This window comes from Micromonospora coxensis, from assembly GCF_900090295.1.
Lineage (GTDB): Bacteria > Actinomycetota > Actinomycetes > Mycobacteriales > Micromonosporaceae > Micromonospora > Micromonospora coxensis.
In genome coordinates, this window is sequence record NZ_LT607753.1 from 3,354,473 (window position 1) to 3,411,317 (window position 56,845).

50 protein-coding genes and 1 tRNA gene (2 of these 51 cut by a window edge) are annotated in these 56,845 nt (G+C 73.2%); 22 read left to right on the forward strand and 29 right to left on the reverse strand.

Annotated elements, in window-relative coordinates; all coding sequences use genetic code 11:
• Positions 1–1,375, reverse strand: partial view of a peptide deformylase gene (locus GA0070614_RS15140; protein WP_088976562.1) — the 5' portion only. 131 nt of this gene lie to the left of the window's left edge; 1,375 of the gene's 1,506 nt are visible here — the first part of the coding sequence; the start codon lies at positions 1,373–1,375; the stop codon falls past the left edge of the window.
• A gap of 283 nt (positions 1,376–1,658) precedes the next feature.
• Between GA0070614_RS15140 and GA0070614_RS15145 the strand changes: the two genes are divergently transcribed.
• The gene (locus tag GA0070614_RS15145) at positions 1,659–2,438 is read left to right on the forward strand and encodes a ferric iron reductase (protein ID WP_088979447.1); all 780 of its coding nucleotides are present in this window, start codon (positions 1,659–1,661) and stop codon (positions 2,436–2,438) included.
• Between the two features lie 51 nt (positions 2,439–2,489).
• Here the strand turns inward: GA0070614_RS15145 and GA0070614_RS15150 are convergent, their stop codons facing one another.
• Positions 2,490–4,316, reverse strand: coding sequence for a hypothetical protein (locus GA0070614_RS15150; protein WP_088976563.1), 1,827 nt, complete (start codon positions 4,314–4,316; stop codon positions 2,490–2,492).
• Positions 4,317–4,527: 211 nt separating this feature from the next.
• Here GA0070614_RS15150 and GA0070614_RS15155 point away from each other — a divergent pair, with 211 nt between their 5' ends.
• A complete protein-coding gene (locus tag GA0070614_RS15155; RefSeq protein WP_088976564.1) occupies positions 4,528–5,238 on the forward strand; it encodes a class I SAM-dependent methyltransferase in 711 nt (236 codons plus the stop codon).
• Positions 5,239–5,306: 68 nt separating this feature from the next.
• Here GA0070614_RS15155 and GA0070614_RS15160 read toward each other — a convergent pair whose 3' ends face one another.
• The 4 genes from GA0070614_RS15160 to GA0070614_RS15175 form a co-directional block, all read right to left on the reverse strand.
• A complete protein-coding gene (locus tag GA0070614_RS15160; protein ID WP_088976565.1) occupies positions 5,307–5,840 on the reverse strand; it encodes a YbhB/YbcL family Raf kinase inhibitor-like protein in 534 nt (177 codons plus the stop codon).
• 128 nt (positions 5,841–5,968) lie between these two features.
• Positions 5,969–6,364, reverse strand: coding sequence for a hypothetical protein (locus tag GA0070614_RS15165; protein ID WP_088976566.1), 396 nt, complete (start codon positions 6,362–6,364; stop codon positions 5,969–5,971).
• 125 nt (positions 6,365–6,489) lie between these two features.
• Positions 6,490–7,401 carry a 2-hydroxyacid dehydrogenase gene (locus GA0070614_RS15170; protein ID WP_088976567.1) on the reverse strand — a complete coding sequence of 304 codons (912 nt, stop codon included), beginning with the start codon at positions 7,399–7,401 and terminating at the stop codon, positions 6,490–6,492.
• 28 nt (positions 7,402–7,429) lie between these two features.
• Complete coding sequence (locus GA0070614_RS15175; RefSeq protein WP_088976568.1) at positions 7,430–8,857, reverse strand: cellulose binding domain-containing protein; 1,428 nt, start codon at positions 8,855–8,857, stop codon at positions 7,430–7,432.
• Between the two features lie 290 nt (positions 8,858–9,147).
• Here GA0070614_RS15175 and GA0070614_RS15180 point away from each other — a divergent pair, with 290 nt between their 5' ends.
• Together GA0070614_RS15180 and GA0070614_RS15185 are read left to right on the forward strand one after the other, a co-directional pair.
• Positions 9,148–10,326 carry a glycosyltransferase family 2 protein gene (locus GA0070614_RS15180; RefSeq protein WP_157745006.1) on the forward strand — a complete coding sequence of 393 codons (1,179 nt, stop codon included), beginning with the start codon at positions 9,148–9,150 and terminating at the stop codon, positions 10,324–10,326.
• A 14-nt stretch (positions 10,327–10,340) separates the two neighbouring features.
• Positions 10,341–10,526, forward strand: a complete 186-nt coding sequence (locus GA0070614_RS15185; protein ID WP_157745007.1) for a hypothetical protein — start codon at positions 10,341–10,343, stop codon at positions 10,524–10,526.
• A gap of 56 nt (positions 10,527–10,582) precedes the next feature.
• Here the strand turns inward: GA0070614_RS15185 and GA0070614_RS15190 are convergent.
• Positions 10,583–10,669, reverse strand: a tRNA-Ser gene (locus GA0070614_RS15190).
• A gap of 296 nt (positions 10,670–10,965) precedes the next feature.
• Between GA0070614_RS15190 and GA0070614_RS15195 the strand changes: the two genes are divergently transcribed.
• Positions 10,966–11,943 carry an NAD(P)H-quinone oxidoreductase gene (locus GA0070614_RS15195; protein WP_088976571.1) on the forward strand — a complete coding sequence of 326 codons (978 nt, stop codon included), beginning with the start codon at positions 10,966–10,968 and terminating at the stop codon, positions 11,941–11,943.
• Here the strand turns inward: GA0070614_RS15195 and soxR are convergent.
• On the reverse strand, positions 11,930–12,385 hold the full coding sequence (soxR, locus tag GA0070614_RS15200) for a redox-sensitive transcriptional activator SoxR (RefSeq protein WP_088976572.1): 456 nt from the start codon (positions 12,383–12,385) through the stop codon (positions 11,930–11,932). The two genes, GA0070614_RS15195 and soxR, sit on opposite strands and share 14 nt — an antisense overlap.
• Positions 12,386–12,430: 45 nt before the next feature.
• Between soxR and GA0070614_RS15205 the strand changes: the two genes are divergently transcribed.
• On the forward strand, positions 12,431–13,147 hold the full coding sequence (locus GA0070614_RS15205; RefSeq protein WP_088976573.1) for a transketolase: 717 nt from the start codon (positions 12,431–12,433) through the stop codon (positions 13,145–13,147).
• Positions 13,147–14,043 (forward strand): transketolase family protein, encoded by an 897-nt coding sequence (locus GA0070614_RS15210; RefSeq protein WP_088976574.1) that lies wholly within the window; start codon positions 13,147–13,149, stop codon positions 14,041–14,043. Before GA0070614_RS15205 ends, GA0070614_RS15210 begins: the two co-directional genes overlap by 1 nt.
• Positions 14,044–14,137: 94 nt before the next feature.
• Here GA0070614_RS15210 and GA0070614_RS15215 read toward each other — a convergent pair whose 3' ends face one another.
• On the reverse strand, positions 14,138–14,845 hold the full coding sequence (locus GA0070614_RS15215) for a glycosyltransferase family 2 protein (RefSeq protein WP_088979448.1): 708 nt from the start codon (positions 14,843–14,845) through the stop codon (positions 14,138–14,140).
• Between the two features lie 127 nt (positions 14,846–14,972).
• Between GA0070614_RS15215 and GA0070614_RS15220 the strand changes: the two genes are divergently transcribed.
• Both GA0070614_RS15220 and GA0070614_RS15225 read left to right on the forward strand, forming a co-directional pair.
• Positions 14,973–17,234 carry a phospholipid carrier-dependent glycosyltransferase gene (locus GA0070614_RS15220; protein ID WP_088976575.1) on the forward strand — a complete coding sequence of 754 codons (2,262 nt, stop codon included), beginning with the start codon at positions 14,973–14,975 and terminating at the stop codon, positions 17,232–17,234.
• 185 nt (positions 17,235–17,419) lie between these two features.
• Positions 17,420–19,018: a ricin-type beta-trefoil lectin domain protein gene (locus tag GA0070614_RS15225; RefSeq protein WP_088976576.1), complete on the forward strand. Its 1,599-nt coding sequence runs from the start codon at positions 17,420–17,422 to the stop codon at positions 19,016–19,018.
• Positions 19,019–19,131: 113 nt separating this feature from the next.
• Here GA0070614_RS15225 and GA0070614_RS15230 read toward each other — a convergent pair whose 3' ends face one another.
• From GA0070614_RS15230 to GA0070614_RS15265, 8 genes are all read right to left on the reverse strand, one after another.
• Complete coding sequence (locus GA0070614_RS15230; RefSeq protein ID WP_088976577.1) at positions 19,132–19,722, reverse strand: hypothetical protein; 591 nt, start codon at positions 19,720–19,722, stop codon at positions 19,132–19,134.
• A 58-nt stretch (positions 19,723–19,780) separates the two neighbouring features.
• A complete protein-coding gene (locus GA0070614_RS15235; RefSeq protein ID WP_088979449.1) occupies positions 19,781–21,274 on the reverse strand; it encodes a sensor histidine kinase in 1,494 nt (497 codons plus the stop codon).
• Entirely contained in the window at positions 21,267–21,959 is a 693-nt protein-coding gene (locus tag GA0070614_RS15240; protein ID WP_088976578.1) for a response regulator transcription factor, read from the reverse strand. The genes GA0070614_RS15235 and GA0070614_RS15240 overlap by 8 nt, the downstream gene beginning before the upstream one ends.
• A gap of 51 nt (positions 21,960–22,010) precedes the next feature.
• Positions 22,011–22,535 carry a hypothetical protein gene (locus tag GA0070614_RS15245; protein ID WP_088976579.1) on the reverse strand — a complete coding sequence of 175 codons (525 nt, stop codon included), beginning with the start codon at positions 22,533–22,535 and terminating at the stop codon, positions 22,011–22,013.
• A 122-nt stretch (positions 22,536–22,657) separates the two neighbouring features.
• Positions 22,658–23,581, reverse strand: coding sequence for a DUF1906 domain-containing protein (locus GA0070614_RS15250; protein ID WP_157745008.1), 924 nt, complete (start codon positions 23,579–23,581; stop codon positions 22,658–22,660).
• A gap of 149 nt (positions 23,582–23,730) precedes the next feature.
• A complete protein-coding gene (locus tag GA0070614_RS15255) occupies positions 23,731–24,600 on the reverse strand; it encodes a DUF1906 domain-containing protein (RefSeq protein ID WP_088976581.1) in 870 nt (289 codons plus the stop codon).
• 217 nt (positions 24,601–24,817) lie between these two features.
• Positions 24,818–25,804: a phosphotransferase gene (locus tag GA0070614_RS15260; protein WP_231933641.1), complete on the reverse strand. Its 987-nt coding sequence runs from the start codon at positions 25,802–25,804 to the stop codon at positions 24,818–24,820.
• Between the two features lie 43 nt (positions 25,805–25,847).
• The gene (locus tag GA0070614_RS15265) at positions 25,848–27,020 is read right to left on the reverse strand and encodes a thiolase family protein (protein WP_088976583.1); all 1,173 of its coding nucleotides are present in this window, start codon (positions 27,018–27,020) and stop codon (positions 25,848–25,850) included.
• 85 nt (positions 27,021–27,105) lie between these two features.
• Here GA0070614_RS15265 and GA0070614_RS15270 point away from each other — a divergent pair, with 85 nt between their 5' ends.
• The gene (locus tag GA0070614_RS15270; protein ID WP_088976584.1) at positions 27,106–27,534 is read left to right on the forward strand and encodes a PH domain-containing protein; all 429 of its coding nucleotides are present in this window, start codon (positions 27,106–27,108) and stop codon (positions 27,532–27,534) included.
• 28 nt (positions 27,535–27,562) lie between these two features.
• On the opposite strand, the gene GA0070614_RS15275 is transcribed toward GA0070614_RS15270, so the two are convergent.
• Positions 27,563–28,501 carry a rhomboid family intramembrane serine protease gene (locus tag GA0070614_RS15275; RefSeq protein ID WP_088976585.1) on the reverse strand — a complete coding sequence of 313 codons (939 nt, stop codon included), beginning with the start codon at positions 28,499–28,501 and terminating at the stop codon, positions 27,563–27,565.
• A gap of 27 nt (positions 28,502–28,528) precedes the next feature.
• The gene (locus GA0070614_RS15280) at positions 28,529–29,059 is read right to left on the reverse strand and encodes a peptidylprolyl isomerase (RefSeq protein ID WP_088976586.1); all 531 of its coding nucleotides are present in this window, start codon (positions 29,057–29,059) and stop codon (positions 28,529–28,531) included.
• Positions 29,060–29,143: 84 nt separating this feature from the next.
• Here GA0070614_RS15280 and GA0070614_RS15285 point away from each other — a divergent pair, with 84 nt between their 5' ends.
• A complete protein-coding gene (locus GA0070614_RS15285) occupies positions 29,144–29,977 on the forward strand; it encodes a hypothetical protein (protein WP_088976587.1) in 834 nt (277 codons plus the stop codon).
• Positions 29,978–30,074: 97 nt separating this feature from the next.
• On the opposite strand, the gene corA is transcribed toward GA0070614_RS15285, so the two are convergent.
• The 3 genes from corA to GA0070614_RS15300 form a co-directional block, all read right to left on the reverse strand.
• A complete protein-coding gene (corA, locus tag GA0070614_RS15290) occupies positions 30,075–31,223 on the reverse strand; it encodes a magnesium/cobalt transporter CorA (protein ID WP_088976588.1) in 1,149 nt (382 codons plus the stop codon).
• Positions 31,224–31,788: 565 nt separating this feature from the next.
• Positions 31,789–32,883: an aminotransferase-like domain-containing protein gene (locus GA0070614_RS15295; protein ID WP_088976589.1), complete on the reverse strand. Its 1,095-nt coding sequence runs from the start codon at positions 32,881–32,883 to the stop codon at positions 31,789–31,791.
• A 145-nt stretch (positions 32,884–33,028) separates the two neighbouring features.
• Positions 33,029–33,418, reverse strand: a complete 390-nt coding sequence (locus tag GA0070614_RS15300; RefSeq protein WP_088976590.1) for a CBS domain-containing protein — start codon at positions 33,416–33,418, stop codon at positions 33,029–33,031.
• A gap of 115 nt (positions 33,419–33,533) precedes the next feature.
• Between GA0070614_RS15300 and GA0070614_RS31150 the strand changes: the two genes are divergently transcribed.
• The 5 genes from GA0070614_RS31150 to GA0070614_RS15325 all read left to right on the forward strand — a co-directional run bounded on the left by GA0070614_RS31150 (position 33,534) and on the right by GA0070614_RS15325 (position 37,111).
• Positions 33,534–33,779 carry a hypothetical protein gene (locus tag GA0070614_RS31150; protein WP_231933293.1) on the forward strand — a complete coding sequence of 82 codons (246 nt, stop codon included), beginning with the start codon at positions 33,534–33,536 and terminating at the stop codon, positions 33,777–33,779.
• The gene (locus tag GA0070614_RS15310) at positions 33,776–34,546 is read left to right on the forward strand and encodes a helix-turn-helix domain-containing protein (RefSeq protein ID WP_088976591.1); all 771 of its coding nucleotides are present in this window, start codon (positions 33,776–33,778) and stop codon (positions 34,544–34,546) included. Before GA0070614_RS31150 ends, GA0070614_RS15310 begins: the two co-directional genes overlap by 4 nt.
• Before the next feature lie 81 nt (positions 34,547–34,627).
• On the forward strand, positions 34,628–35,359 hold the full coding sequence (locus tag GA0070614_RS15315) for a phosphocholine cytidylyltransferase family protein (RefSeq protein ID WP_088976592.1): 732 nt from the start codon (positions 34,628–34,630) through the stop codon (positions 35,357–35,359).
• Complete coding sequence (locus tag GA0070614_RS15320) at positions 35,347–36,414, forward strand: iron-containing alcohol dehydrogenase family protein (protein ID WP_088976593.1); 1,068 nt, start codon at positions 35,347–35,349, stop codon at positions 36,412–36,414. The genes GA0070614_RS15315 and GA0070614_RS15320 overlap by 13 nt, the downstream gene beginning before the upstream one ends.
• The gene (locus GA0070614_RS15325) at positions 36,389–37,111 is read left to right on the forward strand and encodes a CDP-alcohol phosphatidyltransferase family protein (protein ID WP_088976594.1); all 723 of its coding nucleotides are present in this window, start codon (positions 36,389–36,391) and stop codon (positions 37,109–37,111) included. Before GA0070614_RS15320 ends, GA0070614_RS15325 begins: the two co-directional genes overlap by 26 nt.
• Before the next feature lie 135 nt (positions 37,112–37,246).
• On the opposite strand, the gene GA0070614_RS15330 is transcribed toward GA0070614_RS15325, so the two are convergent.
• Positions 37,247–38,527 (reverse strand): glycosyltransferase family 4 protein, encoded by a 1,281-nt coding sequence (locus GA0070614_RS15330; RefSeq protein ID WP_088976595.1) that lies wholly within the window; start codon positions 38,525–38,527, stop codon positions 37,247–37,249.
• Positions 38,528–38,650: 123 nt separating this feature from the next.
• Between GA0070614_RS15330 and GA0070614_RS15335 the strand changes: the two genes are divergently transcribed.
• The 5 genes from GA0070614_RS15335 (at position 38,651) to GA0070614_RS15355 (ending at position 44,106) form a co-directional block, all read left to right on the forward strand.
• Positions 38,651–39,511 (forward strand): Fpg/Nei family DNA glycosylase, encoded by an 861-nt coding sequence (locus tag GA0070614_RS15335; protein ID WP_088976596.1) that lies wholly within the window; start codon positions 38,651–38,653, stop codon positions 39,509–39,511.
• Between the two features lie 328 nt (positions 39,512–39,839).
• The gene (locus GA0070614_RS15340) at positions 39,840–41,351 is read left to right on the forward strand and encodes a sugar transferase (RefSeq protein WP_088976597.1); all 1,512 of its coding nucleotides are present in this window, start codon (positions 39,840–39,842) and stop codon (positions 41,349–41,351) included.
• Between the two features lie 33 nt (positions 41,352–41,384).
• Complete coding sequence (locus GA0070614_RS15345) at positions 41,385–42,608, forward strand: sensor histidine kinase (protein ID WP_088976598.1); 1,224 nt, start codon at positions 41,385–41,387, stop codon at positions 42,606–42,608.
• The gene (locus GA0070614_RS15350; protein WP_088976599.1) at positions 42,605–43,369 is read left to right on the forward strand and encodes a LytR/AlgR family response regulator transcription factor; all 765 of its coding nucleotides are present in this window, start codon (positions 42,605–42,607) and stop codon (positions 43,367–43,369) included. Before GA0070614_RS15345 ends, GA0070614_RS15350 begins: the two co-directional genes overlap by 4 nt.
• A 77-nt stretch (positions 43,370–43,446) precedes the next feature.
• A complete protein-coding gene (locus GA0070614_RS15355; protein WP_231933294.1) occupies positions 43,447–44,106 on the forward strand; it encodes a DUF5701 family protein in 660 nt (219 codons plus the stop codon).
• Between the two features lie 95 nt (positions 44,107–44,201).
• On the opposite strand, the gene GA0070614_RS15360 is transcribed toward GA0070614_RS15355, so the two are convergent.
• On the reverse strand, positions 44,202–46,286 hold the full coding sequence (locus GA0070614_RS15360; protein WP_088976600.1) for a choice-of-anchor D domain-containing protein: 2,085 nt from the start codon (positions 46,284–46,286) through the stop codon (positions 44,202–44,204).
• A gap of 272 nt (positions 46,287–46,558) precedes the next feature.
• Here GA0070614_RS15360 and GA0070614_RS15365 point away from each other — a divergent pair, with 272 nt between their 5' ends.
• Positions 46,559–47,386 (forward strand): SDR family oxidoreductase, encoded by an 828-nt coding sequence (locus tag GA0070614_RS15365; RefSeq protein ID WP_088976601.1) that lies wholly within the window; start codon positions 46,559–46,561, stop codon positions 47,384–47,386.
• A 227-nt stretch (positions 47,387–47,613) separates the two neighbouring features.
• Here the strand turns inward: GA0070614_RS15365 and GA0070614_RS15370 are convergent, their stop codons facing one another.
• From GA0070614_RS15370 to GA0070614_RS15390, 5 genes are all read right to left on the reverse strand, one after another.
• On the reverse strand, positions 47,614–49,704 hold the full coding sequence (locus tag GA0070614_RS15370) for a hypothetical protein (RefSeq protein ID WP_088976602.1): 2,091 nt from the start codon (positions 49,702–49,704) through the stop codon (positions 47,614–47,616).
• 156 nt (positions 49,705–49,860) lie between these two features.
• Complete coding sequence (locus GA0070614_RS15375; RefSeq protein ID WP_088976603.1) at positions 49,861–51,933, reverse strand: hypothetical protein; 2,073 nt, start codon at positions 51,931–51,933, stop codon at positions 49,861–49,863.
• A gap of 140 nt (positions 51,934–52,073) precedes the next feature.
• On the reverse strand, positions 52,074–53,450 hold the full coding sequence (locus tag GA0070614_RS15380; protein ID WP_157745009.1) for a hypothetical protein: 1,377 nt from the start codon (positions 53,448–53,450) through the stop codon (positions 52,074–52,076).
• A gap of 87 nt (positions 53,451–53,537) precedes the next feature.
• Positions 53,538–55,640 (reverse strand): choice-of-anchor D domain-containing protein, encoded by a 2,103-nt coding sequence (locus GA0070614_RS15385; protein WP_088976605.1) that lies wholly within the window; start codon positions 55,638–55,640, stop codon positions 53,538–53,540.
• A gap of 199 nt (positions 55,641–55,839) precedes the next feature.
• A protein-coding gene (locus tag GA0070614_RS15390) for a hypothetical protein (protein ID WP_157745011.1) crosses the window boundary here: on the reverse strand, positions 55,840–56,845 show its 3' portion. 254 nt of this gene lie beyond the right edge of the window; 1,006 of the gene's 1,260 nt are visible here — the last part of the coding sequence; the start codon falls outside the window, past its right edge; it ends in the stop codon at positions 55,840–55,842.

Sequence of the window (56,845 nt, forward strand, 5' to 3'; positions counted from 1 at the left end):
AGGTGATGATCCGGCTGCCGTCCCAGCGGGCGTGTTCCACGTCGACCCGCAGCGGCCGGGGGACCAGTCCCCGGTGGTCGGCGAAGGAGAGGCAGCCCTCGTACTGCTCGTCGGTGTCCGGGCTGACCTCGACCACCCGGGGGTTGAGCAGCACCACCGGCGCGGCGGACCGGTCGGCGGGGCGCACCACGGCAGCGGCCGCGTCGACGCCGACCTGCGGGGCGGCCAGTCCCATCCCGGCGCTGAATGGGTGCAGTTCGTCGACCCGGGTCAGCAGCGCGGTGAGCCGGTCCACCACGTCCCGGGCGGTGGCGGCCTCCCGGGGCAGGTCGAAGGGGCGGGCGGGGCGGCGCAGCAGGTCCGCGTCGGGGGGCAGCACGCCGAGGGCGCGCAGCCGGTCGCCGGCCCGGGCGGCGGCCAGTGCCCGCTCCGCGTCGGCCGGTTCGCTGCGGAACCGCCACTGGAGGCGGTAGCGGGAGTTGAGCGGCGGGTCGTCGATGGACCAGTCGAAGATCGCCCGGTCGCCGCGGTCGTGCCGGCGTACGGGGGTGCGCAGCGGCCCCTCGTCGGCGGAGAGCGAGGTCTCCACGCCCCACACCCGGGGGTCGAGCGCCGCCGGCAGGTCCAGCCGCACCGCCAGGTGGCGGGTGGGCAGGCGGACGGCCCGCTGGAACCAGGGCCCCCACTTCTCCCGCCCGACGTGGTACGCGTACTCGATCTCGGCGCGCTCGCCGGGGTGCAGCGGGAACGGGCCGTCGGCGTTCTCGAAGAGCAGCCAGATCTCCTTGTACGCGTCCCGGTCGTGCTTGGCCCGCCAGTGCATCGGCTCACGGCTGCCGCCGTCGTTGCGGTACGCCCGCAGTCGCAGCTCGGCGAAGGTGAGCGGATGCTCGCGGTGGTGCCGGTTGGAGCGCCCGGGGTCGTCGGGCCACCGGTCGACGGCCACCCGGACCAGGTGCCGGGTGACCGGTTCGGCGCCGACGTTGTGCAGGTGTCGGCGGACCAGGCAGCGGTAGCCGTCGTCGGTGTGGGTGAGGATGGCGGTCTCGCGTTCGACGACCAGGCCGGTGCCCGGGGGGAGCCACTGCCCGGGGGGTGGCAGCTCGCGGTGGACGGGGGCGGCCCGGGCCTGGCGGAGCTGGTCGTACTCGCGGAAGCGCTGCCAGATCGCGCCGCTGGCGTCGAGGACGGCCTCGGCGCGGCGGGCGAAGTCCTCGGTGGGTCGGTGCCGTCGCCCCTCGACGTGGCTGACGTACGACGGGTCGAAGCCCATCAGGGTGGCGAGCTGCTTCTTGGAGAGTCCTCGCCCCGTCCGGTGCCGGGCCAGCTCGGCGGCGAAGGACTCGGCGGCCCGCTCCAGGGGGGAGGTCGTCATCAGCTTCCTCACGGCCGGGATGACAAGTCTTCACGTTCCATCGCTCACGCCGCACCTCAACTGGCGCTTTGCCGACATTTGGCTTGACATCGTGCCGAGTTTCCGCCCGCACCGAGCGGGTAGTACGCGGAGCCCGGGCCGGTCCGCCGCCAGCGACGTCGACGGAGTGACCCGGGCCTCTCCATCCGACTTCGGTAAGCCTTCCCTCAGCACCTCGGGTGTGGTTAGGCTAGCCTTAGTTAACGGACGGCACGTCGGGCAGGGGGACCAGGTGACAGCGGTGATGCCGAGGGGAGACCTCGCCCCGCCGCTCGCCCCGGTGACCGCCACCCTGCGGGCCATGTTCGGCACCGACGACCTGCCCGGCCTCGCGCCGGGCCTGACGGTCGTCGACGAGGCCGGCTGGAGCCCGGCGACCACCCTGGTCGACGGCACCCGGCTGCCCGAGTTCCTGCACGCCGCGACCCGCCGCTGGGGCGGCACCCCGCACGCCTGCGCCGCGCTGGCCTGGAAGTCCTACAGCTACTGGGTGGCCCTGCCAGTGGTGCTGGGCTGGGCCTCGGCCCGCCGCGTGCCGCTGCTCGACCCGGCCGACGTGCTGATCCACTTCGAGGACCACCGGCAGCTGCTCACCATGGGCCTGCGTGGCACGACCCGGGTGGCGGTGCTGCCGAACGACCCGCTGGCACTCTCCGGGCTGCCGGAGGTCCGGGTCGTCGCCGACGAGGCCGAACTGCTCCGGGTGCTGCGCGCCTCGCTGCTCGACGCGCACCTCGCCCCGGTGATCGCCGCGATCCAGGCGGAGGTCCGGGTCGGCGCCCGTACGCTGCTCGGCTCGGTCGCCTCCGGCATCGCGCACGGCATCCTGCGCGCGGCGGACGCCCTCCCGGGCTCCTCGGCCCGGACCGTCGAGACCCTGCTGGACGCGCTGGACCTGGCCGACCTGGTCGAGCTGGTGCCCGGCCCGACCGGCGAGCCGACGGTGCAGCGGCGCACCTGCTGCCTGGCCTTCACCCTGCCGAGCCCCAAGGTCTGCCAGGGCTGCTGCGTCCGTCCCGCCTGACCCGGCGCTCGCGGCGACCGGCCGGCCTGCGTGGCAGCGCACGCCGCCGGTTCACCCGGTGAGCGGGCGGACGTCCCACACCCACACCCCGCCGGTCCAGGTCGGGGTGATCCCGGTCAGCGCGGTCATCGCCGTCCACAACTCCCCGGCGTGCTCCTGCGGTCCCAGGACGACCACTCCGGCCCGCCAGTACCGCAGGTCCGCCACGGCCGCGGCCCGGTCCCGCGCGGTGATCGGTGGGATCTCGCCGGTCTTCGCGACGTGCCCGAAGAAGTTGCTGGTCCGCCGGTACGGGGCGGTGAAGAGGGCGACGTCCGGCTCGGCCGCCCAGGGCCGGGTGTCCGGGTAGAGGAAGTAGCCGCGGGCCAGCGGCATCTCCAGCCCCGTCCGCGACGACCAGCGCAGCGGATCGGCGTACGTGTTGTCGGGCAGCGGCAGGGTGACCACGCTGCGCCCGCCCGCCACGTACGGACGCCAGGCCCCGGAGGTGACGAAGGCGGGCGTCGGATCGAGGCGGGTGGTGGGCAGCGGGGTCGGCAGGAGCGGCAGCAGGGCCATCAGCAGGACGGTGGCGGTGACGAAGTGGATCTGCCGGCGGGCACCCGGGTGCTCGCCGGCCAGCCGGCGGACCCGCTCCAGGCCGAGCGCGAGCAGCACCCCGATGATCGGGGTGATCGCCAGCGACCAGCGGGTGGGGACCACCGAGTGCAGCAGCGGCAGGTTCTCCAGCGCCGCCCAGGGGGCCGGCACGCCGGTGTCGCGGCCGTTGAGCTGGACCTCCCGCCCCAGCGACAGCACGGCGAAGAGCAGGGCGAGGACGGCCAGGCCGAGCACCAGCGCGCTGCGCCGCAACCACCAGACGAGGGCGACGACGAGCACGACCAGCGGCCAGCCGAAGAAGGCGTTCTCCTCGGTGGCGTTGCGCGCCAGCGGGGCGGCGGAGCGGGCGTCGCCGGCCAGCGACTCCCGGGACCAGGCGACGAATGCGGCGAGGTCGGTGCGGTAGCCCCGGATCAACCGGGACAGCCCGTGGTACGAGCCGGGACCGAAGAGCTGGACGTAGAGCGGGTACGCCAGCAGCACGGCGGAGAACGCGGCGGCCACCCCCAGGCCGGCCAGGAACGAGCGCCACCCGCGCCGCAGCTCGGGCCGGCCGACGGCGAGCGCGACCACCACCACGCCCAGCGCGATCGCGGTCATCAGCAGGATCTCGAGGTTCAGGAACGCCTGCCAGACGATCAGCAGCCCGAGCAGGAGGCCGTTGCGCAGCCAGCGTCCGGGCTCGGCCAGGCGCAGGGTCCGCCAGGCGATCAGCGGCACCACGAACTGGGACACGATGTTCGGGTGGGCGTTGGCGTGCGAGACCATCGCCGGGGCGAAGGCGCAGAACCCGGCCCCGAGCCAGGCCGGCCCCCGGGACCGGGTCACCACCCGGGAGAGGAAGAAGTACCAGCTCGCCCCGGTGGCGGCCATTCCGAGCGTGAGGAAGAGCAGGAACGACCATTGCGGTCCGAAAATGACCGTTACGGGCGTCAGCGGTATTGAAATGGACAATACGGATGTATTTGCCATCAGGTTGACGCCGTCCGGCACATTCATCCGGTCCGAACCGAAGGGATAGGCGAATTCGGTCACGACCCGCGCGCCGTGCGCCATCATCCACTCGAACTGCGACTGGTCCGACCGGTTGTCCCGGAGCCCGTGCCCGGGCCGCCACCACAGCCGCGCGGTCACCCAGAACGCCGCCAGCACGAAGCTGAGCACGGCCGCGACGTCCCACCACCGCCCGTCCCGCCGGCGTACGCCGTGGTCGTCGCCGGCCTCGGCGTCCCCGACGCCGGATCGCGCGACCCCGGGGCCCGATTCGGGAGTAGTCATGACAATTCAGAGCGTAGTTGGCCTATGCCGGCGACGTGACATGTTTCGGGGTACTGCCGTACCATGTGCCGGGTTCGCCGACCGTCCATCACGCGCCCAGCCCCCGACCGCATTTCGGCCAACACGGTGCCCCGTTTCCTCCGCGCAACATGCGGATGATTCACTCAGTCGGTCCAGGCGCGGATCGAGTCATACCGTGAGGAATCGACGCATGGCAGAAATCACTGGGGATCAGCGCGTCCAGTCGGAGGTCCTGGAGGGCCTGGCGACGGCGGTCAACCACCGCAGATGGTTCGTCGAGCTGGCCGTGCCCCACCTCGGTGACGACCCCATCGAGATCGGCAGTGGCCTCGGCGACTACGCCCTCGAGTGGGCGCGCCACGTGCCCCGCTTCACCGCCACCGAGGCGGACCCGGACCGGCTGGTCCAGCTCAAGGAGCGGCTCGCCGACGAGCCCACCATCGAGGTGCAGCAGATGCTGCTGCCGCACCCCGGGCGCGGCGACCACAGCGCGGCCGTGTCGTACAACGTGCTGGAGCACATCGAGGACCACGTCGGCGCGCTGCGCAGCATGCGCGACCTGGTCCGCCCCGGCGGCAAGGTGATCATCATCGTGCCGGCGTTCCAGTTCGCGATGAGTCCGGCCGACATCGCCACCGGCCACGTGCGCCGCTACACGAAGAAGACGCTCGCCGCGGCGATGACCGAGGCGGGGCTGACGGTGGAGACCATCCACTACGCCAACGCCCTCGGCCTGATCGGCTACTTCATGGCCACCAAGGTCTTCCGGCTGATGCCGAAGGAGGGCCCGATGGTGAAGGTCTACGACACCCTGGTCCTCCCCGCCACCAAGGCGGCCGAACAGCGGGTACGCCCCCCGTTCGGCCAGTCGGTCTTCGCCGTCGCCCGCGTCCCGGGCTGACGCCGTACGACGGGCGGGGCCCCCGCCGGCGCGGAGGCCCCGTCCGTCGTGTCACGGCTCGCGCCGGGTCACTCCTTGACGTGGAAGGTGGGGCGGATGACCGCCCGGGCCAGGGTGTGGAAGGCCAGGTTGAACCCGACGTAGGCGGGGCTGGCCCCGGGGCCGACGTCCAGCCGCTCGACGTCCACCGCGTGCACCGCGAAGACGTACCGGTGCGGACGGTCGCCGGGCGGCGGGGCGGCCCCGCCGTAGCCGGTGTCCCCGTAGTCGTTGCGGACGCTGAACGCCCCGCCGAGGTCGGCCTCCTTCACCCCGGTCGGCAGCTCGGTCACCGAGGTGGGCACGTCGACCAGCACCCAGTGCCAGAAACCGCTGCCGGTCGGCGCGTCCGGGTCGAAGCAGGTCACCACGAAGCTCTGCGTCCCGGGCGGGAAGTCCGACCAGGCCAGGTGCGGGGAGATGTTCTCGCCGCCAGCGCTGCCGTGCGCGTGGCGCGCGTCCATCGGCTCACCGTTGCGCACGTCGTCGCTGGTGAGGTCGAACGACCCCACGGTCGGCAGCAGCTCGTACGGGTCCGGGGCGATCGGTCGTTCCAGGGTCATCGGGGGTCCTTCCGGTGCGCGTGAAGTCCTGCGCCCTTCTTACCCCGCCGGACCCGCCCGCCGAACCGGAAGCGCCGCGACGTCCGGCCCGAGGCAGCGTCCGACCGGCGCGACGCGCCGGGCGCCCGTCACACGATGTGGTAGCCGCCCACCGACGCGGCGCGCTCGTTGAACGCCGCGAACTGCTCGGTCCACTCCCGTACGGCCGCCGACGGAGGCGCGTCGTCGAGGAACTCCAGCAGGTCGGAGATCACCCCGAGGCTCACCGCCCGACGGGTCCGCTCGGCGATGAACGCCGCCTGCGCCCCGGTGACCCGCGCGCCGACGCCGATGAAGGTGCCGACCGGCAGGCTCTCGTCACCCGGTTCCAGGCCGGGCAGCCGGAACACGGCCTCGACGCCGTCGCCGGTGAGCACGCCGGCCTCGATCATGACCATCCGGACGTAGCTCATCCGGTCGTTGTCGAAGGCGCATCCGACCGCGACGCCGTCGCGCGGCTCGTCGACCGTGAATCCGTAACCCACGAGGCCGGAGGTTACCGGGTGGCTCCGACGTCAAGGCCGGGCATCCGTTGCCGGGGCACGGTCCCCGGACCCGGGGAGCCTCGACCGCGAATCGCCGGTCGAGGCGGTCGCCCCGGTGGGACGGGTCACGGGCCGACGACGACGTTCGCGAGCGGTTCGCCCGCCGCGTACCGCCGGGCCTGGTCGACCAGCAGCCGGCGGGCCCGAGGCGCCAACGCGGCGGTCAGGCCCCCGACGTGCGGGCTGATCAGGACGTTCGGCGCGGACCACAGCGGGTGGTCGGCCGGCAGCGGCTCGGGGTCGGTGACGTCCAGGGCGGCGTGCAGCCGGCCCGCGCCGAGTTCGGCGAGCAGCGCCCCGGTGTCCACCACCCGCCCCCGTGACACGTTCACCAGCAGGGCGCCGTCGGGCATCCGGGCGAGGAAGTCCTTGTCCACCAGCCCCTCGGTCTCCGGGGTCAGCGGCGTGACCAGGATGACGACGTCCGCCCGGGGCAGCAGCTCGGGAAGATCGGAGACCGGCCGTACGCCGGGGCGGGCGCTCCGGGCCACCCGGCTGATCTCCACCTCGAACCCGGCGAGCCGGCGCTCGATCGCGGCGCCGATCGAGCCGTACCCGACGATCAGCACCCGGGAGTCGGCCAGCCCGGTCGACCAGCCCGAGGACCACCGGCCCTCGCTCCCCGCCCGGACGAAGTCCGGCAGCCGACGCCGGGCGGCGAGGGTGAGCGCCACGGCCAGTTCGGCGGTGGCCGCGTCGTGCACGCCCCGGCCGTTGGCCAGCGTCAGGCCGGGCCGCAGGTACGGCAGGACGTGGTCGTAGCCGGCGGTCACGGTCTGCACCACCCGGAGCCGGGGCATCCGGGCGATCGGCTCGCAGAGGCGCGGGTCGATGACCCCGTACGGCACCGCGTAGAACTCGACGTCGTCCAGGTCCCCGGGCAGGGGTCGGTTGCCGTCGTACAGCGCGACGTCCAGGTCATCGAGTTCGGCCACGGCGTCGGGGTGAGGGATCAGGTAGCGCACGGCGACAATCATGCCCCCCGACGACGTGGGCCCGCCGTCCCTACTGATCGGCCGTGGTGTTGACGTAGTTGATCCCGTCGCGGTAGAAGCCGTCGACGGCCCGCTGCACCTCCTTCACGCTCACGGCCTTGCCGGACACCGAGTAGACCCAGTTGACCTGCATGTTCCAGGTCCGGTCGCCGGCGAAGGGCAGATCGATGAGCCAGGCGTTGAGGTGGATGCGCATGGGCGCGCGGGGAAAGGTCTCGCCCCCGCTGCGGAAGACCTCCCGGCCGTCGATCGAGTAGCTGACCCTGCCGTCGACCGCAGTGATCATCAGGGTGTGCCACCCGACGAGGGACCGTTTCAGGGCTCGGGTGGTGCGGTCGCCCTCCTTGGCACTACGCCAGCTGGTGGTGTCGAGTTTCGGGCCGGGAGCACCCCAGCCGCCGTTGGGCTGGTACTCGAAATCGAGTTCGCTGTACGGGCCCGAGGTCGACTCCGGCGAGATCGTGCAGAAGGATTCGATGATGTGGTCGCCGTTGCGACCATCGGTGGGCTCGTCGGCGAAGCGGACGCGCGCCGCGATGGTGCCGGTCAGGAAGGTGTTGTCGACACCGATCAGCTCGGCCTGCCGGGTGCCCTGCCGGGTGCCGTCGGTGCTGACCTGCAACTGGAGCACCTGCCCACCCTTGGCCTTCCGGTTGGCGGGGAAGCTGACGGCGTCCGCCGACCAGGTGTCGGCGATCCCGGGCCCGCCGCCGTCGGTGCGGGCCTGCCACCCGTTGGCGGTCACCGCCGGATCGGTGATGTCGGTGTAGTGGAAGTTGTCGAAGAGCGTGCCGGACGGCACGGTCACGGCCGACACCCTCGAAGGTCGGGGGGACGCGGCTGGCGCGGCGGGACCGGGCTCTTCCCCCCAGGAGAGAGCACCGTCGACATAGCCGGTGACGCGGGTCGAGGGCGCGTAGTGGGTGAGCGACGGATCGAACGAGCGGTCGTCGGCCTGATCCAGGTCCTCACGGTCGAGGCGGTACAGCTGCAACCCGATGCCCTGGCTGGTCTCGCCAGGTGCCAGAGTGCCGGCAGCCGAGGTGAACCCCACCCGCAGGTAATGGGTGGCGCCGGGCGCGGGAACCGGCAGCGCGCTCACGACCTGGGTGACGTTCGCGCAGTCGAGGGCCGTCTGCACGCAGTTCGCCGCGACTCCGGCACCGTCGTCGCTGAAGTAGTACCGGAGCGTCACGCTGTGCAGGGCCACCGGCCGACCGGAGTTGTTGATCACTTCCAGCCACGGCTTGCCGACCGGAGCGGTGGCGGGGGTGTCCGTCCGGTAACGGACGGACAGCGGCGAACCGTCGTCAGCGGGCCCGCCGGCGGTCTTCGCCGTGGTCCGCCACACGCCGTAAAGCACACCCCCGGCAGCGAGGACCACCATGACCATGACCAGGCCGAGCCAGCGGTGGGAGGAACGGGAACGCGACCCCATGCCAGCTCCTTGTCGACTCGACACGTGCGTACCAGAGAGTGCCGACAGGGGGCGTCTGGACAACGCGGGCCATCCTACCGACGCCGATCCGCGCCGTGGTCACGTGAACGTGGTCACGTGACCGGGGGACTCCCCGCTCGCGTGCCCGGCCGTCACCCCTGCTGCTCATCCGAACGGCCAGCGGGAACCGGCCCGCAGGGGGCGTCACCGGCTTGACCAGGTCAGCTATGGTTCTCCTGCTCCGGACCGCGACAGCCGGCCCGGACGGGGGATCATCGAGCGGGGAACTCGTGTCACACAACACCATGGGCGGGGCGGAGCTCGAGAAGACCGCCTTTTTGCAGGGTCTCCGTTGGAGGCACCACACCACTCCGAAGCCCAGCGGCCCGACGCTGCACGACATCGTCGCCATCGTCCCGGCCCGCAACGAGGAAGTCGGGATCCTCACCTCTTTGAACTCCCTGGCCCGGCAGACCTGGCGCCCCGACCGGATCGTCGTGGTCGTCAACAACTCCACCGACCAGACGGAACACTTCGCCCGGCAGTTCGCCGCCGATCCGCGTACACCGCGCACCGACGTCCTGCTGATGCGCGAGAACGAGCACAAGAAGGCCGGTGCCCTCAACTACGGCATCGCCTGGTTGAGCCAGCGGGTCGGCGGACGGCTGGACCCGGTCCAGCACGTCCTGGTGATGGACGCCGACACGGAACTGCACCCGCGGTTCATCGAACGGGCCCGCAAGGTGATCACCTCGGATCCCGAGATCGGCGGCGTCAGTGCCGTCTGTCTGGGCCGTACCGGGCTGTGGCGCAACCCCTGGCAGCGATTCCTGCTGGGCATGCAGATCATCGAGTACGGCCGCGCCGCCAACGCCCGCTTCCAGACCGACGTGCACACCATGTCGGGTGCCGGGTCGTTCTACCGGGGCGTGGCGCTGCAATCGGTCATCGACAAGCGCGGCGCGGTGTTCTGGGAAGACCACCGCAACCTCGTCGAGGACTACGAGACGACGCTGACGCTCAAGGAGTGCGGCTGGAAGGTGACCGCGAACCAGCTGTGCATCGCGTACACCGACCTCATGCCCACCCTGCGTGAGCTGCTGCAACAACGTCAGCGCTGGGTGCGTGGCACCGTGGACGCCCTGCGCGCCCGGGGCTGGACCAAGTTCACCTGGCACTCGATCGCCACCATGATCCTCGGGCTCCTCGGCGTCGTGTACCTCGTCGGCTGGGGAGCCACCCAATTGGCCGACGCCGTCGCGAGCGGCTTCACGCAACAGCCCATCTTCTGGTTCCTGTTCGCGTTCTGGGTCATCTATCCCGCAGTGATGGTACGCAGCCTCGGCTGGAAGGCGATGCTGGTCGAGGCCCTGCTCATTCCCGAGCTGGTCTACACGATCGTCCGCGCCTACTGGCTGCTGTCGTCCCTCCTCAAGTCCTATTTCACGCCCGTGTCGACGTGGAAGTGAAGGCAGCGTCACAGATGAATTCCCTCAAAGGCTTCGGGATCTGCTTCCTCCTGGCGGTGACCCTGGTCGCCATGCGTCAGCTCGCCGAGGTGGAGTACGCCCTTCTCGTCCTGACGGTCGTCCTCATCACCGGCTCCGTCAGCATCTACGTGGCGTCGCGGCAGCGGTACCGCAGGGACCGACGCATCGCGGGGGACTGACCGGTCGGCGGCACGGAACGCTCCCGGTCGGGGTGCGGCCTCGCTGAGTACGGGTGCGGAGGGTGTGGGATTCGAACCCACGAAGACATCGCTGCCTTACCGGTTTTCAAGACCAGCGCCATCGGCCACTAGGCGAACCCTCCCGGGCCGTCACCCGCAGGCGACGACCGGTGCCTAGTCTGCCACGACCGTCGTACCGCCGAGCGGACCTCCCACCCCTAATCGACGGGACGCCGGGGTACGGACGACCGGACGATCGCGCTGATCACGGCGATCATCGGCAACCGAACGGTCCACTATGGCCGGTGTGTCGACACGGGGGCGGGCACGGGCACGCGGTAGCCGGTCCTCCGCCACGACCACCGCGCCCCGATCGGTCCCGACGGCGGGAATCGCGACCCGGGCCCGGCGCGCGGGACGGATCGGGTAAGACTGGGCCATGCGCGCGATGACGATCCCGGAACCCGGCGGACCCGAGGCACTGGTCTGGGCCGAGGTGCCCGACCCGCAGCCCGGCCCCGGCGAGGTGGTCGTGGACGTGCGGGCCAGCGCGGTCAACCGGGCCGACCTGCTGCAACGGCAGGGCTTCTACCCGCCGCCGCCGGGCGCGCCGGCGTACCCCGGTCTGGAGTGCTCGGGCGTGGTCGGCGCGGTCGGTGCCGGGGTGACCGGCTGGGAGGTCGGGCAGGAGGTCTGCGCGCTGCTGGCCGGCGGCGGCTACGCCGAGCGGGTGGCCGTGCCGGCCGGGCAGTTGCTGCCGGTGCCGGCGGGGGTCGACCTGGTGGACGCGGCGGCGCTGCCCGAGGTGGCCTGCACGGTGTGGTCGAACGTGGTGCGGCTGGCCCGGCTCGGCAGGGGCGAGACCCTGCTGGTGCACGGCGGCGGCAGCGGGATCGGCACGTTCGCGGTCCAGCTCGGCGCCGCCCTCGGCGCGACCGTGGTGGCTACCGCCCGGGCGGCCAAGCACGAGCGGCTGCGGGAGCTGGGGGCGGCGCACACCGTCGACTACCGGGAGCAGGACTTCGTCGAGGAGGTCCGCCGGGTCACCGACGGCCGGGGCGCGGACGTCATCCTGGACATCATGGGCGCGTCGTACCTGTCGCGGAACGTGGCGGCGCTGGCCGACGGCGGCCGGCTGGTGGTCATCGGCATGCAGGGCGGCCGGAAGGCCGAGCTGGACCTGGGCGCGCTGCTGGCGAAGCGGGCCTCGGTGGCGGCCACCGCGCTGCGCTCCCGCCCGCTCGACGACAAGGCGGAGATCGTCCGTGGGGTCCGCGACGAGGTCTGGCCGCTGGTCGAGTCGGGGGTGGTCCGGCCCGTCGTGGACCGGCGGCTGCCGATGACCGACGCGGCGCAGGCGCACCGGCTGGTCGAGTCGAGCGACCACCTCGGCAAGGTGCTGCTCACCCTCGGCTGACGTCGGGGCGGGGCAGCACCAGCCGGGCGCCTGGCCCCTCGCCGGCCAGGGAGTCCCCCGGGTTGTACAGCCGGCACCGCTGCAACGACAGGCAGCCGCAGCCGATGCAGCCGTCCAGCTCGTCGCGGAGCTTGCCGAGCAGGCGGATCTTGTCGTCCAGCCGCTCCCGCCAGGCGGCGGAGAGCGCCGCCCAGTCGTCCGGGGTGGGGGTGCGCGAGGAGGGCAGCGAGTCCAGCGCCTCGCGGATCTCCTCCAGCGAGATGCCGACCTGCTGGGCGATCCGGACGAACGCCACCCGGCGCAGCTCGGTGCGCGCGTAGCGGCGCTGGTTGCCGCCGGTGCGTTCGGCGCGGAGCAGGCCGAGCCGCTCGTAGTAGCGCAGCGCCGAGGGCGCGACCCCGCTGCGGGCGGAGAGCTGGCCGATGGTGAGTGATTCCTGCATCAGTCGCCTTGAGTTGAAGTGAACTTCAACTTGCAGGCTAGCCGCATGACGACCACGACCGCCACCGCCCCGCCGGGCCCACCGCTGCCGGGCCCGGTCGCCGCCCCGCTGGAACGGCTCCGCGCCGGCCGCGAGTTCGGCGCGAACGTGTACTCCACCATCGACGTGCTCTGGGTGCTCTACGACCGCGTCCTGCGGATCACCCCGCACCGCGTGGACGATCCGGACCGGGACCGCTTCCTGCTCTCCAAGGGGCACGCCGTCGCCGGCTACTACGCGGTGCTCGCCGCCAAGGGCTTCCTGCCCGAGCACTGGCTGGACGACCAGGGCGGCCCGGACAGCCGCCTCGGCGACCACCCGGACCGGATGCTCGTCCCCGGCGTGGAGATCGGCTCGGGCTCGCTCGGGCACGGCCTCGGCCTCGGCGTGGGCACCGCGCTCGGGCTGCGCGCCCAGGGCCGCACCGACCCCCGGGTGTACGTGCTGCTCGGCGACGCCGAACTCGACGAGGGCTCCAACCACGAGGCGATCGCGTACGCCGGCGCGACCGGGCTGGCCAACCTGACCGCGATCGTGCTGGACAACCGGTCGGCGAGCCACGGCTGGCCGGGCGGGGCGGCCAGCCGGTTCACCGTCAACGGGTGGACCGCCGCCACCGTCGACGGGCGCGACCACGACGCCCTGCACACCGCCCTGACCGGGCACGACCGACACCGGCCGCACGTCGTCGTCGCGGTCGTCACCGACGGGGAGCAGCCGTGATGCGGGAGACCTTCATCGACACCATGACCGACCTGCTCGCCGAGGACCCGCGTACGGCGGTGGTGCTGGCGGACATCTCCGCCGCGTCGTTCGTCCCGGCCGCGCGCCGCCACCCGGACCGGGTGCTCAACGTCGGCATCCGGGAGCAGTTGCTGATCGGGGTGGCCGGCGGGCTGGCGCTGACCGGGCTGCGACCGGTGGCGCACAGCTACGCGCCGTTCCTCGTCGAGCGGGCGTACGAGCAGATCAAGCTGGACCTGGACCACCAGGGCGTCGGGGCGGTGCTGGTCGGCGTCGGGGCGTCGTACGACCGGGCGTCGGCGGGCCGCACCCACCTGAGCCCCGCCGACGTGGCGCTGATCGACAGCCTGCACGGCTGGACCGTGCACGTGCCGGGGCACCCGGGCGAGGTGGCGCCGCTGCTGCGTGCGACGGTGGCCGCGGACTCGTCGGCGTACCTGCGGCTCTCCACCCAGCAGAACGCGCGGGCGTACCCGGACGGTGGCGACCTGCGGGTGGTGCGCGACGCCGGCCCCGGCGCGGCGCTGCTGGTGGCGGTCGGGCCGGTGCTCGACGCCGCGCTGGCCGCGGTGGCCGACCTGCCGGTGACGGTGGCCTACACCCACCGGCCGCGCCCGTTCGACGTGGCCGGCCTGCGGGCGCTGGCCGGCACGGAGGTGGTGCTGGTGGAGCCCTACCTGGCCGGCACCTCGGCGCGGGTGGTGTCGGAGGCGCTCGCCGACCGGCCGCACCGGCTGCTCAGCCTCGGCGTGGGCCGGGCCGAGCTGCGCCGGTACGGCACGGCGGAGGACCACACCCGCTGGCACGGGCTGGACGCGGCCGGCCTGCGCCGGTCGGTCGACGGCTTCCTCGGCGAGCTGGCCACGGTGGGCTGAGCCGGGCATGCCGTCCTCGGCGGGCCGAGCCGGCGAACCGCGAGTGCCGGGCCGAGCCGGCGAACCGGCAGTGCCGGGCCGAGCCGGCGAGCCGTCAGCGGCGGGCCGGGTCCACGGGGCGGCGGCGGGTGCGCTCGCGGCCGAGGATCCAGAGCGCCTCGACGCCGTCCTTCCAGGTGATCTTCTTGCCCTCCTCGCGACCACGCGCCCGGTAGCTGATCGGCACCTCGTACGGGCGGATCCGGCGGCGCAGCAGCTTGCCGGTCACCTCCGCCTCCATGCCGAAACCCCGGGAGCGGACGTCGAGGGAGCGGTACAGCTCGACCGGCATCAGCTTGAAGCAGGTCTCCAGATCCCCGATGTACGAGTTGAACAGCACGTTGGCGGCCATCGTGACGCCCTTGTTGCCCATCACGTACCAGAAGCTGTAGGCGCTGTGGCTGCCGAAGGTCCGATTGCCGTAGACGACCGTGGCACGGCCGTCGAGGACCGGGTCGAGCAGCCGCGGGATGTCCTGCGGGTCGTACTCCAGGTCGGCGTCGAGGATGACCATGTACTCACCCTCGGCGCTGTCCACCGCCGTCTTGATGGCCGCGCCCTTGCCCGCGTTGCGCTGGTGGGTGATCACCCGCAGCCGCGCGTCGTCGGCCCGGCCGAGGATCTCACCGGTGCCGTCCCGGCTGCCGTCGTCGACCACGACCAGCTCGATCTCGCACGGGTAATCGACCGCCAACGCCTGCTTGAGGGCGTCCGCGATGCGTTCTTCCTCGTTGTAGACCGGCATGAGGATCGAGAGCTTCACGGGGATCGTCTCCACGGTGGGCACAGTAAGTCGGACATAGCCTAGCCTGGCTGGTCAGTGAGGTGGACCCCGCCACCATCGGCGTCCGGCACCCGCCCATTCAGGCGGATGGTGTTTACTTCCGCCCATGTCGGCAGCCGGCTCCCTGGTCGTGGTGGCACCCGTCGCCGCATTCGTCGTGCTCACCTCGCTGCTCAAGCCCCGCCACGGGGACGCGGTGGCACCCCTGCGGCTGGCCGTCGTCCGCGCCGCGCTGCTGACCGGCGGCTACGCCGTGGTCACCGTGGAGCTGCTCGGCGCGGCGGGCGCGCTCACCGCGCCGGCCTTCGCGCTGGCGTGGCTGCTCCTCCTCGCGGTCACCGTCGCCGCCGCCGGGCTGCGGGCCCGGCGCGGCACGGCCGCCGCCCCGGCCACCGCCCGCGTGCCGGCCCTGGTCGGCGCGGGCACCGGGGGCACGCCCGCACCCGCCGGTTCGCCGGACCCCGGCCCGGCGTCCGCGCGGGACGGGCTCGCGGCGGCACCGGCCGGCCCGCGCGCCCGGCTGGCCGAGTTCCGGCGTACGGCGGGGCGCGGCGAGCGGCTGCTGGCCGGCACGGTCGTCGGGGTGGTGCTGGTGGAGCTGCTCGTGGCGCTGCTGGCCGAGCCCAACAACTACGACTCGCAGACCTACCACCTGCCCAAGGTGGAGCACTGGGTGGCGCAGGGCAGCCTCGAGTTCTGGCCGACCGCGATCCACCGGCAGGTGACCATCCCGCCCGGCGCGGAGTACCTGCTGCTGCACCTGCGGCTGCTCACCGGCGGCGACGTGCTGCACAACCTGGTGCAGTGGGCGGCCGGGATCGGCTGCCTGGTGGCGGCCACCCGGGTCGTCGCCCAGCTCGGCGGCGGCCGGCGGGCCCAACTGCTCACCGCCTTCCTGCTGGCCACCACGCCGATGGTGGCGCTCCAGGCCACCAGCACCCAGACCGACCTGGTCGCCGCCGCCTGGGCGGCCTGCGCCGGGACGCTCGCCCTGGACGGGCTGCGCCGCCGCGCCGGCTGGGGCGACCTGCTCGCGCTCGGCGCGGCCACCGGGCTGACCGCGCTGACCAAGACCAGTGGCCTGATCGCGGTCGGCCCGCTGCTGGTGCTCTGGGGCGTCGCCCAGCTCCGGCTGGCCATCCGTCCCACGGCCTCGGGCGCCGGTCCGACGACGGCCCCGGACGACGGCGCCCGAGCGGTGCACGGGCCGGATCCGCAGGGCGGGACGGGCAGCGCGCACGGGCCGGATCGGCGGGGCGAGGCGGTCGCCGTGCCCGGGCCGACCGCGCGACCTGCGGCCGGGGTGGCCCGGACGGTCGCCGGGTCGCTGCTGGTGCTGCTGGTCGCGGCGGCGGTGGTCGGCCCGTTCCTGGCCCGGGTGACCGCCGAGTTCGGGCACCCGCTCGGCCCGCCCCGGCTGCGCGAGTCCATCCCGATGGAACGGCACGACCCGGCCTCGGTGCTGGTCAACGCACTGCGGATCGGGCACACCGCGTTCGACACCCCGCTCGCGCCGCTGCGCACCGGCAGCGCGGAGGCGATCATGGCGGGTTCCCGGGCGATCGGCGTCGACCCGCAGGACCGGGACATCACCTTCGGCCGGGAGGTCTTCCCGGTGCCGGCCTGGTACCCGGACGAGGACCGGGTGGCGTTCCCGCTGGCCGGTTCGCTGGCCCTGCTCGGCGCGGTGTTCGCGCTGGCCCGGCCAGGCCGGATCAGCCCGGAGCGGGCCGGGGCGCTGCGGGCGTACGCCTCGGCGATCGTGGTCGCCGTCGTGCTGCACACCGCGATGATCAAGTGGCAGACCTGGGGCAACCGACTGCTGCTCTACGCGCTGGTGGCGGCGGTGCCGCTGGCCGGGCTCTGGCTGGACGCGCTGTTCCGGCGACGGCTCGTACCCGGACGCCGTTCGGTGGCGGCGTCGCTGGCGGTGACCGTGCTGGCCACCTCCGCGCTGGCCGGGGTGCTGGCCCTGTCGTACGGCTTCCCACGCCGGCTGGTCGGGGCCGGGTCGGTCTTCACCACCTCGGAGTGGGACACCCGGTTCCTGCGCCGGCCACACTGGGCCGAGGAGTTCCGCTGGGCCGCCGACGCGGTACGGCGGGACGGCGCGCGCCGGATCGGGCTGGTCCAGCAGAACGACAACTGGGAGTACCCCTGGTGGTTGCTGCTGCGCGACGCCGAGGGCCGCCCGCCGGAGCTGGTGGCGTTGCAGTCGGTGCTGCCCGACCGGCCGCCGGCCGATCCGTCGACGGTGGACGCGATCGTCTGCACCGGCAGCCGCGCGGCCTGCGTCAAGCTGGTGCCGGCGGGCTGGCGGGTCGAGTACCGCGACTACGTCGGCTACGCCCTGCCGCCCGGCCGCTGACCCCGCGCCGCCGGGGCACGTGGCCGGGCCGCGCCCGGCTCGTGGGTCCGGCCCGCCCGGTTTCGAGGCCCGGCGGCGCAGATGACGGAAACCTTTCCGAGAGACATTCACATAGCTGCGTCCCCGGCGCTACCTTCCGGTAACTCGATCGACGTCCCGCGATCGAGTGCGAAAGGAGTGCGTCGATGCCTGGCACCCCCACCCGGCGCGCACCGGCGGTCCGGCGGCGTCACCTCGCCGTCGTCACCGCCGCCGCCCTCGTCCTGCCCCTGCTCCTCGGACCGGTGTCCCCCGCCGCCGCCGCCGACCGTCCGACCGTCCAGCCACTCCCGACGAACCTCGAAGCGGTCCGCGCCGCCGAGGCCACTGCGCTCTACGGCTCACCGGAGATCCGGCCGCTGGAGCAGCGCCGCACCGCCCTGGTGACGATGGGCGACAGCGAGATCTCCGGCGAGGGTGTGGGCAACTACGTCCCCGGCACCCACCAGCCCGGCAACTGGTGCGACCGCTCGTACGACCAGGCGGTCTTCCGCACCGGCATCCCGGCCGACGAGAAGTACAACATCGCCTGCTCGGGGGCCACCCCGTGGAACCTGGTCGCCGGCGGTCCCACCCAGCACAACGAGCTGAACCAGGGCGACCACCTGGCGATCAAGGCGCGCAACACGCACGTCCGCCTGATCTGGGTGGTGGTCGGGGCCAACGGTGACGGCACCATCCAGTTCGGGCCGGTCGCCACCGACTGCGCGGTACGCCGGGTCTTCTTCCAGGGCCCCTGCTACCCGACCTACACCGACCAGTGGACGATCCGCACCGACGGCAGCCGCCGCGCCGTCGAGGAGGCGCTCACCTCGATCCGCCGCACCATGACCGACGCCGGCTACCTGCGCTCCGACTACGAGCTGGTGCTGATGTCGTACCCGAGCCCGGGCAGCCCGGACGTGGAGGACAACCCGAACTTCCCCGGCTGGTACTCCGGTGGCTGCCTGCTCTACCTGGCCGACATGGCGTTCGCCCGGAACAAGGCGGTGCCGCTGTTCGAGACGGCGCTGCGCGCGGCGGCGGCCAACACCGGCACCCGCTACCTGGACGCCAGCCGGCTGTTCCACGGCCACGAGGTGTGCGCCGACGTCACCGCGGTGCGCGGCCTCTACATCGAGGTGGGGGTCTGGGACGAGAACGCCGCCCGGCAGTCGTTCCACCCGAACGCCCGGGGCCACGGCATGTTCGCCCAGTGCGTCACCCAGTTCTGGAATTCCGGCCAGCAGCGGGCCACCTGCGTCGATCCGGCCAGCACCGGCGCCGGGGTGCTCTACCCCGGGCTGTTCGAGTTCAAGCAGCTGCGCAACGTCGCCACCGGCACCTGCGTCGACGGGAAGGGCTACGACTCGCGCAACGGCACCGTCCAGCAGTCGTACGCCTGCCACGGCGGGCGCAACCAGGGCTTCTGGTACGACCCGACCCGCCGGTCGCTGCACACCGAGCTGTCCCACGACCGTTGCCTGGACGTGGCGGGCGGCTCGCTGACCGCCGGCACCGCGGTCAACGTGTACGACTGTCACGGCGGGGCCAACCAGCAGTTCGTCATCGCCGGCAACCAGTTCCGGGCGGCCGGCGCGACGAACCTCTGCCTGGCCTTCGACAACCCGTGGTTCGGCGCCCCCCGGCTGCGGCTCGCCACCTGCTCCACCAGCACCCGCCAGCAGTGGTCCTTCGAGTCCCGGTCGTTCGCCGATCCCGTCGGGTACGGCCACGACGACTTCATCGGCTCCCGGGTCTACTGACCGGTCCCGGGACCCGCCGAACGGTCACCGGTCCACGAGCGACACCGAGCCGGCGCGGACCACCGCGCCGGCTCGCCCGCAGCGGCCCGCCGGGTGTCCGGCGGGCCGCGCGCTCACTTCTGCTTCAGCGGGACCACGATCAGCCGCGCGACGCTGGCGTCGCCGTCCTTCGCCCCGGCGACGCCGACCGTCGTGCCGACCGCGATGTCGGTGGACCGGATGGTGGTCCGCCGCTCGACCACCCGCAGCTTGTCGCCGAGGGTCCAGGTCAGCGTGAAGCCGTCGGCGGACTTCACGGTCACCGAGTCGCCGTCGATCGCGGTGACCTGGCCGCGCTGCACCACGACGGTCTTCGTCCCGCCGTCCTTCGTCTGCACGACGGCCTCGCCGTGCAGGGTGTTCTTCCGCAGCAGCACCCGGGCCTGCCGCCGCTTGCGCCACTCCTCGGCCCGCTCGCCACGGGTCTGCTCCGCCGGGGCGGCCGACGACGACGGCGTGGGCGCGGCCGCCTGAACGTCCAGCTCGGCCGGGTCGAAGCCGAGCGCGGCGAGCGCCTGGCCCTCGACGCCCAGCGCGGCGGCCACGTCGACCGCGGCGGCGGCCGGGGCGTCCGGCGTGACCGAGGCCGGACCGCAGCCGGCGACACCCAGCGCGATCGCCGCGAGCAGCGACGTGGTGCCGACGGCGAATCTCTGACGTGCCATGGGGGTCTCCCTCTCGTCCGTGGTGTGCCCAGCGTCGCGCGTCCGGATGGGCGCAGGGTCAGACCGATGTTCGGGTCGGGTAAGGATCACCGGGCAGCCGGACGGTGAACGCCGCCCCGCCCTCGGCGGCGTGCCCGGCGACGATCTGTCCGCCCAGGCGGCGGACCAGTCCGGCGGCGAGCGCCAGCCCCAGCCCGCTGCCCACCTTGCGCACCCCCCGGTACCGCTGGTGCAGCGCGCCGCGCTCGAAGGCCACCGCCAGGTCGTCGTCGGTGAAGCCGGGTCCGCCGTCGCGGACCTCCACGAACCCGCCGGCCGCCGGGGTCGGACCGGCCGGCCGGACCGCGAGCACCACCGGCGCCCCCGGCGGTACGACCCGCAGCGCGTTCTCCAGCAGCCCGTCGACGACCTGCCGGATCCGCCCCGGGTCGGTGTACGCGGGCACCGGCGCGTCCGGCACCTCCACCCGGAACGGGACGCCGACCGCCGCGCACCGGTCGGACCAGGTGCGCTCGGCGTCGACGGCCAACCGGACGAGGTCGACCGGCACCGGTTCCAGCGGGAAGTCCGCCGCCTCCAGCCGGGCCAACGCGAGCAGGTCGCTGACCAGCCGGTCGAGGTGTTCGGCCTCGGCGAGCATGGTGCGGCCGGTGCCGGGGGCCTCGTCCGGACCGACCACCCCGTCGGCGAGCGCCTCGGCGTACCCGCGGATCGCGGTCAGCGGGGTGCGCAGCTCGTGCGAGACGGAGAGCAGGAACTCCCGCTGCCGGCCCTCGCTGGTGGCCAGCGCGGCGGCCAGCCCGTTCAGCGCGTGCGCCAGGTCGGCCACCTCGTCCGGCGGCTCCACCGGTACGCGCACCGCCCGGTCACCCGCGCGCAGCCGGGCGGCGGCGGTGGCGGCGTGCCGGATCGGCCGGGCCAGCCGGCGGGCCAGCAGGAGCGCGGCCACCACCCCGGCGGCGAGCCCGGCGAGCAGCGGCAGCCAGAGGCTACGGAGCACCTGCCGCCACGGGCCGTCGGTGGTGGCCCGGGTCAGCACCACACCGCTCCCGCCGGGCAGGGCCCGCCCCTCGACCAGCGCCCGTTCGCCGTTCACCAGCCGACGTCCGGAGACGTCCCGGCCGGCGGCGATCCGGTTCACCACCTGCCGGGGCAGGCCGGGGCGGTCCACCGCGCCGCCCTGCACCACGTACACGTCGATCTCCTGCTGGCGGAGCTGGCGGATCAGCCGCTCCCCGGCGGCGTCGCGCTGACGGCTGGGGCGGACCCGGAGCACGTCGGCGGCGAGGCGGGCCTGGGCGGCGAGCGCCTCGGAGTCCCGGCGTTCCACGCCGCGTACCGCGAGGGGGACCGCGACCAGGGCGGTGACCAGCACGGAGACCAGCGCCACCGCGCAGGTGACGAGGACGGCGCGGGCGGTCAGCGTGTGGGCGAAGCGGCGGCGCCGGGGCGGCGGCGCCGGGCGGGGGGCGATCACCGGCAACGCGACGGTCGGCCCGTGCGGCTGGTGCGGACCGGCGGGCGGGTGCGGGTACGGGCCGGGTTCAGGCATCGGCCGCGTACCCGACGCCACGGTGGGTCCGGATCACGCTGGCCGCGCCGAGCTTGGCGCGGACCTGGGCCACGTGCACGTCGACCGTGCGGGTGCCGCTGTGCGCGGCGTAGCCCCAGACGCCGGCCAGCAGCTCCTCCCGGGTGAACACCCGGCCGGGGCGGGCCATCAGGTGGGCGAGCAGGTCGAACTCGGTGGAGGTGAGCTGCACCGGGCTGCCGCCGGCGGTGACCGTGCGGCGGGTCGGGTCGAGGGTGACCGGTCCGACGGTGCGCGGGCGCTCGGCCCCCTCGGGCGCGCCACCGGTGCGGCGCAGTACCGCGCGGACCCGGGCGACCAGTTCGCGGGGGCTGAACGGCTTGGTGACGTAGTCGTCGGCGCCGAGTTCCAGACCGACGACCCGGTCGACCTCGTCGTCGCGGGCGGTGAGGAAGATGACGGGCGTCCAGTCGCCCGTCTCGCGCAGCCGACGACAGATCTCGGTGCCGGCCATGCCGGGCAGCGCGATGTCCAGCACGCAGGCCACCGGTCGGAGCCGGCGGGCGGCGGCCAGCCCGGCCGCGCCGTCCCGCTCCAGGTGTACGCCGAAGCCTTCCCGGGTCAGGTAGAGCCGGACCAGGTCGGCGATGGCCGGCTCGTCCTCGACGACGAGGACGAGCCCACGCTGCGGGGCGTCGGCGGTCACCGGCCCATGATGACCGACCGCGGTCACCTCCGGCGTACGGCGGTGTTCGGGTCAGGTAAGGATGCGGTCGACGGCCGGTACGGGGCGCAGGCCGGGATCGGCCGTGGCCGGCGTCTCGCCGATGGTGGCGACCACCCGCTCCTTCGCCGGGCGCAGCCGGGTCCGGAAGGCGTGGTGCAACAGGGTGTCGAGCTGCCAGACCTGCTTCGGGTGCTGAGTGTGCACGACGAACCGCTCGCGGACCCCGTCGATCGCGGTGGCGGCCAGTTCGACGGACTGGGAGCGCGGGTCGGGGCTCCAGGTGACGTTGCTCAGCTCGCGCAGCTCCGTGTTGAGGTGCAGGCGGAGCCGGTGCAGCACCCGCGTCTGCTGGGTGACCACCATCCGGCGGTGGGTGAGCAGGAGCAGGTACTCACCGGCGACCGGCCGATCGGGTCGGCTGCACCGGGCGACCAGGATGGTGGCGTCGCCGGAGCCGACGCACTGGCGGAAGACCGGCATGTGCCGGCTCGCCGTCTGGACCGCCAGTCCGGTCTCGGCGGCGGCCGGGAGGAACGTTCGCGAGAAGACGTCCATGCCCTGCCCAACGAGCCGTGACCTGGGGTGATGTGGGTCACTACCAACATTTTGGAAGTTCCACGCCCCCTGTCGCACCGCCTGTGCGACGTCCGGGGACCACGCCTTTGAGGAGGTCCCCGCTAACGGACCGCCCGGGTCACCGCCGACCACAGCGCCCGCGCCCAGGGCCGGCTCCGCGTGATCGTGGCCGAGCCGTACCGGATGCTCACCGGTTCGACGTCGAGGTAGTTGCTGTCGATGTTGATCCGGACGCCACCCCAGGTCTCGTGGTGGTCACCCTGGTACTGCTTCATCCGCTGCTTCGGCTGCCAGTACGACGCCGGGATCCGGGAGTCGGTGGTGCTCTTCACGCCGTCCCAGTTGGCGAAGTCCAGCAGGTCGGGGCGGGCGTGCCCGCGCTGCGCGTACGCGCCGACGTGGTCGGCGAGGCCGGCGGAGGCGACGTTGGTGTAGAGGCCGGACAGGTAGCCGTGGTCGTGCAGCCGGCCGGTCCAGGCGCTGCTGAACGTCAGCACCGCCGTGGAGCAGGCCGCGTCGCCCGCGGGGTAGCGCTCCATGTCCAGGATGATCGTGCTGCGCGCGACGAGCCCCAGGTTGCGCGCCTTCGCCACCGCGTCGTCGGCCGCCGCCCGCCCCTGGGCCGCCGCCTGGGCCGGGTCGATCCGCCGGCTGTACGTCGAGCAGGGCGCCTGGAGCCCGACGTAGAGCGGGAAGAACCGCCACCCCTTGGCCTGCTGCTTCGACACCCAGTCCCGGGTCAGGTTCGCCTGGGCGCAGCCCCGGTTGACCCCGCCGATGTAGATCCCGACCGCCCGGTACGGCGACTGCAACCACGCGGTCATCGCGGCGTCCGAGGGAGCGGCGCAGGTGTCGAAGCCGAGCCCGGTGAAGGCGCCCGGGTGCGGACCGGTGTACCCGGCCGCGGCGGCGGGCCGGGGCGCGGCGCCGACCGTCACCGTCGCCAGCAGCATCCCGGCCACGGCGGCGGTGAGCAGCCGGCGGGCGGCCCGGCGCAGACCCGACGGAGCGGAGGTGATCGTCACGGGTTCCCCGTTCTGGTGAAGGTCGTTCGGGCGGCGGAGCGGCGGTGGACACGCGCTCCACACCGCCCGGGGGATCAGGCCCGGCCTCGCCGGGCTGCCCACCCGGTCGGCGTCCGCTCCGTCATGGGTGGACATCGGAAGGGTTCGGTTCAGCGGGTCCGCGTCACCACACCCGACCGGTACCGCGTCGGTGCGAGGTCCAGGTAGTTGCTGTCGATGTTGATGGTGACGCCGCCCCACGTCTCGTCGTGGTCGCCCTGGTACTGCTTCATCCGCCGCTTCACCCAGTACGTCGCCGGGATGGCGGGGTCGGACACCGTCTTCACGCCGTCCCAGTTGGCGACGTCCACCAGGTCGGGAGACACGTGTCCGGGCCTGCCGTAGGCGGCCACGTGGTCGGCGAGGCCGCCCCCACCGCTGCTGGTGTAGAGGCCGGAGAGGTAGCCGTGCTCGTGCAGGCGGGCACTGTACGCGCTGCTGAACGAGAGCACCGCGGCCGAGCAGGCGGAGTCGCCCGCGGGGTAGTACTCGATGTCCAGGATGAGGGTGCTCTGCGGGACGATGCCGAGGTTGCCGGCGTTCGTCGCCGCGTCGTCGGCCGCCGCCCGACCCTGGGCCGCCGCCTGCGCCGGATCGATCCGCCGCAGGTAGGTCGTGCAGGGCGCCTGGAGTCCCACGTAGAGCGGAAAGAGCCGCCAGCCCTTCGCCTGCTGGCTCGCCACCCACTCCCGGGTCAGGTTGGGCTGGGCGCAGCCCCGGTTCACCCCACCGATGTAGACGCCGACCGCCCGGTACGGCGACTGCAGCCAGGCGGTCATCTCGGCGTCCGACGGCGCGGTGCAGGCGTCGAAGCCCAGCCCGGTGAAGTCGCCCGGATGCGGCCCGGTGTAGCCGGCCGCCTGGGCCGGTGCGCCCGTGGCCGGGACCGCTGCGGCGGCCAGGAGCATCCCGGCCACGGCGGCGGTGAGCAGCCGGCGGGCGGCCCGGCGCAGGCCCGACGGAGTGGAGCTGATCGCCACGGATTCCCCGTTCTGGTGAGGTTCGTCGGACGGCGGAGCGGGCGTGGACACGCGCTCAACACCGACCGAGGGCCAATCCTGCCTGGCCCACGACAGGCTGTCCACCCCGTCGGCGTCCTGTTCGGAACCTGCCGGGACGTCGCCGCCGGCCGACTCCCGCCAGCCGGCCGGACGCACGTCGTAGCGCTTGCGGATCCGCGAGCCGGGCGGCGGACGGTCAGGCCGGCAGCGGCTCGAAGAGTTCGCCGAGCCAGCCCGGCACCGCCGCGGCGTACTCGGCGCGGGCCGGGTCCGGGGTGTCCAGGGCGCGCCGCCAGGAGAGCGACCGGCTGACCACGGTGACCCGCATCGCCACCGTGGCCGCCTCGCGCAGGCTCGCCCGGTCGTGCCGGTCGGTCCACGCCTCCAGGTAGGCGTCGCGCAGCCGCAGCAGCGCCGGGTCGCCCGGCGCGAGCCCGGCGGCGTACGCCACCGAGCGGAGCGTCACCAGCAGGGTCCCGAAGGGGTGGGCCACGGAGGCGTCGCCCCAGTCGAAGAAGCGGTAGCCGTCACCGGCCACGAAGACGTTGCCGTCGTGCAGGTCGTCGTGCTGGACGCTGGCCGGTACGCCGTACTCGGCCAGCCGCCGGCAGAGCCCGGCGAACTCGTCCCGGTACGCCCGCAGCCGCTCGTGCGACTCGGCGGTGAGCCCGTCCGGCGAGCCGCGCAACATCGCCGCGTCGTCGTCGAGCAGTTCGGCGTAGAGCGCCGGCAGCCGCTGCGGCCGGTGGTCGGGCACCCCGGCGTCCAGCAGGGCGCGCACGTGCGGGGCGACCGCGAGCTGGAGGGCGGCGTACCGGGGCAGCAGCCGCTCCCAGTGCGACAGGTCCTGCTGCCCGGTGTCGCGCAGGCTCGGGCCGCCGTCGGGGAGCAGCGACCAGCCCCGGCGGACGTCGAGCGCGATCGGGTCGAGCACCTGGCCCGGGGCGAGCCGGGCCAGCTCCGCCAGCAGCGCCGCCTCGTGCCGGGTGCCCGGGTTGTTGGCCTTGAACCAGGCGTCCCCGGCGCCGGTGGGCACCCGCCAGACCAGCGACCAGGGGCGCACCCGGGGCTCGACCGGGCCGGTGACCCGGCGGCCGTGCCGGCCGAGCGCGTCGGCGATCCAGGCGAGCGCGCCGTCGCGCCACAGCGGGTCCGACCAGTCGGGAGCGGGGGCAGTCGTCACGGTCCGCAGGCTAGGCGGGGCACGCTCACGGCGGCCAGCGAATTCAGAGCAGCTCGACGATGGTGGCGTTGGCCATGCCGCCGCCCTCGCACATGGTCTGCAGGCCGTACCGGATGCCGTTGTCCCGCATGTGCGCCAACATGGTGGTCATGATCCGGGCGCCGCTGGCGCCGAGCGGGTGGCCGAGGGCGATCGCGCCGCCGCGCGGGTTGAGCCGCTCCGGGTCGGCCTCGGTCTCCGCCAGCCAGGCGAGCGGCACCGGGGCGAACGCCTCGTTCACCTCGTACACGCCGATCTCCTCGATGCCCAGCCCCGCGCGGCGCAGCGCCTTGGCGGTGGCCGGGATCGGCGCGGTGAGCATGGCGACCGGGTCGTCGGCGGCCACCACGGCGGTGTGCACCCGCGCCAGCGGACGCAGGCCGTGCCGGCTGGCCCACTCGCTCGTGGTGACGGCGAGCGCGGCGGCCCCGTCGGAGATCTGCGACGCGGAGCCGGCGGTGACCACGCCGTCGGCCCGGAACGGGGTCTTCAGCTCGCCGAGCTTCTCCAGCGTGGTGTCCCGCCGGATGCCCTCGTCGGCGGCGAACTTGCCGCCGTCGGCGAGCGCCACCGGGGCCAGTTCCGGGTCGAACGCCCCGGCGTCCTGCGCCGCGGCGGCCTTCTCGTGGCTGGCGAGCGCGAACTCGTCGAGCTGGGTACGGGAGAAGTGCCAGCGGGCGGCGATCAGCTCCGCCCCGACGCCCTGGTTGAACGGCAGCGGCTGGTCGTCGGCGAAGCCCTCCACACCCCGGTACCGCTGGCGGATCTGGTCGCTGAAGGGCATGCCGTCGGCGACGCTGGAGCCCATCGGCACCCGGGTCATCGACTCGACCCCACCGGCGACCACCAGGTCGGCCTGGCCGGAGAGCACGGTGGCGGCGGCGAAGTGCAGCGCCTGCTGGCTGGAGCCGCACTGCCGGTCCAGCGTGGTGCCGGGGACCGACTCGGGCCAGCCGGCGGCGAGCACCGCGTTGCGGGCGACGTTCCAGGACTGCTCGCCGACCTGGGAGACGCAGCCCCAGACCACGTCGTCCACCTGGCCCGGGTCGATCCCGGTGCGCTCGGCGAGGGCGCGCAGCACGTGCGCCGAGAGGTCGACCGGGTGCACGGCGGCCAGGCTGCCCTTGCGCCGCCCGACCGGGGTGCGTACCGCGCCGACGATGACTGCGTCACTCATGACTACTCCCCGGTAACTTGGGCTGCCCTCGATCGTACGTCCTGCACCGGTGGGTCGTCCTCCCCAGGGCTGGCATGCTGGTCCCGTGCAGCCCTCATCGTCCCCGGTCCACCAGTGGCGGGTGCCACCGGCCCTGCCCGCGGTGAAGCTGGTCGGCGCGGTCGCGCTGGCCGGGCTCGGCCTGCTCCTGCACGAGGGCGACCTGGTGCAACTGGCGCTGGCGCTGGGGGCCGCCGCCGGGCTGGCCGCCTGGGCGCTGCGTGACCTGCTCGTCCCGGTACGCCTCGCCGCCGACCCGGACGGCCTCACCGTCGTACGCGGGTTCGCCGGCCGGCGGCGGCTGCCGTGGGCCTCGGTCGAGGCGATCACGGTCGACCGGCGGACCCGCTTCGGGCTGGCCGCCGAGACGCTGGAGATCGACGCCGGGGAGTCGCTGCACCTCTTCGGCCGGTACGACCTGGACGCCCCGCCCGACGAGGTGGCCGAGACGCTCCGCGCGGCCCGACCGGGCTGACCCGGCAGGCTCGCCGGGCCGACGGCGATCAACCGGTCAGCGCGGCCGTCCGGACGAGCGCCAGGCCGAGCAGCGCCACCAGGATGATCGCGGTGCCCACCGACTGGAACACCGACCGCCGCATCCGGGGCGCGTACGCCAGCACCCAGCCCATCGCCGCGCCGGTGACCAGACCGCCGACGTGGCCGGGGATGGAGATGCCGGGCACGGTGAAGGTGAAGATCAGGTTGATCACCAGGATCGGCACGATCGCCGAGGTGTCCCGGCCCAGCCGGCGCATCAGCACGAAGACGGCGGCGAAGAGCCCGAAGATCGCGGTGGAGGCGCCGGCCGACGCGGAGTTCGGGCTGCTGAACAGGTACGCCGCCACGTTGCCGCCGAGCCCGGCGACCAGGTAGAGCGCGAGGAAGCGCAGCGGCCCGAGCAGCGCCTCCAGGTCCCGTCCCAGCACCCAGAGCGCCCACATGTTCAACAGCAGGTGCACCAGGCCGTAGTGCAGGAACATCGCGGTGACCAGCCGGTACCACTCGCCGGTGACGATGCCCTCCACCGGGAACTGTGGCGGCCACTCGGCGAGCACCGCGCCCCACTGGGTCAGCGGGGTGCCGCCACCGAGCAGGCCACCGAGCCCGCCGCCGGCCATCGAGTCGCCGCCGCCGTCGCTGGCGACGGAGAGCACCATCATCAGCAGGTTCAGCGCGATCAGCGTCCGGGTGACGAGGCCGCGACGGCCGGCGGCACCGCCACCGAAGGCGGTACGCGCCGGCCGCACGCTGCGGCGTCCCTCGTTCACGCACTCCGGGCACTGGTGGCCGACGGAGGCGTCCCGCATGCACTCCGGACAGATCGGCCGGTCGCAGCGGGTGCACCGGACGTACGTCTCCCGGTCAGCGTGGCGGTAGCAGACCGGAGTGGCCGGTGCCGACCCGCCGGTGGCGTCGCCTGCCTGGCCGGGGCGTTCAGTCATGCGTGCAAAGGTACCTCGCCGCCCCGGTCAGGCCGGGGTGCGCTCGATCTCGACCCGCTCGATCACCACGTCCTGCAGCGGCCGGTCGCTCGGACCGGTCGGGGTGTTCGCGATCGAGTCCACCACCTTCGCCGACTGCTCGTCGGCGACCTGGCCGAAGATGGTGTGCCGGTTGTTCAGGTGCGGCGTCGGCGCGACGGTGATGAAGAACTGCGAGCCGTTGGTGCCCGGCCCGGCGTTCGCCATCGCCAGCAGGTACGGACGGTCGAAGCGCAGCTCCGGGTGGAACTCGTCGCCGAACTTGTAACCCGGGCCACCCCGGCCGGTGCCGGTCGGGTCACCCATCTGGACCATGAAGCCGCTGATCACCCGGTGCGAGATGGTGCCGTCGTAGTACGGCCCGCTGCCCGGCTGACCCGTACGCGGGTCGGTGTATTCCTTGTTGCCCTCGGCCAGGTCCACGAAGTTGCGGACCGTCTTCGGAGCGTGGTTGGGGAAGAGCTCCAGCCGGATCGGGCCAGCGTTGGTGTGCAAGGTGGCGTAGACAGCCTCGGCCACGGGTACTCCTCACTCGTTGGTCAGTTCCATGCGGATCCTCCCATGTGCCCGATCTGGCAGTGCGGAGGCATCCGAAGGTGGAGGATGACGAAGGAACAACTCCCAGGAGGTGGGACCGTGTTTGGAATCGGGCGGCGTAAGACCCAGGGGCAGCTCGCGAAGGTGGAGCTGAACCAGGGCATCGGTCACCTTCGACAGGCTGCGGCGTACGCGGCCAAGGGTGCCGGCGCCACGGTCGGCCCGCGGGTCCAGGCAGCCCGGGGCGCCGTCGCGCCGACCGCGATCGTCGTACGGGACAAGGCGTCGAGCGGCTTCGCGTCGACGGCTGCGGCTGTCGCGCCGTTGGTGCTCGCCCTGCGCAAGGCGCAGGCCGAGCAGGCGGGCAAGGTGATCGCCGGGAAGAAGGCCGCCGCGGCCAAGCAGTCCGCGGTGCACAAGAAGGTGAAGGCGAAGAACATGAAGGCCGCCAAGAAGAAGCAGAAGAAGTCGCGGGGCGGCCTGATGACCGGCCTGCTGGCCGCCGGCGCGGTCGCCGGCATGGCCGGCGCGATGGCCGTACGCCGCCGCCGCGAGCAGCAGGAGTGGGCCGAGTACGACCCGACCCGCAACATCGACACGGTCAGCGACGAGGTCGACACCCTCGTGGTCGAGACCCCCTCGACCAGCGGTGGCAAGGTGACCGACTCCTCGACCATGTCGAGCGGCGCCGGCACGGCCGGTGGCCCGACCGGTGCGGGCAGCTCGGCGGTGGCCGGCGGGGACAGCGCGTCGACCACCACCCCCGGCACCCAGCCGGTGATCCACGCCAACGACAAGGTCCCCTCGGTCGCCGAGGGCGCGACCGACGTCTCCGGGCGTCCGGCGGACGACGTGTCGAAGGCGCTGGGCAAGGGCACAGCCAAGTCCAGCAGCCGCTGACCAGCGGCATCGCCGGCGGCGCGGGAGGCGACTCCCGCGCCGCCGGCGTTCGCGCGCCCGCTCGTACCCGACCGACGACGTCGCGCCGGGGCGGCGTCTAGAGCCAGCCGTTGCGGCGGAACCAGCGGTACAGGGCCAGCGAGATGGCGAGCATCAGGGCGAGCACGCCCGGATAGCCGTACGTCCACTTCAGCTCGGGCATGTTCTCGAAGTTCATGCCGTAGACCCCGGCGAACGCGGTCCAGACCGCGGCGATGGCCGCCCACGCGGCGATCTTGCGCATGTCGTTGTTCTGGTCGACGGTGACCTGCGCCAACCGCGCCTGGAGGATCGAGTTGAGCAGGTCGTCGTACGAGTTGACCTGCTCGACGGTACGGCTGAGGTGGTCCTGCACGTCCCGGAAGTAGCGGCGCACCTCCCGGGGCACCTCCCGGTTGACCTCGGCCACCAGGGTCAGCAGCGGTCGTTGCAGCGGCACCACCGCCCGCTTGAACTCCACCAGCTCCCGCTTCATCTGGTAGATCCGCTGGATCCGGCCGCTGCCCTGCGGGGCGAAGACGTCCGCCTCCAGCACGTCGAGATCGTCCTCCAGCCGGTCGGCCACCTCCAGGTAGAGGTCCACCACCCGGTCGGTGACCGCGTACGCGACGGCCCACGGGCCGTGCAGCAGCAGGTCCCGCTTGGCCTCCAGGTCGGCCCGGACCGCCGCGAGCCGGCTGGCGTCGCCGTGCCGGACGCTGATCAGGAAGTCCGGCCCGATGAAGAGCATCACCTGGCCGGTCTCCACCACCTCGGAGTTCTCGGTCAGCTCCGCGTGCTCGCAGTAGCGGGCGGTACGCAGCACCAGGAAGCTGACCTCGCCGAAGCGTTCCAGCTTGGGGCGCTGCTGCGCCTTGACCGCGTCCTCGACGGCCAGCTCGTGCAGGCCGTACGTCTCGGCGATGGCGGACATTTCGGTCAGCTCCGGCTCGTGCAGCCCGAGCCAGACGAAGGCGTCCCGCTCCCGGCGGGCGGCCTCCAGCGCCTCGGCGTAGTGCCACTCACCCGGCTGGCGTCTCCCGCCGACGTAGAGGGCGCAGTCCACCACGCCGCTGCGCCCCGGTCCGGCCGGCGTCGGGGTACGGGGGGAGCCGTCGGCGTTGAGGATGCGGGACATCGCGCGCACCGGCGCGGCCCAGGCGCGGGGGCTGAGCACCCGTGCGCCCTGCTGCGTCGCCGACCGCTCCCGCGCACCCCGCTCCGCCATGTCCTGTCCCCTCCCCACCCGCTCCGTCCTGCACGGTACGCCGCCCCGCCCACGTCCACCCCGCCCGCCCTGACCCACCCCGGCCCGCCGCGCCGCCTGGCCGGCTGGCCACCGGGCCGGCTGGCCGGCTCCACCTGGCCACCGGGCCACCGCGCCGCCGGGCGACCGGGCGACCGGGCGGCGGGCGGCGGGCGGCGGGCGGCGGGCGGCGGGCGGCGGGCGGCGGGCGATCTTGCGGTTGTGGTTACCCGTTCGCCCCTTGCTCCCCGACATGTCTCCACCACCACTGCAAGAGCGCGAAGGTGGGGGCGAGGGGGTGGGGCGGCGAGGGGGTGGGGCCGGGTGGGTCGGGCCGCGTTCAGGGGGGTGAGGGGGCGACCCGACCCACCCGGCGCCCGGTGGGGGCGGGGGTGATGTCGAGGGCGTCGTCTCCCAGGGCGGCCGGGTCACCGGGGACCGGCGGCCGGTAGGTGAGCGACGCTCGCAGCATTGTGCGACGACGGCCGGCCCGGGGGCAGACCCGGACCGGCCGTCGTTACGCGATTGTCGTAAACCCGGTGGACGTTCAGCCTCGAACGGCGGCCACGGCCTCCGCGAGCCGCCGGACACCCTCGTCGATCCGGTCCGCGGTCACGGCGGAGAACGCCAGCCGCAGCGCGTGCCGACCGCCGTCGACCATGAAGTCGCTCCCCTTCACCACCGCGACGCCGCGCTCGGCGGCGGCCGGGGCCAGCTTCTCCACGTCCACGTCCTGCGGGAACTCGACCCAGAGGAAGTAGCCGCCGTCCGGCTCGACGAAGCTGGCCTCCGGGATGTGCCGGCGCAGCGACTCGGCCAGCACCCGGGCCCGCTCGCCGAGAGCGGTCGAGACCGTCTCGATCGAGCGGTGGATGTCACCGGAGACGCAGAACTGGTGCACGATCGCCTCGGAGACCATGCCGGGCGAGATGTAGAGGTTGGTCGCCTTCTTGGCGATGTCGGCGATCAGGTCCGCCGGCCCGACCAGGTAACCGACCCGGACGCCCGGGCAGACCGTCTTGGTGAAGCTGGAGGCGTGCACCACGACGTCGCGGGTGTCCATCGAGAGCATCGACGGCAGCGCCTCGCCCCGGAACCGGATGTCCGCGTACGGGTCGTCCTCGAAGATGGTGAACTCGTACTCGGCCGCCAGGTCGAGCAGCTCGCGCCGCTTCTCCAGGGAGAGGGTCACGCCCGCCGGGTTCTGGTAGTTCGGGATGACGTGCGCGAGCCGGGGCCGCACCCCGGACTCCAGCAGCTTGCGCAGCTCGGCGGTGTCCAGGCCGTCCGGCTGGATCGTGACGCCGTGCACCTCGCCGCCCATCTTCTGCAGGTTGAGCAGCGTCCGGTCGTACGTCGGGCGCTCCACGACCACCGCGTCGCCGCGCCGGACCAGGTGGTCGAAGAGGAACGCGTCCGCCTGGAGCGAGCCGTTGGTGATCAGCACCTGCTCCGGGGTGACGCCGTGCTTCTCGGCGATCCACTTCCGGAGGGGCGGGTACCCGACGGAGGTGCCGTACGCGGTCACCCCGGCGGGATCGGCGTCGAAGGCACGGACGGCGGCGGCCTTGAGACCCTCGACATCCACGATGTCCAGCGAGGGAGCTCCACGGGCGAACGAGATCAGCTGCTCGGCGGTCATGCGCACGAGCCTAGGGCCTGCCCCGGCGACTCCGACCGGCATACACGCCAAGTTCAACATGCGGGCAGACGATCGGTGGACCGCACCCTCGTCCGCACCGGTTCGGGGCCGTCCGGCGATCGCGCCGGCGGCCCCGAACGGGCGGTCAGCCGACCGTGAGGCGCTGCTGCGACCAGACCCGCATCAGGTCGCGTACGGAGATCACCCCGGCGACCTCCCGGCCGTCCAGCACCACCAGGTGCCGGAAGCCGCCCCGGGCCATCGCCGCGGCCGCCTCCTCCACCGTCCAGTCCGGACCGGCGTAGACGACCTCCCAGCTCACATGCGCCGCGACCCGCTCCACGTCGCAGTCCTGCCCGGCACCGATCGCGTTGAGCACGTCGCGTTCGGTCATGATGCCGACCCCTTCGGAGTCGGGGTCGATCACCACCGCCGAGCCGACCCGGCGGGCCGACATCATCCGGGCCGCCTGCCGGAGCGTGTGCTCCGGACCGACCACGAGAACCTGCTTGGACATCGCTTCCCGAACCTGCATCACGCATCACCCCTTTGGGACGGCGGCACCCGGTCCCCACATGGTGGGCCCACACGGCAGATCAGGACAAGACCGGTCATCGGCGCGGACGGCTTCCGCTCGCTACTGTCGTGACGTGCCCACCGAGCCAAATCGCTGCGCCGGCGCGCTGATCGTGGACGACGACGGCCGCCTCTCCGTCCAGCGCCGGCCCGCCGAGCGGCGCCTGTCTCCCATTGCCCGGGACGTCGTCGGCTCGTCACCTCGGGTGGCATCGGCGGCCACCACGACCCCGTCCGCCGGCCGTCTCGGACCGGGCGAGGGCCTCGACCACGGGCAGCCGGGGCAGGCCTTCGCCGCGCCCCGGTCGATCGGACTGTGAACTCCGGTGTCGACCTGCCGCCGCACCGGTTCGCCGGACTGGTCGCCCCGGCGGTCGAGCGGACCTTCCTCGCCGGCATGCTCGCCGGCCGCGACGGCGGCGGCGCCGAGCTGAGCCAACGGTACGGCGGACCGGCGGCCACCGGCTTCCTGGTCGAGTTCCGCACCCGGCTCGCCGCGCCCGGCGGATCGGTCGACGGGGCCGGCTTCGCCGCCGTCACCCGGCACCGGGACCCGGCCACCTGCCAGCGGATGCTGGACAAGCACGTCGCGCACGGCACCATCACCCGGCGGCCGGACGGCGGCTTCGCCGCCACCGAACGCGGCGCCGACTTCCTCACCGAGATGTACCAGGTGCACGGCGAGGTCACCGAGGAGCTGTGGGCCGGGCACGACGACCGGGTGCGGCGGCTGGTCGAGGCGTGCGGCCGGCTGCTCGCGTACGCGCTGCTGCTGGCCGACGAGCCGGACGCCGACCCGGGACCGGCCTTCGCCGCCGTGGCCCCGCCGTACGAGCCGGACGGCGCCCCGCCCGGGGTGCTGCTGCTCAACCGGCTCGGCACGCTGCGTTACCACCGGGCCGACGCGCACGCCGCGGCGTGGACCGCCGCCGGGCACACCGCCACCAGCGTCGGCGAGCTGCCGGTGGGGCCGGAGCGCCGGGCGATCGACCTGGAGACCGACCGGCGGGCCGCCGGCCCGTACGCGGTGCTCAGCGCCGAGGAACGGCTGGCCGTGCTGGCCGACCTGGCCGCCCTGCCCGGCTGATCAACCGGTTGGCGACGGGCCGGCCGTCACGCGGGGCTATCCTCCACGGTGACCTGGGAGTCGTACGAGGGAGGACCCCGCATGATCGGGATGGTGCTGGCGGCCGGCGCGGGACGCCGACTGCGCCCGTACACCGACACGCTGCCCAAGGCGTTGGTGCCGGTGGACGGTGACACCACCATCCTGGACATCGCGCTGCGCAACCTGGCCGAGGTGGGACTCACCGAGATCGTGATCGTGGTCGGGTACGCCGCCGACGCGGTCGTCTCCCGCCAGGCGGAGCTGGAGGAGCGCTACGGCGTGACGATCACCCTCGTGCACAACGACAAGGCCGAGGAGTGGAACAACGCCTACTCGCTGTGGCTGGCCCGGGAGCACTTCTCCCGGGGCGTGCTGCTGGTCAACGGCGACACCGTGCACCCGGTGAGCGTGGAGAAGACCCTGCTGGCCGAGCGCGGCCCGGGCATCCTGCTGGCGGTCGACACCATCAAGGCGCTGGCCGACGAGGAGATGAAGACCACCTTCGACGCCGCCGGCCAGCTCACCCGGATCACCAAGCTGATGGACCCGGGCGAGGCGTACGGCGAGTACATCGGCGCGACGCTGATCGAGCCGCAGGTGGCCGAAGCCCTGGCCGACGCCCTGGAGGCGACCTGGCGGCGCGACCCGAACCTCTACTACGAGGACGGCTACCAGGAGTTCGCCGACCGGGGTGGCGAGGTGCGGGCGGCGCCCATCGGGGACGTCTCCTGGGTCGAGGTCGACAACCACGACGACCTGGCCCGGGCCCGGGAGATCGCGTGCCGCTACTAGCCCGCAGCGTCCTCACCCCGCTGCACATCGACGTGCGGCGGGGAGCGGTGGCGGACCTGGCCGCGATCCTCTCCGACGGGCGGATCTCCGCCGGCGGGGACGTCGCGGTGGTGGTCGGGCCCGGGCAGGGCGAGAAGATCGCCGAGCTGGTCCGGCCGTCGCTGCGCTCGGCGGACGTGTTCACCGTCACCGGCGGCACCCTGGACGCCGCCGACGAGCTGGGCGGCAAGCTGCGCGCCCGCTCGTACGACGCGGTGGTCGGCATCGGCGGCGGCAAGACCATCGACGTGGCGAAGTACGCCGCCACCCGGCGCGGGCTGCCCATGGTGAGCGTGGCGACGGCGCTCGCCAACGACGGCATCGCCTCCCCGGTGGCCAGCCTGATCACCGACGGCATCAAGGGCTCCTACGGCGTGCACATCCCGATCGCGGTGATCGTGGACCTGGACTTCGTGGAGGCCGGTCCGGAGCGACACAACCGGGCCGGCATCGGCGACGTGGTGAGCAACATCAGCGCCCTGGCCGACTGGGAACTGGCCCGCCGGGTACGCGGCGAGCCGGTCGACGGGTTGGCCGCCTCGCTGGCCCGGGCCGGCGCCGAGGCGGTGCTCAACCACCCGGGCGACATGAACGACGACGCCTTCGTCACCGTGCTGGCCGAGGCGCTGATCTCCAGCGGCCTGGCGATGGCGGTCTGCGGCACCAGCCGCCCGTCCAGCGGCGGCTGCCACGAGATCATGCACGCCATCGACGCGCTCTACCCGGACACCGCCTCGCACGGGGAACTCGCCGGGCTGGGTGCGCTGTTCTGCACCTTCCTGCGCGGCGACGGGCGCCGGTTCGAGGAGATGTCCGCCTGCCTGGCCCGGCACGGGCTCCCCCGGCTGCCCGTCGAGGTCGGGCTGACCGACGACCAGTTCGTCGAGGCGGTGCAGTTCGCGCCGAGCACCCGGCCGGACCGGTACACCATCCTGGAGCACCTGGCGATGTCGCCTTCCGAGACGCGGGAGCGGCTGGCAGACTACGCCGGTGCAATCCGCGACCACTGTGGTTGAGCCCCGTCCCACCGTCGCCGACTTCCACCGGGTGAACCGGGGCGGCGGCCTGTTCAGCGAGTCGGTCAGCCAGTGGATCGGCGCGGTCTTCGCGCTGGTCGCCCAGCGGCTCGGGTTGCGCCCGACCGCGCTGACCATCACCAACCTGGTGCTCGGCCTGGCCACCTCGGTGACCGTGGTGGCGCTGGCCGACCGGGTCGCCGCCGGGGACGTGCCGGCCTGGGTGGTCGGGATCGCCGCCCTGGTCGGCTGGCAGGTGGCGTACGCCCTGGACTGCGCCGACGGTCAGCTCGCCCGGGTCACCGGGCAGGGCAGCGCGGCCGGCGCGCGGGTCGACGTGCTCTGTGACGTGGCCGCCCAGATCGCCCTGGTGGCCGCGCTCGGCGCGACGGCGGTGGCGCAGCGGCCCGGGACGCCGAGCTGGCTGGTGGCGGTCTTCGCGGGCACCTGGATGGTCAACCTGGTGACCTCGGTGATGCAGTCCGGCCCGAACGCGGCCAGCATGGTCACCTCCACCTCACTGCCGGTACGCCTGGTCAAGCTGGTCCGCGACTACGGCGCGGTGATCTTCGTGGCGGCACTGGTGCTGATGCTCGCGCCCGCGCTCACCTTCTGGGTCGTCGTCGCGTTCACCGTCGTCAACGGCGGCTTCCTGCTCGCCAGCATCGCCTTCTCCGCCCGCGCCTCCCTCCGCTGACCCCCACCCCACCCGCCCCACCCACCCCCACCCACTGGACGTGCACTTTCAGGGAAAGAGTGCCTATTCGGGCTCCGATAGCCACTCTTTCTCTGAAAGTGCGCGCGCTGGATGGGGGCGCGGCGCGGTGGGGGGTCAGGGGTGGGGGCGGGGGGTTAGGGCGGCGTAGATGTCCAGGTGGCGCTTGATGACGACGTCGGGGTGGAAGGTGCGCTCGTAGCGGGCGCGGGCCGCCGCCGCGAGCGTGGGCGCGCCGGCCCGGGCGACCGGGAGCGCGGCGGCCATCGCCGCCGGGTCCGGCGGCACCACCCAGCCGGCCTCACCGGTGACCAGCCCGGCCGGCACGCCCGACGGACCGGCCGGCGGTGGCAGCTGGCCGGCGACGGCGGAGGCGACCGCCGCCGGGCCGGTGCCGGCCGGCTCGTGCGGGGCGTCCGCCCCGACCAGGTACGGGATGCCGCCGAGCGCGGTGCCGAGCACCGGGCGGCCGGCGGCCAACGCCTCGATGATCACCGTCGGCAGCACGTCGTGCCACATCGAGGCGGCGATCACCACCGCGCTCGCCTCGACCGCGGCGCGCACCCCGGCCCGGTCGAGCTGGCCGAGGTAGACCACGTCGGGGCGCTCGGCGGCCGCCGCCTCGACCAGCGGGCGCAGCTCGCCGTCCCCGGCGACGCGCAGCGTGCCGAGTGCCCCCACCGGGTGCCGTCGCCACGCCGCCAGCAGCAGGTCGAGGCCCTTCTCCGGGGTCAGCCGGGCCATGTAGAGGAAGCCGTCGCCGAGCGGGGCCGGGGTACCCGGGTCGGGCACCGAGTTCGGCTTGACCACGATCCGGTCGGCCGGGACGCCGTACTCGCGCAGGTGGTCGGCGATCGCCGAGGTCAGCGCGATGAACCGGTCCACCGACCGCCAGGTGCCCCGGTGCACGGCCAGGGTGGTCGCCATCAGGGCGCTCTGCGCCGCCGAGCCCCGGTAGCACTTGTGCACGATCGCCGGCACGCCCAGCGCCCGGCCCTTGCAGTCCTGGCAGATGACGCCGTCGCGGAAGTAGATCCCGGAGGAGCAGACCTGTCGGTAGTTGTGCACCGTCTGCACCACCGGCACGCCGTGCCGGTGCGCGGTCCGCACCACCCAGGGCGAGAGCAGCGGGTACGGGTTGTGCAGGTGCAGCACGTCCGGCCGGTGCTCGCGGAGCAGACGGCCCAGGTCCTCCTGGGCGCGCGGGGCCCAGATCGGGGAGATCGGCAGCAGCGCCTTGGCCGCCTTCGACATCGACGGGATCTCGTCGGAGCTACGGATGAACGGCAGCACCTCCACGCCGGCCGCGCCAAGCTGGGCGATCTCCGAGTCGACCATGGTGTTCTCGCCGGAGGGCTGGGCCTCCCGGTACCGGTTGTGCGCCACCACGATCTTCACAGGGCTCGCCTCTCGTCGCGACCGGGCCGGTCCGCGCGCCCGACGGCCGACGGGTCCGCCCTGCCGGCACGGACTCGCAGGCGCGTTCCCCGCGCGTACGGGAAAGAAGGCTACCGTTGGGGCGTGCCCGAACTACCGGAGGTGGAGGCGCTCGCGGGTTACCTGCGTGAGCGCGCGGTGGGGCGGCGCGTCGACCGGGTCGAGGTCGCCGCGATCAGCGCCCTGAAGACGTACGACCCGGCGCCCACGGCGGTGTCGGGCCGGGCGGTGGTGGACGCCCGGCGGCACGGCAAGTTCCTCGACGTGGTCTTCGACGAGGGCCTGCACCTGGTGGTGCACCTGGCCCGGGCGGGCTGGCTGCACTACCGCGAGGCGTTCGCCTCGACCACCCCGCTGCGGCCCGGCAAGGGCCCGGTCGCCCTGCGGGTACGCCTCGACGACGGCTCCGGCTTCGACCTGACCGAGGCGGGCACCAAACGCAGCCTGGCCGTGTACCTGGTGACCGATCCGGCGCAGGTGCCCGGGGTGGCGAGGCTGGGCCCGGACGCGTTCGGCGCCGACCTGGCCACCTTCGCCGAGCGGATACGCAGCCGCCGGGGCCAGGTCAAGGGGGTGCTGACCGACCAGACGGTGCTGGCCGGGGTCGGCAACGCGTACTCGGACGAGATCCTGCACGCGGCGAAGCTGTCGCCGTTCGCGATCACCGACCGGCTCACCGACGACCAGCTCGCCAGCCTGCACGCGGCGACCCGGACGGTCCTCGGCGACGCGGTCCGCCGGTCGCTGGGGCAGCGCGCGGCGGAGCTGAAGGGTGAGAAGCGCTCCGGGCTGAAGGTGCACGCCCGGACCGGGCTGCCCTGTCCGGTCTGCGGCGACACGGTCCGCGAGGTCTCCTTCGCGGACTCCAGCCTCCAGTACTGCCCCACCTGCCAGACCGGCGGCAAGCCGCTCGCTGACCGTCGGTTGTCCCGCCTCGTACGGTGAGTGACGACACTCCCCGATTACGGAGAGGAATCGTCCCGGCCGCGTGGAACCTGCCCGTCCGCGACTCTTCCGGACCCCTGTTCCATCGGTATAGTGGCTCGGTCCCCGGCTTCGAAAATGACCTGGAGCCGGCCGGATCCCCGCTGGCAACACCAGACGCAATGTCCCTCGGGTCAGCGTCCGGCCCACCGCCCGCGTGGGAGACTGGAACGGTGGGCGACCCGCGCCCCTCACGGCGAGTGAGCGGCGCGTGGCATGCGGGAGGACATGGGTTGAGGTGACGACAAGCCTCCAGCGCCCGGTAACCAACACAGGCCGGAGCAAACTCGTGCGGCACGTCGACAGCTTCGAGATCCAGCCGCCGACACCGCCGTCACACAACGGCGTGCCCCGGTCGGCGTGGGCTCGCGCCCGCCGTCGGGTGTCCCGTTGGCACCGGCCGTACACCGCGGCGCTCCTGCTGCTCGACTTCGCCGCCGTGGTGCTGGCGGACTGGTTCGCCCAGGAGACGTTCGGTCAGGCGCGGGCGGGTTTCTACAACGCCCAGGAGGACCCGACCTTCTTCTACACCGTGGCGTTCCTGCTGCTGCCGGTCGCCTGGGTGGTCATCCTCTGGGGCAACCGCGCCTACGACCGACGCTACCTGGGGCTCGGCCCGGACGAGTTCAAGCGGGTCATCCGGGGCGGGGTGGCGGTGGCCGCCACGGTCTCCTTCATCGCCTTCGCCACCAAGACCGACCTGTCCCGGTGGTCGGTCGGCTTCGCCCTGCTCGGGGCGCTGCTGCTGATCCTCGTCGGCCGGTTGGTCGCCCGCTTCACCCTGCACGCGGTACGCCGCCGGGCCGGCCACGCCGGGCACCGGATGGTGCTGGTCGGCACCCTGCCGGAGTGCCTGGAGGTCTACACCGCGGTCACCCGCAACCCGGGCGCCGGTCTGGTGCCGGTGGCCATCCACATCACCGACGGGTACGCCGCCGCCCGGGGCATCGAGACCCCGGTGCCGGTGTACGCCGGCCGGGACGTGCTCGCCCTGGTCCGTGAGGTCGGTGGCGACACCATCGCGGTCTGCGGCTCGGCCAGCGCGGAACCGGGCGAGCTGCGCCGGCTGGCCTGGCAGCTGGAGGGCTCCGGCGTCGACCTGGTGGTCGCCCCGCAGCTCACCGACATCGCCGGTCCCCGGGTGCACATCCGCCCCATCGAGGGCCTGCCGCTGCTGTACGTCGAGGAGCCGACCCTGTCGGGTCCGGCGCTGCTGGCCAAGAACCTGATGGACCGGGTCGCCGCCGGCCTGGGTCTGCTGCTGCTGATCCCGGTCTTCGTCGCCATCGCGATCGCCATCCGCCTCTCCGACCCCGGCCCGGTCTTCTTCCGGCAGCCCCGGGTCGGCCACGAGGGGCGTACCTTCCGGGTCTGGAAGTTCCGGACCATGTACGTCGACGCCGAGGAGCGGCTGGCCGGCCTGGTCGACCAGAACGAGACCGACGGCATGCTCTTCAAGATGAAGCAGGATCCCCGGGTCTTCCCGGTGGGCCGCTTCCTGCGCGCCTCGTCGCTGGACGAGCTGCCCCAGCTGATCAACGTGCTCTGGGGGGAGATGTCGCTGGTGGGGCCGCGTCCGCTCCCCGCCGACGACGGTGACTTCCTGGGCGACGTACGGCGCCGGCTGCTGGTCCGGCCGGGCATGACCGGGCTGTGGCAGGTCTCCGGCCGCTCCGACCTGTCCTGGGACGAGGCGGTCCGGCTGGACCTGTACTACGTCGACAACTGGTCGCTGGCGTACGACCTGAGCATCCTGTGGCGCACGGTGGGCGTGGTGCTGGCCCGCAAGGGCGCGTACTAGCGCAGCGGGCCACCCACGGGTCAGGATTCCCGCGTGGGTGGCAACCTCTCCGCCGTCGTCGGCGTCGTCTCGCTGGTCACCGCGCTGGCCGCGGCGCTCTGGGCGGTGCTGCGGCTGCGCGGCCGGCGGGGCATCGCCACGGCCAGCCAGCGGGCCACCTACGAGGTGCTGCACACCGCCGGCCTGGCCGCCGAGCCGCTGCGGGCGGGGCTGAGCCCGGCGGGCGCGGCGAAGGCCGTTCGCCATCTGCGGGCCCTGGTGGGCGCGGCCGGGCTGGCCCTGACGGACGCCGACGAGCTGCTCGCCCTCGACGGGCGCGGCGCGCACCACGGCGACCAACTGCTCGCGGCGGCCCGGCGCACGGTGGAGGCGGGCCGGTCGACGGTGCTCGGCGAGTCGGAGCTGCGCTGCGACCGGGTGGACTGCCCGGTGCGCGGGGCGGTACTGGCCCCGCTCAGCGCCGACGGGCGGGTGGTGGGGGCGCTGGTCGCGGTCGCCGACGCCCCGCCCGCGCCGGGGCTGGTGCAGGCCACCCTGGAGACCGCGCACTGGGCCGGGGACCAGCTCGCCCTGGCCGAGCTGGACTCGTCGCGGGAGCGGCTGGCCCGGGCCGAGGTCCGCGCGCTACGGGCCCAGATCAGTCCGCACTTCATCTACAACGCGCTGACCGCGATCGGCTCGTTCGTCCGCACCGACCCGGAACGGGCCCGCGAGCTGATCCTGGAGTTCGCCGAGTTCACCCGGTACTCGTTCCGGGCGCACGGCGAGTTCACCACGCTCGCCGAGGAGCTGCGCTCGATCGACCGGTACCTGACCATCGAGCGGGCCCGGTTCGGCGACCGGTTGCAGGTGCGGTTGCAGATCGCGCCGGAGGTGCTGCCGGTGACCCTGCCGTTCCTCTGCCTCCAACCGCTGGTGGAGAACGCCGTCCGGCACGGGTTGTCCCGCAAGCCCGGCACCGGCATGGTGAGCATCGAGGCCCGGGACGCGGGCGCGGAGTGTCACATCACGGTGGAGGACGACGGAGTGGGCATGGATCCGGCCACGCTGACGGCGGGCATCGCCGAGCTGGCCCGCGCCGGCAGCGACCCGGCCGACGACCCGGGCCAGCACGTCGGCCTCTCCAACGTCGACGAGCGGCTCCGGTCGGTCTTCGGGGACCGGTTCGGCCTGGTCGTCGAGACCGGCCCCGGTTCGGGTACGAAGGTGAGCCTGCGGGTGCCGAAGTTCCACCCCGGCGTACGGGCGGGCTCGTGACCTCCTCGACCGGGTTCCTCCGGGTGCTGGCGGTGGACGACGAGCCGCCGGCGCTGGACGAGTTGGCGTACCACCTGCGGGCGGACCCCCGGGTGGCCCGGCTGCACACGGCGGGCGACGCCACCGAGGCGCTGCGGGTGCTCCGCGACGCCGACGTGGACGTGGTCTTCCTGGACATCCGGATGCCCGGCCTGGACGGCATGGAGCTGGCCCGGGTGCTGCGCCGCTTCGCCCGGCCCCCGGCGATCGTCTTCGTCACCGCGTACGACGACGGCGCGGTGGACGCCTTCGACCTGGGTGCCACCGACTACGTGCGCAAGCCGGTCCGGGCCGAGCGGCTGGCCGAGTCGCTGCGTCGGGTGATCGGCTCGCGGGTGGTCCCGTCGCATCCGGCGGCCCTCGCCCGGGCGGAGGAGGACCCGACCATCCCGGTCGAGCTGGCCGGGACGACCCGGATGCTGCCCCGTTCGGCGGTGCGCTGGGTGGAGGCGCAGGGCGACTACGCGCGCCTGCACACCGCCGAGGGCTCGCACCTGGTCCGGGTGTCGCTGGCGACGCTCGCCGAGCGGTGGGCGGACGCCGGGTTCGTGCGGATCCACCGGTCGTACCTGGTGCAGTTGAAGCTGATCGCCGAGCTGCGGCTGGTCAACTCCGGCTACGTGGTGGTGATCGACTCGACGGAGCTGCCGGTGAGCCGGCGGCACACCCGGGAGCTGAAGGACAAGTTGGTGCGGGCGGCGAAGCAGGACTGGAGTCGCTGAGATTTCTTCCGCGTGCCGGGAATAGACGGGGGCGACCGTACGCTGTACGGCAGGCCGTACGACTGAGTGGAGGCCCCTTGCCCGACCGATTCGACGCCGCCGCCGAGTTCGACCGTCAGGTCGACACCCTCGTCCACCTCGGTTACCCCACCCTCGCCGGGCGCACCGAGGACGCCTTCCGCGCCCTGGTCGCGCCGCTGCGCGACGCCGCCGTCGACGGCGCCGCCGAACTGCCGCCGCCCACCGAGGCCCGGGTCCCCTTCCTGCTGGTGACCACCCGGGACCTGGTGCCGGTCGAGGAACGGGTCGCCCTGACCACGCTGGCCGGCAAGCGCAAGCCGGGCATCGTCGACCGGCACTACGCCGAGGGTGACCTGGCGCGCTTCGACCCGATCAAGGAGCTGGAGGTGCCGGCCGGGCCGGCGTACCTGCTCTTCGACGTGGACCGGGGCGAGGAGACGCTCAACCTGGCCCCCGCCGCCGCGATGGAGGTGATCACCGGCCAGGGCCGGCAGCCGCTCACCATCGACGAGGGGCTGGCGTTCGTCACGCTGCACCCGGTGGCGCTGGCGAAGAACAAGTGCTTCTCGCTGGTCGGCTCCCGCTGCGGCGACAAGCGGGTGCCGGCGCTCTGGATCAGCCAGGGCGCGCCGAAGCTCGGCTGGTGCTGGTACGGCAACCCGCACACCTGGCTCGGCTCCGCCACCGCCCGGCCCGAGCGGGTCGGCCCGGAGTGAACAGGACCAGGGCCGGTACGGGGGCGCCCCCGTACCGGCCCTGGTGTCCGTACCGAACGCGGCGAGGTCCCGGGCCACCGCCGTGCTCGACGGCGTCAGCGCAGGAGGCGGCTCCCCGAGCCGACCACGGCGTACCGGGAGGTGCCCCGGGGCAGCTCCCCGGTCGACGTGCCGGGGTGACGGTGGAACGTGCCGACCACGTCGGCCACCAGATGGGTGCTGCCGGCGTGGTTGTGCACACTGAACCAGGAGGGGGCCGCGAGCCCGGGGACCGCGGCGTTCGACACCGTCTGCCCGGCGGCCGGGTTCAGGTTGCTCGCCGTCGGCTTCGCCAGGTCCGCCTGCCAGATCGTGATGACCGTGTCGGTGGTCGGGGACACCGCGGTCACGTTCGTCACCAGCGCCTCGGCGTCCCGGGGCACCTCCTCCCGGTCGTACACGCTGACCGACAGCAATCCGTTCGGGCCGAGGGCACCGCTGAACCCGATGCCGCTCCGGCTGTCCACCACCCGGGTCGGCCACGTCGGACGGAACCGCATGCCGTCGGGCACCTGCCCGTCGTCCATGACACCGACCACGTCCACCACGAGGTGCGCGTTCTGCTTGGTGTAGACCGCGAACGACGGCACCGCGTGCCCGGGCCCGCAGTCGGCGCAGCGGGCGGTCCGGGCGATGGTCAGGTTCGGCACCACCGTGCCCGCCCCGTGGTTGACGGTCGACGCGGTCGGCACCGCCCCGTCACCGGACCAGACGGTGAGGAAGCCGGCCCGCTCCGGCTTGACCACCGTCACGTTGAGGACGAGCCCCCGCACGTGGCCGCTCAACTCGGGACCGAAGTCCGCCCAGAGCCGCACCGCGCTGCCGGCCGGCACCAGGCCGCCGGTCTTGCGCGAGTCGAACAGCCGGGTCGGGGGCAACGGGGCGTAGTTGCCACCGATGCCGACGGTCGCCAGGTCCAGGTGGTCACCGGCGTAGAAGCCGACCACGTCCACCACCACGTCGGTACTGCCGCTGTGGTTGTAGATCGCGATCCTGCCCTCGGCCCCGAGCTTGACGGTGACGTTGTTCGAGCCGAGCCAGCCCGCCGGGAAGTTGACCGAGGAGGCGTTCGGACGGGCCCCACCGGACGGGTGGACGTTGAGGAAGCCGGCGGCCGTCGGGTTGGCCACCGTCACGTTCAGCACCACCGAACCGGCCCCGGCCGGCACCCCGCCGCGCCCCTGCACCAGCAGGTCGACGGTCTGCCGGGCGCCGATCTTCCCCTGGTGCCCGCCCAGCCCGCTGCGCGTGTCCATCAGGCGCTGCGGCGGCAGTGGGTAGTACATGCCGGTCACCCCGTAGGCAGCGCCGTAGGACATCGGCACCAGCCGGACTCCCCGACCGCTGTTGTCGGGCAACTGGAGGGTGGCGGTGTGCGATCCGGTCAGGGTGGCCCGGGTGGCGACGGTGATCGCGCAGCTCTCGCCGGGCGCCACCGTACGACCGGAGCAGGTGTCGGCGGTGAGGGCGTACTGGGCCGCCCCGGGCCCCAGGACCCCTGCCGTGCCGAAGACCTCGGGCAGGGTCCCCCGGGACGTGAAGGTGACGGTACGGGAGGCGACCGCACCGCCCACCTCGACGTGACCGAGGTCGAGGCGGCCGGGATCGGGCACCGCCGCCAGGTAGCCCTCCGTGGAGTTCCACCGCAGGTCCCCGCTGAGCACGCCCCGGTCGGTGCCGCACTGGAACTCGTAGAACGCGGCGAACGTAGTCAGCTGCCCGTTGCCCGGGTCGCGGGCGATCTCGAGCACGGTGACGGCGGCGGTGACGGTGTTGCAGCCCGAGCCCGGCGTGGTGATCTCGAGTTTGGCGTTCTCGGCGTCCGGGAACCGGGCCGCCAGGTACATCTGCCCGGCGGTCCACTGCGACCCGGTCGGTGGCGCGACGTCGATCTGGATGAACTGGTCGCCCCGGGTCGCCTTCAGCCGCAGCGCGTCACCGGCGGACGGAGTGACCGTGACCACCGCGTTGTCGGGCGTCCACACGTCGGAGGCGGGGACCGGGGTGTGGCCGTGGTCGCCACGGTCGGCGGTGATCGCGGTGATCGGGCCGGCCGGCGCGGCGGAGGCGGTCGTCGACAGCCCGACGGCCGTGCCGGTCAGCGCGACGGTGACGCCGAGCAGGGCGCGGAACATACGCATGGACACCTCGGACGAGGAGGAAGGAGGCTTGATCGACTCAGCGTATGAGCCGGTGCCGGCGTGCGCCAACAGCCGTTCGGACCCGGTCGCGCTTCGTACATCAGGAAGACGTCGCCCACCTTGGTGCCGTCCGACGCGTGGACGAGCGTTCGGTACGTGCGCCGGGTACCCGACGAATCCGGTTGGCGACAGGCCGAGCCCTTTCACCCGCGTCACCGGCCTTGACACTCTGCTCTCGACAGGTAACCCATCGGATCGGGCGGGTCGAGAGCATGGCGAAGCGTTGGTTGATCACGGGGTGTTCGAGCGGACTCGGTCGGGCCCTCGCGGCCCGGCTCGCCGCCGAGGGAGAGCAGGTGGTGGCGACGGCCCGACGGCCGGAAACCCTCGACGGGCTGGTCGCTCAGCATCCGGGCAACGTGCTGGCCGCCGCCCTGGACGTACGGGATCCGGCGCAGTGCGCGGCAGCGGTCGGGCGGGCGGTGGACGCCTTCGGCGGCGTCGACGTCCTGGTCAACAACGCCGCCTACGGCCAGTTCGGCGCCTTCGAGGAGGTCTCCGACGCGGAGCTCGCCGCGCAGTTCGACACCAACGTGTTCGGGCCGTGGCGGCTCACCCGGGCGGTGCTGCCGATGTGGCGCGCGCAGCGCTGCGGGCACGCGATCTTCGTCAGCTCGGTCGCCGGCATGGTTCCCTTCCCCGGGCTGGCCGCGTACACCGCGAGCAAGTTCGCGGTGGAGGGAGCAGCCGAGTCGCTGGCCGCCGAGGCCGGACACCTCGGGGTGAAGGTCACCATCCTTCAGCCGGGCGGCTTCGCCACCGGGTACAGCGCCAACCTGGCCATGCCGGCGCACCGGATCGCGGATTACACGCCGGTCAGTGACGGCCTGCTCGGCGCGCTGCGCACCATGAACACCAGGGCTGAGGTGAACTCCCCCGAGCTCTTCGCCGACGTGGTGTGGCGGCTCGGCCAGATGGAGTCGCCGCCACTACGGCTGCCGGTGGGATCCGATTCCGAGACGTTCCTGGAGGCCGCCTACGACGCCCGGCGCAGTGAGTACGACCAGGTCGTCAAGGCGGGTCATCACACCCTCGCGTGACCTCCGTCCGGGCTCGGTGTCGGACCGGTCAGCCTCCGGTCGTCACGTCGTGACCAATGACGCCGACGACGGCACCGGCGCCGCCGCCTCCGCGCTGACCGGATCGCCGCCGGACCACCCGCCTCGGCGTGGCAGCGCCGCTCGGCCGGGGCCGTCCGGTGGGTTGGTGCCTGAAGGCCGAAGGGCGTCCCGTGCCGGCACGGGACGCCCTTCGCGAGGGGTTCCGGCTAGTGGGTGCCCGAGCCGGCGACCGCGAAGTGCGGAGTGCCGGCGAGCGACGCCGTCGGCTCGCTCGCGGTGGCCGGGTAGAGCCAGAACGAGCCCACCACGTCGGTGACCACGTGGGTGCTGCCGGCGTGGTTGTACGCGTGGAACGCGGCGGACGGGCCGAGGCCGGTGAGGACGGCGTTGGAGACGATCTGCCCCGCCGCCGGGTTCAGGTTGCTGGCGGTGGGCTTCTCCTCCCCGGCCGGCCAGACGGTGAGCACCGTGTTCTGGGTGGGCGACACCGCCGTCACGTTGGTCGCCAGTGCCCGCGTCGCCGCCCCGACCAGCTCCGACGGGGTGGTGACGGTCCGCTTCACCTTCGGGCCCAGCGCGCCCGACGTGCCCAGCCCGGTGCGGCTGTCCACGATCCGGGTCGGCGCCACCGGGGTGAAGCGCAGGCCGTCGGGGGCGTTGCCGTCGTCCATCACGCCGACCAGGTCGACCACCACGTTGGCGTCCTGGGAGGTGAACACCGCGAACGAGGGCACCGGGTAGGCCGGGCCGCAGTCGGTGCACCACGTCGTCCGGACCACGGCCAGGTTCGGCACCACCTTGCCGGCGCCGTAGTTGACCGTCGACGAGGTCGGCACGCTGCCCTCGCCGGACCAGACGGTCAGGAAGCCGGACCTCGCGGGCGCCACCGCCGTGACGTTCAGGACCAGGCCCTGCACCCGCCGGCTCAGCTCCTCGCCGAAGTCGACGAAGCCCTCCTCGACCCCGCGGGCGGGGATGGGGCCCCCGCCGGTACGGGTGTCGAAGAGCCGCCCCGGGGACACCGGCTGGTACTGGCTGCCGATACCCCGGGTCGGCTGGACGGCGTTGCTGCCGGCGTAGAAGCCGGCCACGTCGACCACCACGTGGGTCGAGCCGTTCCGGTTGTAGATCTTGACGTTGCCGTCCGCGCCCAGCTTCACCCAGACGTTGTTGGAGCCGAGCCAGCCCGCCGGGAAGTTGATCGACGAGGCGTTCGGCCGGCCCATGTCGGCCGGGTAGACGGTCAGGAAGCTGCTCGCGGTCGGGCCGGTCACCGTCACGTTCAGCACCACCGCTCCCGCGCCGCCGGCCGGGACACCGCCCCGGCCGGCGACCTGGAGGTCGACCGTACCGTCGACGCCGATCGGGCCGGTCCGCCCGCCGAGGCCGCTGCGGGTGTCCATCAGCCGCTGCGGCGTGGCCAGCGGGTAGTACGTGCCGACCGCGCCCCGGAATCCCTCCGCGTACAGCCGCACGCTGCGCCGGCCGAAGCTGCTGTCGTCGGGGAGGATCAGGCTCGCGATCTGGCCGCCCACCCTGGTGCTGCCGGCCGCCACCGTCACCGTGCAGGTCCCGCCCGGCGACAGGGTCCGACCCGAGCAGGTGTCTGCGGTGATCCGGTAGGGCGCCGGGTCGTACCCGCCGAGGGACGCCGCGCCGAAGGTGACCGGGCGGACCCCCTGAGAGGTGAAGGTCTCCGTCCGGCTGACCTCGTCACCGGCCACCTCGACCTGCCCGAAGTCCAGCGGGCCGCTCGCCACGGCGGCGTTGTAGTCCACGCTGGAGTTCCACCGGATCTCACCGTCGACGGTGCCGCTGCGGCCCCGGCAGGTGTAGTCGAACGAGGCGGCGAAGGCGGTCATCTTCCCGGTCGCCGGGTCACGGACGACCTCCCGGACGGCGAGGGTGCCGTCCGCCAGGCAACTGCCACCCCGGTCCGAGAACTCGAGCCGGGCCTGCTCACCGGAGAAGTCCGGCGCGGCGGCGTACGTCCGCCCCGGCTGCCAGGTCTGTCCCGCCGGCGGCTGGACGTAGACCTTGACCTCGCTGGTGCCCTCCTCGGCGGTGGGATCGGCGGCGAGCTGGAAGGCGTCCGCGTCGTGCAGGGTGGGCGTCATGGTGGCGTTGCCGCCGTCCCAGACGCCGGTGTGCGGATCAAGGAAGCTGTCCTGGTCACTGCCGTGCACGACCAGGGCGGTGTAAAGCGCGCTGGGCGCGGCCTGGGCGACCGCCGGCACCATCGCGGCGACACAGACCCCGGCGGCGATCGCGCCGAGGAGTGTGCGGAATGTGCGCATGAAGACCCCGGATGAGAGGAAGGGGGAGATGAAGCCGGCCCAGCGTAGGGACGGTGTCCACCGGACGGCAAGCCACTGCGGCACAGCACGCGGACGCCGTACGGCGAAGGGCGTCCCGGCCACCGCCGGAACGCCCTTCGTGGACCGGATCCGGGCCTACCCCAGCGCCGGGCCGGACCGCAGCACGGTGAACCCGCCACCCGTGCCCACCGTGTACGGGTACAGGTCGAACCGTCCCACCACGTCGGTCACCAGGTGGGTGGAGCCGGCGTGGTTGTGCGCGTGGAAGGCGTCGGCCGGGCCGATCCCGGTGACCGCCGCGTTGGAGACGGTCTGCCCCGCCGCCGGGTTCAGGTTGCTGGCGGTCGGCTTGGCCAGGCCGGTGCCCGCCGGCCACACGGTCAGCACCGTGGCCTCGGTCGGCGCGACGGCGGTGACGTTCATGGCCAGCGCCCGGGTGGCGTCGGTGACCAGGGCCGGCGGCGCGGTCACCGTCCGGGTCACCTTCGGGCCGAGGGCGCCGGACGTGCCGAGCCCGGTGCGGCTGTCCACGAGCCGGGTCGGGCTGAGCGGGGTCAGGCGCAGCCCGTTCGGGACCGACTCCACCGGGGCCATCACGCCGACCAGGTCCACCACCACGTGGGCGTTCTGCGAGCTGTACAGGGAGAACGTCGGCACCGCGTAGGTGCCGCCGCAGTCGCACTGGTAGTTGTCCTGCACCACCGCGAGGTTCGGCACCACCTTGCCCGCGCCGTAGTTGACGGTCGACGCGACCGGCACGCCGGTCGTGCCCGACCAGGCGGTGAGGAAGCCGCTCTTCTCCGGAGCCACCGCCGTGATGTTCAGGACCAGGGCGCTGCTCCGCAGGCTCAGCTGCGGACCGAAGTCCACGAAGTACCGGCGGGTGCCGCCGGCGGGAACGGCCCCACCGGTGGTACGGGTGTCGACCAGCCGGGTGGGCTGGACCGGGTGGAAGTGGCTGCCCGACGACTCGAACCGGCCCTGCCCCGCCCCGGCGCCGCCGTAGTAGCCGACGACGTCCACCACCACGTGCGTGGCGCCGTTGCGGTTGTAGACCTTGACCCGGCCGTTCGACCCGACCTTGACGGTGACGTTGTTGGAGCCCAGCCAGCCCTTCGCGAAGTTGACCGAGGACGCCGTGGGGCGGGCCTCCCCGGAGGGGTAGACGGTGACGAAGCCGTCGGCGGTGGGGCCGGTGACCGTCACGTTCAGCACGACCGCGCCGACCCCCTGCGCCGGTACGTCCCCCCGGCCGGTGACCTGGAGGTCCACCTCACCGCCGGGGCCGATCGGGGTGCTCGGCAGGTTCGGGTAGCCGGCCCGGGTGTCCATGAGCCGGTCCGGCGCCACCGGGTAGTAGCTGCCGACGCCGTTGTGGTACCCGCGGACACGCAGGTCGACCATCCGGCTGCCGTACGTGCTGTCGTCGGCCAGGTGCAGGGTCGCCGTCCGGTCGGCGGTGCTGGTCGTGGTGGCCTCCACCAGGACGGTGCACTCCTCGCCCCAGGGCAGGGTGCGGCCGGCGCAGTCGTTGCCGACGATCCGGAAGGCCGACGCATCGGCGCCGCTGATGCTCGCCGCGCCGAAGGTGATCGGCGTGCTGCCCCGGGAGGAGAAGCGGGCCGCCTGGACCATGGGGGCGCCGCCGATCTCGACCCGGTCGAACCCGAGCGTGTGCGCGTACAGCGCCGCCACGTAGTCCAGGTCGGAGTTCCACCGGATCTCACCGTCGACGATCCCGGTCTGGCCGTCGCAGCGGAACTCGTACGCGGCAGCGAAGGCGGTCATCGTCCCGGCCGCGTCCCGCCGTACCTGCTTCACCGTCACCTTGCCGGCGCCGGCACAGGTCTGGCCGTCGGCCTCCAGGCTCAGCCGCGCGCTCGTGCCCCCGGCGCTGGTGGCGGGGTAGACGCCGCCCTCCTGCCAGGTCTCGTCGGCCGGCGGCGCGGTGCGCACCCCGTTCCAGTAGTGCAGCTCGTCCTGACGGAAGTGGGCGGTCAGGGTGAAGTCGTCCCCCGCACCCAGCGTCGCCTCCATCTCCGTGTCGCTGTCGTCGAACGCGCCGGCGAGCAGGCCGAGCGTCTGTCCACCACTCTGGTTGACCACCAGGGCGGTCCTCGGGTCGGCGGCCTGCGCCGGCCCGGGAAGTCCGGCCACGGCGCACGCCGTGGCGACACCCATGCCGAGCAGGGTGCGGAGAAAACGCATGGAGACCCCGTGAGAAAGAGATGGAAGGGAATGTGTCGGCTCAGCGTAGGCAGGGCCGGTCGGAGGGACAAGCGCGCTGCGCCGGGGCACGGACGACGTCGGGACGCCCGGCGAGACCGAGCGCCCCGACGTGTCGACGGCTAGCGGACGTGACCCGAGACGCCGCTGCCGGACACCCGCACCCGCGACTCGCCGGTGGCGCCGCTCGCGGTCGCCGGGTCGAGGTGGAACGTCCCGACCACGTCGGCGACGACGTGCGTACGACCGGTCAGGTTGTGCACCTGGAACGCGTCCTCAGCGCCGAGGACGCCGAGCACCCCGTTGGAGACGATCTGGCCGGCCTCCGGGTTGAGGTTGCTCGCGGTCGGCTTCGCCGCGCCGTCCGCCCAGACCGTGAGCACGGTGTTCCGCTCCGGCGCGACCCCGGTCACGTTCATCACCAGCACCCGGGTCGGGTCGGTGACCGACACCTCGACCCGGCCGGTCTCCGCCGTGCCCAGCGCCGCGGTCAGCCCCTGGCCGATCCGGCTGTCGACGATCCGGTTCGGGACGGCGGGGCTGAAGCGCAGGCCGCCGGGCACCGTGCCGTCGTCGATGACGCCGACCAGGTCGACCACGAGGTGCGTGGTGGCGGAACTGTAGATCATGTAGCGCGGGGCGCCGTCCAGGCCGCAACCGAAGGGCGGACAGGGCTGGGTCTTGACGTATGCCAGGTTCGGCACGATCTTGCCGGCGCGGTAGTTGACCGTGGAGATGTCCGGCACCGCGGTCTCGCCGGACCAGGCGGTGAGGAAGCCGTCCCGCTGCGGGCCGACGGCGGTGATGTTCAGGACGAGCGCCCGGACGTGCCGGTTGTAGTCGTCCATGCCGAACTCGTTGTCGAAGTCCACCCACCCGTTGAGCGCGGCCCCGGCCGGCAGGGCACCCCGGTGGTCGGTACGGCTGTCGTGGAGCCGGACCGGCGCCAGCGGCCGGAACCGCCCGCCCGGCCCGAGACCGGCCGGACCGGTGTCGGTGCCCGCGTAGAAGCCGAGCACGTCGACGACCACGTGGGTGTGTCCGGCGCGGTTGTAGATGGTGACGTCCCCGGCCGAGCCGAGCATCGAGGTCACGTTGTTGGACCCGAGCCAGTCCTTCGGGAAGTTGACCGACGAGGCCGTCGGCCGGGACCGCCCGGTCGGGAAGACGGTGAGGAAGCTGCTCGCGGTGGGTCCGGTGACGGTCACGTTGAGCACCACCGCGCCGACCCCGCCGGCCGGGACACCACCACGGCCGGTCACCTGGAGCCGGAGGCTCGAGTCCGGACCGAGCTTGCCGGTACGGCCACCGAGGCCGGTCCGGGTGTCCATCAGACGGGCCGGTGACAACGGGTAGTAGGTGCCCCTGGCACTGTCGGACGTGACGGCGGCAGGGGTTGAGGACGGCGTGGAGGGAGCGGCGGAGGCGACGGCCGGCAGTCCGGCGACCGCACAGGCCCCGACCGTGGCCGCGCCGAGCAGCGCGCGGAATCTGAGCATGGGTACCCCGTGACGTGTGGGTCGGTGAGGGAGGAGACGCACCGACGCGGGCACCCGGACGGCTCCGGGCACCCGCGTCGGTCCGGTTCAGCGGCGGACGGCCGGGCCGGAGCCCGATCCGACGACCTGCTGGAGCGTCACGCCCGCCACGGTGGTGCTCGCCGTGCCGGAGTAACGGTGGAAGCGGCCCACCACGTCCGCCACCAGATGGGTGGAGCCGGCGTGGTTGTGCACGTTGAACGAGTCCTGCGGACCGATGATCCCCATGACCGCGTTCGAGACGGTCTGCCCGGCCGCCGGGTTCAGGTTGCTGGCAGACGGCTTGGGCGCGCCGAAGCCGGCCGGCCACACCGTGATCACGGTGTTGTTCGTCGGCGCCACGGCGGTCACGTTCATCGCCAGCACCTGCGTGGCGTCGGTGACCACCGAGGACGGTGCGGTGACCTCCCGGATGCCGTTGGGCGGCAGTGCCCCGGAGATGCCCTGGTTGATCCGGCTGTCGGCGATCCGCACCGGGCTGCGCGGCGTGAACCGCAGACCGTCCGCGACCGTGCCGTCGTCGATGACGCCGACGAGGTCCACCACGATGTGCGAGGTGGCCGAGGTGTAGACCTCGTACGACGGCGCACCCCACGCGTCACCGCAGAAGTCGTAGTAACAGGGCGCGCTCTGCACGACGGCGAGGTTGGGCACCACCTTGCCGGCGGTGTAGTTGACGGTCGAGGAGACCGGCACCTCGGGCCCGCCCTGCCAGGCGGTCAGGAAGCCCGAGGCCTTGGGCGAGACGGCGGTGATGTTGAGGACGAACGCCCGCACGCGCGACCGGAGCGGTTCGTTGAAGTTGACCCACCCGGTGATCGACCAGCCACCGGGCAGCGCCCCGCCACCCTGCCGGGTGTCGATGAGCCGGGTCGGCACGAACGGGTGGTACTGACCGCCCATGCCGTGGCTGGTCGCGACGACGTTGGTGCCGGCGTACCAGCCGACGACGTCGACCACCACGTCCGTGTAGCCGGCCCGGTTGTAGATGGAGACCTTGCCCCCCGAACCGATCTTCACGGTGACGTTGTTCGAGCCCAGCCACTTCGCCGGGAAGTTGATCGAGGAGGCGGTCGGCCGGGCCTCACCCGCCGGGTACGCGGTCAGGAAGCTGGCCGACGTGGGGTTGACGACGGTCACGTTCAGCACCACCGAGCCGACGCCGCTCGACGGCACGCCGCCCCGGCCGGTGACCTGGAGGTCCACCTTCCGGTCCGGACCGATCTTGGCCTTGGCGGTGCCGAGGCCGCTGCGGGTGTCCATCAACCGCGACGGGCCCACCGGGTAGTAGGTGCCGACCACGCCGTCGAAGGCGGTGAACCTCAACGGCACGACCCGCTTGCCGTACGCGCTGTCGTCGGTCACGACGAGGTTGGCGGCGACCTCACCGGCCCGGGTGGCGGTGGCCGACACGGTGACCGTGCAGCTCTCGCCCGGCGGGAGGGTGCGGCCGGAGCAGTCGTCGACGACGATGCCGAACGATCCGGGCTGCGCCCCGGCGAGGGTGGCCGAGGTGAGCGTGACCGGCAGGGTCCCCGCGGAGCGGTACGTCACCGTCCTGGTCTGCGTCGGGCTCTCCACCTCCAGCCGACCGAAATGGACCGGGGCGGGGGTGGAGACGACGGCGGCGTACTCGACCCCGGAGTTCCAGCGCAGGTCGCCGATCATCGTCCCGGTGCCGCCGCAGTTGAACGCGTACGACGCGGCGAAGCTGGTCAGGACCTTCGCTTCCGGGTCGTACCCGGCCTCCGAGACGGTCATCGTGCCGCTGGAGGAGGTACACCCGATACCGTCGGAGCCGATGTCGAGCTGGGCTCGGGTCGCGTCCGCAAAGCGCGCCGTCTGGTACGTCTGACCCACCGTCCAGGTCTGCCCGGTCGGTGCCCCGGTCCCGATCTGGAGCCAGGAGCCACCGGGCATGTCGTGCAGGGACCAGGTCAGCGAGCCGGCGGACAGTGGCCGCACGGTGATGGTGGAGTTGCTGGCGTCGAAGACGCCGGAGTTCTTGACCGGGCGGCCGGGTGCGTCCCCGACGTCGACGGTCACGACCGTGTACGGCGCGGTGGGCGCGGCGAGCGCCACCCCGGGCAGTACGGCCAGCGCACAGGCCCCGGCGATGGTCACGCCGAGCAGAGCGCGGATTTTGCGCATGAACACCCCGTGAAAGAAAGGAAGGATTGGCCGGCCCAGCTTAGGGGCGGTGATCAATGCCGACAAGTGCGTTCGGCCGCTATCCCGGGAAAAGGCAATATCCGCGAATCGGACCAGCGCCCGCAATGTGCCGACCGGCCGGAAACGAAAGGTGCCCCGGCCGGTCGGCCGGGGCACCTCCGTGCTGCTGTCGCCTGGGTCAGCGGTGCGACGAACCGGTGACCTGAGCCTTGGTCGGCTTGGCCGCGAGGGCCGACGCCGCCGGCGGGTTCAGGGCGTAGAACGTGCCCACCACGTCGGCCACCACGTGCGTGCTGCCGCTGTGGTTGTGCACGTTGAACGCGTCGTACGGGTAGATCACCGCGGGAACGGCGTTCGAGACGACCTGGTTGGCGTACGGGTTGAGGTTGCTCGTCGACGGCTTGGGGTACTCCGGGTCGTCCTGCCACACGGTGAGGACCGTGTTGTTGGTCGGCTTGACGGCGGTCAGGTTCATGGCCAGCACCTCGGTCGTCTCCGTGAGCATGCCGCCCGGCGGGGTGACGCTCCGGATCGCGCCGGCGCCGAGCGCCCCGCTGATGCCCAGGTTGGTCCGGCTGTCCACGATCCGGGTCGGGCTCATCGGCTTGAAGCGCAGGCCGTATTCGCTGTAGCCGTCGTCCACCACGCCGACGAAGTCGACCAGGACGTGCGCGGCGGCGTGGGTGTAGATCTTGAACTTCGGCGCGCCGGGGGTGCACCAGCCGTCGGTGGCGAGGCACGGCGTGGTCTGCACGAAGGCCAGGTTCGGCACGTTGACGCCCGCGCCGTAGTTGACCGTCGAGGAGACCGGGCGGCTGCCGGCACCCGACCACGCGGTCAGGAAGCCGGAACTGGCCGGGGCGACCGCGGTGAGGTTCAGGACGAAGGACTTGATGTGCGCGTGCTGGCCCGCGTCCTCGAACTCGAGGGCGTACTCCAGAGTGGTGCCCGCCGCCGGCTTGCCCTCCGGCTCGGTGCGGGTGTCGAAGACCCGGCTCGGTGGGTACCACTCGTACTGGCCACCGTTGCGGTTGACCATCGTGTTGTCCTTGGCGTAGAAGCCGACCACGTCGACCACCACGTCGGTGTACCCGTTGCGGTTGTAGACCGATACCTTGCCGCCGGAGCCGATCTTCACGGTGACGTTGTTCGAGCCCAGCCAGCCCTTGGCGAAGTTCACCGAC

Bases quoted from the DNA above. Each gene is read 5' to 3' on its own strand.
- GA0070614_RS15230 (WP_088976577.1), bottom strand. From the start codon at position 19,722: ATGGCACGTCAGAGATTCGCCGTCGGCACCACGTCGCTGCTCGCGGCG.
- GA0070614_RS15205 (WP_088976573.1), top strand. From the start codon at position 12,431: ATGACGACCACGACCGCCACCGCCCCGCCGGGCCCACCGCTGCCGGGC.
- GA0070614_RS15365 (WP_088976601.1), top strand. From the start codon at position 46,559: ATGGCGAAGCGTTGGTTGATCACGGGGTGTTCGAGCGGACTCGGTCGG.
- GA0070614_RS15185 (WP_157745007.1), top strand. From the start codon at position 10,341: ATGAATTCCCTCAAAGGCTTCGGGATCTGCTTCCTCCTGGCGGTGACC.
- GA0070614_RS15385 (WP_088976605.1), bottom strand. From the start codon at position 55,640: ATGCGCAAAATCCGCGCTCTGCTCGGCGTGACCATCGCCGGGGCCTGT.
- GA0070614_RS15220 (WP_088976575.1), top strand. From the start codon at position 14,973: ATGTCGGCAGCCGGCTCCCTGGTCGTGGTGGCACCCGTCGCCGCATTC.
- GA0070614_RS15375 (WP_088976603.1), bottom strand. From the start codon at position 51,933: ATGCGTTTTCTCCGCACCCTGCTCGGCATGGGTGTCGCCACGGCGTGC.
- GA0070614_RS15295 (WP_088976589.1), bottom strand. From the start codon at position 32,883: ATGACCGCCGAGCAGCTGATCTCGTTCGCCCGTGGAGCTCCCTCGCTG.
- GA0070614_RS15300 (WP_088976590.1), bottom strand. From the start codon at position 33,418: ATGCAGGTTCGGGAAGCGATGTCCAAGCAGGTTCTCGTGGTCGGTCCG.
- GA0070614_RS15285 (WP_088976587.1), top strand. From the start codon at position 29,144: ATGACGAAGGAACAACTCCCAGGAGGTGGGACCGTGTTTGGAATCGGG.
- GA0070614_RS15315 (WP_088976592.1), top strand. From the start codon at position 34,628: ATGATCGGGATGGTGCTGGCGGCCGGCGCGGGACGCCGACTGCGCCCG.
- GA0070614_RS15360 (WP_088976600.1), bottom strand. From the start codon at position 46,286: ATGCGTATGTTCCGCGCCCTGCTCGGCGTCACCGTCGCGCTGACCGGC.
- GA0070614_RS15370 (WP_088976602.1), bottom strand. From the start codon at position 49,704: ATGCGCACATTCCGCACACTCCTCGGCGCGATCGCCGCCGGGGTCTGT.
- GA0070614_RS15155 (WP_088976564.1), top strand. From the start codon at position 4,528: ATGGCAGAAATCACTGGGGATCAGCGCGTCCAGTCGGAGGTCCTGGAG.
- GA0070614_RS15175 (WP_088976568.1), bottom strand. From the start codon at position 8,857: ATGGGGTCGCGTTCCCGTTCCTCCCACCGCTGGCTCGGCCTGGTCATG.
- GA0070614_RS15160 (WP_088976565.1), bottom strand. From the start codon at position 5,840: ATGACCCTGGAACGACCGATCGCCCCGGACCCGTACGAGCTGCTGCCG.
- GA0070614_RS15275 (WP_088976585.1), bottom strand. From the start codon at position 28,501: ATGACTGAACGCCCCGGCCAGGCAGGCGACGCCACCGGCGGGTCGGCA.
- GA0070614_RS15265 (WP_088976583.1), bottom strand. From the start codon at position 27,020: ATGAGTGACGCAGTCATCGTCGGCGCGGTACGCACCCCGGTCGGGCGG.
- GA0070614_RS15145 (WP_088979447.1), top strand. From the start codon at position 1,659: ATGCCGAGGGGAGACCTCGCCCCGCCGCTCGCCCCGGTGACCGCCACC.
- GA0070614_RS15245 (WP_088976579.1), bottom strand. From the start codon at position 22,535: ATGGACGTCTTCTCGCGAACGTTCCTCCCGGCCGCCGCCGAGACCGGA.
- soxR (WP_088976572.1), bottom strand. From the start codon at position 12,385: ATGCAGGAATCACTCACCATCGGCCAGCTCTCCGCCCGCAGCGGGGTC.
- corA (WP_088976588.1), bottom strand. From the start codon at position 31,223: ATGGCGGAGCGGGGTGCGCGGGAGCGGTCGGCGACGCAGCAGGGCGCA.
- GA0070614_RS15225 (WP_088976576.1), top strand. From the start codon at position 17,420: ATGCCTGGCACCCCCACCCGGCGCGCACCGGCGGTCCGGCGGCGTCAC.
- GA0070614_RS15235 (WP_088979449.1), bottom strand. From the start codon at position 21,274: ATGCCTGAACCCGGCCCGTACCCGCACCCGCCCGCCGGTCCGCACCAG.
- GA0070614_RS15195 (WP_088976571.1), top strand. From the start codon at position 10,966: ATGCGCGCGATGACGATCCCGGAACCCGGCGGACCCGAGGCACTGGTC.
- GA0070614_RS15170 (WP_088976567.1), bottom strand. From the start codon at position 7,401: ATGATTGTCGCCGTGCGCTACCTGATCCCTCACCCCGACGCCGTGGCC.
- GA0070614_RS15210 (WP_088976574.1), top strand. From the start codon at position 13,147: ATGCGGGAGACCTTCATCGACACCATGACCGACCTGCTCGCCGAGGAC.
- GA0070614_RS15150 (WP_088976563.1), bottom strand. From the start codon at position 4,316: ATGACTACTCCCGAATCGGGCCCCGGGGTCGCGCGATCCGGCGTCGGG.
- GA0070614_RS15380 (WP_157745009.1), bottom strand. From the start codon at position 53,450: ATGCTCAGATTCCGCGCGCTGCTCGGCGCGGCCACGGTCGGGGCCTGT.